At 68.6% G+C, this 57,253-nt stretch carries 49 protein-coding genes and 2 pseudogenes (1 of these 51 running past the window's edge); 22 read left to right on the top strand and 29 right to left on the bottom strand.

Annotation, left to right across the window (positions count from 1 at the left end):
• The 3 genes from LGN10_RS21430 to LGN10_RS21420 all read right to left on the bottom strand — a co-directional run.
• Window positions 1-57, bottom strand: partial view of a RidA family protein gene (locus tag LGN10_RS21430; protein WP_059580793.1) — the 5' portion only. The gene continues 330 nt to the left of window position 1, outside the view; the window shows 57 of its 387 coding nt (coding positions 1-57); it begins with the start codon at window positions 55-57; the stop codon falls past the left edge of the window.
• Between the two features lie 123 nt (window positions 58-180).
• Window positions 181-1,662: an N-acyl-D-amino-acid deacylase family protein gene (locus tag LGN10_RS21425; protein WP_226224956.1), complete on the bottom strand. Its 1,482-nt coding sequence runs from the start codon at window positions 1,660-1,662 to the stop codon at window positions 181-183.
• A gap of 2 nt (window positions 1,663-1,664) precedes the next feature.
• A complete protein-coding gene (locus tag LGN10_RS21420) occupies window positions 1,665-2,603 on the bottom strand; it encodes a MurR/RpiR family transcriptional regulator (RefSeq protein WP_226224954.1) in 939 nt (312 codons plus the stop codon).
• A 118-nt stretch (window positions 2,604-2,721) separates the two neighbouring features.
• On the opposite strand from LGN10_RS21420, the gene LGN10_RS21415 reads away from it, so the two are divergent.
• Window positions 2,722-4,002 carry an amino acid deaminase gene (locus LGN10_RS21415; protein WP_059580786.1) on the top strand — a complete coding sequence of 427 codons (1,281 nt, stop codon included), beginning with the start codon at window positions 2,722-2,724 and terminating at the stop codon, window positions 4,000-4,002.
• Between the two features lie 156 nt (window positions 4,003-4,158).
• Window positions 4,159-4,740 (top strand): DJ-1/PfpI family protein, encoded by a 582-nt coding sequence (locus LGN10_RS21410; protein WP_226224953.1) that lies wholly within the window; start codon window positions 4,159-4,161, stop codon window positions 4,738-4,740.
• 122 nt (window positions 4,741-4,862) lie between these two features.
• On the opposite strand, the gene LGN10_RS21405 is transcribed toward LGN10_RS21410, so the two are convergent.
• Window positions 4,863-5,309 (bottom strand): MarR family winged helix-turn-helix transcriptional regulator, encoded by a 447-nt coding sequence (locus LGN10_RS21405; protein WP_059580779.1) that lies wholly within the window; start codon window positions 5,307-5,309, stop codon window positions 4,863-4,865.
• A gap of 26 nt (window positions 5,310-5,335) precedes the next feature.
• Window positions 5,336-6,931, bottom strand: a complete 1,596-nt coding sequence (locus LGN10_RS21400; protein ID WP_059580775.1) for an MDR family MFS transporter — start codon at window positions 6,929-6,931, stop codon at window positions 5,336-5,338.
• A gap of 106 nt (window positions 6,932-7,037) precedes the next feature.
• On the opposite strand from LGN10_RS21400, the gene LGN10_RS21395 reads away from it, so the two are divergent.
• Complete coding sequence (locus LGN10_RS21395) at window positions 7,038-7,880, top strand: EcsC family protein (protein WP_059580773.1); 843 nt, start codon at window positions 7,038-7,040, stop codon at window positions 7,878-7,880.
• Here the strand turns inward: LGN10_RS21395 and LGN10_RS21390 are convergent.
• Window positions 7,850-8,812 (bottom strand): alpha/beta hydrolase, encoded by a 963-nt coding sequence (locus LGN10_RS21390; RefSeq protein WP_059580771.1) that lies wholly within the window; start codon window positions 8,810-8,812, stop codon window positions 7,850-7,852. The two genes, LGN10_RS21395 and LGN10_RS21390, sit on opposite strands and share 31 nt — an antisense overlap.
• An 89-nt stretch (window positions 8,813-8,901) precedes the next feature.
• On the bottom strand, window positions 8,902-9,336 hold the full coding sequence (locus LGN10_RS21385) for a CHRD domain-containing protein (protein ID WP_059580768.1): 435 nt from the start codon (window positions 9,334-9,336) through the stop codon (window positions 8,902-8,904).
• A 488-nt stretch (window positions 9,337-9,824) separates the two neighbouring features.
• On the opposite strand from LGN10_RS21385, the gene LGN10_RS21380 reads away from it, so the two are divergent.
• Window positions 9,825-10,826, top strand: coding sequence for a hypothetical protein (locus tag LGN10_RS21380; protein ID WP_226224965.1), 1,002 nt, complete (start codon window positions 9,825-9,827; stop codon window positions 10,824-10,826).
• 31 nt (window positions 10,827-10,857) lie between these two features.
• Here LGN10_RS21380 and LGN10_RS21375 read toward each other — a convergent pair whose 3' ends face one another.
• From LGN10_RS21375 to LGN10_RS21340, 8 genes and pseudogenes are all read right to left on the bottom strand, one after another.
• A complete protein-coding gene (locus LGN10_RS21375; protein WP_060966661.1) occupies window positions 10,858-11,631 on the bottom strand; it encodes a class II aldolase/adducin family protein in 774 nt (257 codons plus the stop codon).
• Between the two features lie 235 nt (window positions 11,632-11,866).
• Entirely contained in the window at window positions 11,867-13,489 is a 1,623-nt protein-coding gene (locus tag LGN10_RS21370; RefSeq protein ID WP_226224952.1) for a phospholipase D family protein, read from the bottom strand.
• A 99-nt stretch (window positions 13,490-13,588) separates the two neighbouring features.
• Window positions 13,589-13,953 (bottom strand): annotated as a pseudogene (locus LGN10_RS21365) (hypothetical protein); the annotation flags it as partial.
• Between the two features lie 130 nt (window positions 13,954-14,083).
• Entirely contained in the window at window positions 14,084-14,845 is a 762-nt protein-coding gene (locus LGN10_RS21360) for a M48 family metalloprotease (protein ID WP_059637939.1), read from the bottom strand.
• Window positions 14,846-15,047: 202 nt separating this feature from the next.
• A complete protein-coding gene (locus tag LGN10_RS21355; protein ID WP_226224951.1) occupies window positions 15,048-15,830 on the bottom strand; it encodes a glycosyltransferase family 2 protein in 783 nt (260 codons plus the stop codon).
• Window positions 15,831-15,955: 125 nt separating this feature from the next.
• Window positions 15,956-17,197, bottom strand: coding sequence for an endoribonuclease L-PSP (locus LGN10_RS21350; protein WP_226224950.1), 1,242 nt, complete (start codon window positions 17,195-17,197; stop codon window positions 15,956-15,958).
• Window positions 17,198-17,300: 103 nt separating this feature from the next.
• Window positions 17,301-18,017, bottom strand: coding sequence for a 3-oxoacyl-ACP reductase FabG (gene fabG / locus LGN10_RS21345; protein ID WP_059580749.1), 717 nt, complete (start codon window positions 18,015-18,017; stop codon window positions 17,301-17,303).
• Between the two features lie 123 nt (window positions 18,018-18,140).
• Window positions 18,141-18,425 (bottom strand): phosphopantetheine-binding protein, encoded by a 285-nt coding sequence (locus tag LGN10_RS21340; RefSeq protein WP_081066508.1) that lies wholly within the window; start codon window positions 18,423-18,425, stop codon window positions 18,141-18,143.
• A gap of 546 nt (window positions 18,426-18,971) precedes the next feature.
• Between LGN10_RS21340 and LGN10_RS21335 the strand changes: the two are divergent.
• From LGN10_RS21335 to LGN10_RS21290, 10 genes and pseudogenes are all read left to right on the top strand, one after another.
• Window positions 18,972-19,625 (top strand): annotated as a pseudogene (locus LGN10_RS21335) (hypothetical protein).
• 59 nt (window positions 19,626-19,684) lie between these two features.
• Window positions 19,685-21,460, top strand: coding sequence for an acyl-CoA synthetase family protein (locus tag LGN10_RS21330; protein WP_226224949.1), 1,776 nt, complete (start codon window positions 19,685-19,687; stop codon window positions 21,458-21,460).
• Window positions 21,457-22,434, top strand: coding sequence for an acyl-CoA synthetase (locus LGN10_RS21325; RefSeq protein WP_226224948.1), 978 nt, complete (start codon window positions 21,457-21,459; stop codon window positions 22,432-22,434). Before LGN10_RS21330 ends, LGN10_RS21325 begins: the two co-directional genes overlap by 4 nt.
• On the top strand, window positions 22,431-23,075 hold the full coding sequence (locus LGN10_RS21320; protein ID WP_226224947.1) for an outer membrane lipoprotein carrier protein LolA: 645 nt from the start codon (window positions 22,431-22,433) through the stop codon (window positions 23,073-23,075). The genes LGN10_RS21325 and LGN10_RS21320 overlap by 4 nt, the downstream gene beginning before the upstream one ends.
• On the top strand, window positions 23,075-25,543 hold the full coding sequence (locus LGN10_RS21315) for an MMPL family transporter (protein WP_226224946.1): 2,469 nt from the start codon (window positions 23,075-23,077) through the stop codon (window positions 25,541-25,543). The genes LGN10_RS21320 and LGN10_RS21315 overlap by 1 nt, the downstream gene beginning before the upstream one ends.
• Window positions 25,540-26,424, top strand: a complete 885-nt coding sequence (locus tag LGN10_RS21310) for a polysaccharide deacetylase family protein (RefSeq protein ID WP_226224944.1) — start codon at window positions 25,540-25,542, stop codon at window positions 26,422-26,424. Before LGN10_RS21315 ends, LGN10_RS21310 begins: the two co-directional genes overlap by 4 nt.
• 63 nt (window positions 26,425-26,487) lie before the next feature.
• Complete coding sequence (locus LGN10_RS21305; RefSeq protein ID WP_226224942.1) at window positions 26,488-27,699, top strand: beta-ketoacyl-[acyl-carrier-protein] synthase family protein; 1,212 nt, start codon at window positions 26,488-26,490, stop codon at window positions 27,697-27,699.
• An 8-nt stretch (window positions 27,700-27,707) separates the two neighbouring features.
• The gene (locus tag LGN10_RS21300) at window positions 27,708-28,526 is read left to right on the top strand and encodes a beta-ketoacyl synthase chain length factor (RefSeq protein ID WP_226224941.1); all 819 of its coding nucleotides are present in this window, start codon (window positions 27,708-27,710) and stop codon (window positions 28,524-28,526) included.
• The gene (locus LGN10_RS21295) at window positions 28,523-29,026 is read left to right on the top strand and encodes a hotdog family protein (RefSeq protein WP_059580724.1); all 504 of its coding nucleotides are present in this window, start codon (window positions 28,523-28,525) and stop codon (window positions 29,024-29,026) included. Before LGN10_RS21300 ends, LGN10_RS21295 begins: the two co-directional genes overlap by 4 nt.
• Entirely contained in the window at window positions 29,023-29,352 is a 330-nt protein-coding gene (locus LGN10_RS21290; RefSeq protein ID WP_059580721.1) for a hypothetical protein, read from the top strand. Before LGN10_RS21295 ends, LGN10_RS21290 begins: the two co-directional genes overlap by 4 nt.
• Window positions 29,353-29,410: 58 nt before the next feature.
• Here LGN10_RS21290 and LGN10_RS21285 read toward each other — a convergent pair whose 3' ends face one another.
• The 9 genes from LGN10_RS21285 to LGN10_RS21245 form a co-directional block, all read right to left on the bottom strand.
• Window positions 29,411-29,644: a hypothetical protein gene (locus LGN10_RS21285; protein WP_059580718.1), complete on the bottom strand. Its 234-nt coding sequence runs from the start codon at window positions 29,642-29,644 to the stop codon at window positions 29,411-29,413.
• 108 nt (window positions 29,645-29,752) lie between these two features.
• Entirely contained in the window at window positions 29,753-30,496 is a 744-nt protein-coding gene (gene phbB, locus LGN10_RS21280) for an acetoacetyl-CoA reductase (RefSeq protein WP_226224940.1), read from the bottom strand.
• A gap of 219 nt (window positions 30,497-30,715) precedes the next feature.
• Window positions 30,716-31,897, bottom strand: coding sequence for an acetyl-CoA C-acetyltransferase (locus LGN10_RS21275; protein ID WP_226224938.1), 1,182 nt, complete (start codon window positions 31,895-31,897; stop codon window positions 30,716-30,718).
• Window positions 31,898-32,186: 289 nt separating this feature from the next.
• Window positions 32,187-32,771: a TIGR01841 family phasin gene (gene phaP, locus LGN10_RS21270; RefSeq protein ID WP_059575684.1), complete on the bottom strand. Its 585-nt coding sequence runs from the start codon at window positions 32,769-32,771 to the stop codon at window positions 32,187-32,189.
• 501 nt (window positions 32,772-33,272) lie between these two features.
• Window positions 33,273-34,037, bottom strand: coding sequence for a ParA family protein (locus LGN10_RS21265; RefSeq protein WP_124862531.1), 765 nt, complete (start codon window positions 34,035-34,037; stop codon window positions 33,273-33,275).
• A 351-nt stretch (window positions 34,038-34,388) separates the two neighbouring features.
• Complete coding sequence (locus LGN10_RS21260) at window positions 34,389-37,841, bottom strand: GLUG motif-containing protein (protein WP_226224936.1); 3,453 nt, start codon at window positions 37,839-37,841, stop codon at window positions 34,389-34,391.
• A gap of 62 nt (window positions 37,842-37,903) precedes the next feature.
• A complete protein-coding gene (locus tag LGN10_RS21255) occupies window positions 37,904-39,529 on the bottom strand; it encodes a ShlB/FhaC/HecB family hemolysin secretion/activation protein (RefSeq protein WP_226224934.1) in 1,626 nt (541 codons plus the stop codon).
• A 652-nt stretch (window positions 39,530-40,181) separates the two neighbouring features.
• The gene (locus tag LGN10_RS21250) at window positions 40,182-40,736 is read right to left on the bottom strand and encodes a single-stranded DNA-binding protein (RefSeq protein ID WP_059575676.1); all 555 of its coding nucleotides are present in this window, start codon (window positions 40,734-40,736) and stop codon (window positions 40,182-40,184) included.
• A 97-nt stretch (window positions 40,737-40,833) separates the two neighbouring features.
• Window positions 40,834-42,027, bottom strand: coding sequence for an MFS transporter (locus LGN10_RS21245; RefSeq protein ID WP_226224932.1), 1,194 nt, complete (start codon window positions 42,025-42,027; stop codon window positions 40,834-40,836).
• A gap of 264 nt (window positions 42,028-42,291) precedes the next feature.
• Here LGN10_RS21245 and uvrA point away from each other — a divergent pair, with 264 nt between their 5' ends.
• Together uvrA and LGN10_RS21235 are read left to right on the top strand one after the other, a co-directional pair.
• Entirely contained in the window at window positions 42,292-45,177 is a 2,886-nt protein-coding gene (uvrA, locus tag LGN10_RS21240; RefSeq protein ID WP_059642614.1) for an excinuclease ABC subunit UvrA, read from the top strand.
• Window positions 45,178-45,400: 223 nt separating this feature from the next.
• Window positions 45,401-46,483 carry an AI-2E family transporter gene (locus tag LGN10_RS21235; protein ID WP_059575670.1) on the top strand — a complete coding sequence of 361 codons (1,083 nt, stop codon included), beginning with the start codon at window positions 45,401-45,403 and terminating at the stop codon, window positions 46,481-46,483.
• A 93-nt stretch (window positions 46,484-46,576) separates the two neighbouring features.
• Here the strand turns inward: LGN10_RS21235 and purU are convergent, their stop codons facing one another.
• From purU to LGN10_RS21210, 5 genes are all read right to left on the bottom strand, one after another.
• Window positions 46,577-47,461, bottom strand: a complete 885-nt coding sequence (purU, locus tag LGN10_RS21230; RefSeq protein ID WP_059575690.1) for a formyltetrahydrofolate deformylase — start codon at window positions 47,459-47,461, stop codon at window positions 46,577-46,579.
• A 71-nt stretch (window positions 47,462-47,532) separates the two neighbouring features.
• On the bottom strand, window positions 47,533-48,396 hold the full coding sequence (locus LGN10_RS21225) for an NUDIX hydrolase (protein ID WP_089465295.1): 864 nt from the start codon (window positions 48,394-48,396) through the stop codon (window positions 47,533-47,535).
• Window positions 48,397-48,401: 5 nt separating this feature from the next.
• Window positions 48,402-49,016: a LysE family translocator gene (locus tag LGN10_RS21220; protein ID WP_059575668.1), complete on the bottom strand. Its 615-nt coding sequence runs from the start codon at window positions 49,014-49,016 to the stop codon at window positions 48,402-48,404.
• A 76-nt stretch (window positions 49,017-49,092) separates the two neighbouring features.
• Window positions 49,093-49,659, bottom strand: a complete 567-nt coding sequence (locus tag LGN10_RS21215; protein ID WP_059575666.1) for an adenine phosphoribosyltransferase — start codon at window positions 49,657-49,659, stop codon at window positions 49,093-49,095.
• 77 nt (window positions 49,660-49,736) lie between these two features.
• The gene (locus tag LGN10_RS21210) at window positions 49,737-51,740 is read right to left on the bottom strand and encodes a cation:proton antiporter (RefSeq protein WP_226224930.1); all 2,004 of its coding nucleotides are present in this window, start codon (window positions 51,738-51,740) and stop codon (window positions 49,737-49,739) included.
• A gap of 125 nt (window positions 51,741-51,865) precedes the next feature.
• On the opposite strand from LGN10_RS21210, the gene kdsD reads away from it, so the two are divergent.
• From kdsD to LGN10_RS21180, 6 genes are all read left to right on the top strand, one after another.
• A complete protein-coding gene (gene kdsD, locus LGN10_RS21205; RefSeq protein WP_226224928.1) occupies window positions 51,866-52,849 on the top strand; it encodes an arabinose 5-phosphate isomerase KdsD in 984 nt (327 codons plus the stop codon).
• On the top strand, window positions 52,849-53,385 hold the full coding sequence (locus LGN10_RS21200; protein WP_059575662.1) for a KdsC family phosphatase: 537 nt from the start codon (window positions 52,849-52,851) through the stop codon (window positions 53,383-53,385). Before kdsD ends, LGN10_RS21200 begins: the two co-directional genes overlap by 1 nt.
• Before the next feature lie 3 nt (window positions 53,386-53,388).
• The gene (gene lptC / locus LGN10_RS21195; RefSeq protein WP_059506659.1) at window positions 53,389-54,003 is read left to right on the top strand and encodes an LPS export ABC transporter periplasmic protein LptC; all 615 of its coding nucleotides are present in this window, start codon (window positions 53,389-53,391) and stop codon (window positions 54,001-54,003) included.
• Window positions 54,004-54,023: 20 nt separating this feature from the next.
• Complete coding sequence (gene lptA / locus LGN10_RS21190; RefSeq protein WP_226224927.1) at window positions 54,024-54,689, top strand: lipopolysaccharide transport periplasmic protein LptA; 666 nt, start codon at window positions 54,024-54,026, stop codon at window positions 54,687-54,689.
• Window positions 54,686-55,462: an LPS export ABC transporter ATP-binding protein gene (gene lptB, locus LGN10_RS21185; RefSeq protein WP_059575659.1), complete on the top strand. Its 777-nt coding sequence runs from the start codon at window positions 54,686-54,688 to the stop codon at window positions 55,460-55,462. Before lptA ends, lptB begins: the two co-directional genes overlap by 4 nt.
• 172 nt (window positions 55,463-55,634) lie before the next feature.
• Window positions 55,635-57,140: an RNA polymerase factor sigma-54 gene (locus LGN10_RS21180; RefSeq protein WP_059642617.1), complete on the top strand. Its 1,506-nt coding sequence runs from the start codon at window positions 55,635-55,637 to the stop codon at window positions 57,138-57,140.
• The last annotated feature ends 113 nt before the right edge of the window (window positions 57,141-57,253 follow it).

Genomic DNA, 57,253 nt, shown 5'->3' with positions numbered 1-57,253 from the left:
GAACGGCATCACCTGGCCGCCGGTCCCCTTCGCTTCGCCTACGCCATATCGCTTCATCGTTTCACTCCTCGTGTTGTCGGCCCGAGCCGGCGCTTCAGCGCCTGCTCCTGCCCATGCAACGCACGGTTGCGGGTACGCGCGCCGGCTGCTGCGGCGCGCGGAAGATCGGAATGCGCGCGTTCAGAACGCCGCATCGGCACTGGCCGACACGCGTTCGCCGCGCGCGACGAAACCGCCGGCGCGCTCGCCGGTCGGCTGGCCGTTTTCGTAAGTCAGCACACCGTTCACCCACACGGCATCGATCCCGTGCGCGGGCTGCTGCGGCTTCTCGAACGTCGCGGCGTCGATCACGCTCGCCGGATCGAACAGCACGAGATCGGCGTGATAGCCGACGTGCACCTCGCCGCGCCGAGCGAGCCCGAAGCGGCGCGCGGACAGCGACGTCATCTTGCGGATCGCCTCCTCGAGCGGCAGCAGGCTGGTGTCGCGCACGTAGTGGCCGAGCACGCGCGGGAACGCGCCCCACAGCCGCGGATGCGGCAGCGGATCGTTCGGCAGGCCGTCGGAGCCGACCATCGTCGCCGGATGCGACAGGATCCGGCGCACGTCGTCCTCGGACATGTTGTGGTACACGGCGCCGGCCGGGCGAATGCGCTGCGCGGCCTCCCGCTCGGTCACGCCCCAGTCGGCCGCGATCGCCTTCAGCAGCTTGCCCGCGACTTCCGGATGCGGTTCCGACCACGTGATCGTGATGTCGATGTCGCCCGTCACCTGCTTCAGATCGAGCGTCGACGAGCTGCGGCTGTACGGATAGCAGTCGCAGCCGACCGGCTGGTAGCGGCGCGCGCCTTCGAGCGACGCGAGCACCTCGGTGCTGCGCCCCCAGTTCGACGGGCCCGCGCACTTCAGGTGCGAGATCACGACCGGCACGCGTGCATGACGGCCGACCTGGTACGCCTCTTCCATCGCGTCGAGGATCGCGTCGAACTCGGTGCGCATGTGCGTCGTATACAGCGCGCCGGCTTGGGCGAGCGGTTCGGCGAGCGCCATCACTTCCTCGGCCGGCGCCGCGAACGCCGAGCCGTATGCGAGCCCCGACGACAGGCCGAGCGCACCGTTCGCGAGCGCCTCCTCGAGTTGCGCGCGCATGCCGGCGATCTCGCCGTCGGTCGCCGCGCGGTCGAGGCGGTCCATCTGGTTGTTGCGCAGCGCCGTATGGCCGACGAGCGCCGCAACGTTCACGGCCGGGCGCGCATCGTTCACGGCCGCGACGTAGGCGGCGAAGGTCGGGTACTGGAACGCGCCGCGCTCGCCGAGCAGGTTCATCGGATCGGGCGGGTCGCCCGCGAGCGTCACCGGCGATGCGCTGATCCCGCAGTTGCCGACGATCACGGTCGTCACGCCCTGCGAGATCTTCGGGATCATCTGCGGCGCGCGGATCACGTGCGTGTCGTCGTGCGTGTGCACGTCGACGAAACCCGGCGCGAGCGCGCGGCCGTTCGCGTCGACGACGTTCTCGGCGAGCCAGTTCGACAGGTTGCCGATCGCCGCGATCAGGCCGTTGCGGATCGCGACGTCGCGCGTGACGGGCGGCGCGCCGGTGCCGTCGTACAACTGCGCGCCGACGATCAGCGTATCGGCGGCTTCGGGGTGCGAATGCATGGTCAGTCTCCTACCGGTTGACGGTCTCCGCCGCCGCGGTGCGCGTCGAGCGCGTGCTTGATACGGCGCAGCGATTCCCGGCCCGCATCGCCGAGCCGCAATGCGACGCCGGTGACGAGCACGTCGATCGCCATCATCATCGCGTAGCGCGATGTCGAAGGCTTGTAAATGAAATCGGTTTCGAATGCGACGACGGGGATCAGGTGGTCGGCGAGCTTCGCGAGCGGCGATGCCGGCGCGGTGATCGCGATCAGCTTCGCGCCGTAACGCTTCGCGAGCCGGCAGCTCTCGAGCAGCTCGGGCACGCGTCCGCTCACCGACAACGCGACGACGACGGTGTCGCCCGACAGCGTCGCGGCCACCATCCGCTGCAGCAGGCTGTCCTGGTAGCTCGCGACCGGCCGGCCGAAGCGCACGAGCCGGAAGCGCAGCTCGTCGGCGAGCGCGGTCGAGCCGCCGCCCTGCCCGTACACGTAGGTCATCTTCGCGCCGGCCAGCAGATCGGCCGCCGCGTCGAACGACGTGTTGCGCAGCAGCTGGTGGTTGTGCGCGAGCGCCACGCGGATCTCGTCGTAGACGATCGACGCGGGGTTCGTGTCGTCGGCCGGCGCGTCGTCGGACGGCACCAGGAAGCGCTGGCCGACGGCCGCCGCCTGCGCGACGAGCACCTTCAGCTCGCGCACGTCGCGGCAGCCGACGGCCTTCGCGAAACGCGTGACCGTGGCGACGCTGACCTCCGCGTCGCGCGCGAGCGCGCCGATGCTCGCATGCGCGGCACGCGCCAGATCGGCGAGGATGAACGCGGCGACCTTGCGCTCGGCTTCGCGCAGCTCGGGCGCGCATTCGGCGATCCGCGCGACGATGTCGAGGACCGGCGGAGCGGCCTGAGCCGGATGCGGCTCGGCCGCGGGCGAAGCGGACGGGGAAGCGGGCGTATTCATCGGCGGAAAAGGGGTGAAGCGGGATGTTATTAAATAACATCACCGCGCCGATGCTACTTTCTGTACCATCTGCATGTCAACTTCAGTGCAATGCATAGTGATGATGGAGCGGGATGACATGAAAGTTACAAACTATCAGGAAGCGACGATCGATCCGTTCGGCAAGGGCCTGGGCAATCTGCCGAGCGCGAGCGTGCCGCTCGGCGACGCCGGCCGGCTCGAATGGAACCTGCTCGCGGAAGACGTCAGCCTGCCGGCCGCCGTGCTTTACGAGGATCGCGTCGAGCACAACCTGAACTGGATGCAGGCGTTCGTGCAGAAATACGGCGTCAAGTTCGCGCCGCACGGCAAGACGACGATGGCGCCGCAACTGTTCCGCCGCCAGCTCGACGCCGGCGCGTGGGGCATCACGCTCGCGACCGCGCACCAGACGCAGGCCGCGTATCACGGCGGCGTGCGGCGCGTGCTGCTCGCGAACCAGCTGGTCGGCCGCCAGAACATGACGATCATCGCGGGGCTGCTGTCCGATCCCGATTTCGAATTCTTCTGTCTCGTCGATTCCGCGGAGAGCGTCGACCAGCTCGGCCGCTTCTTCGGCGACGCGAAAAAATCGCTGAACGTGCTGATCGAGCTCGGCGTGCCGGGCGGCCGCGCGGGCGTGCGCGATGCCGCGCAGCGCGAGGCCGTGCTCGCCGCGATCGCCCGCTATCCGGACACGCTGAAGCTGGCCGGCATCGAGCTCTATGAAGGCGTGCTGAAGGAGGAAGGCGAGATCCGCGCGTTCCTGCAGCAGGCGGTCGCGCTCACGCGCGAGCTGGCCGAAGCCGGCCGCTTCGCGCGCACGCCCGCGATCCTGTCCGGCGCCGGTTCGGCGTGGTACGACGTGGTCGCCGAAGAATTCAGGAAGGCGTCCGATGCGGGCTTCGCGGAAGTCGTGCTGCGTCCGGGCTGCTACCTGACGCACGACGTCGGCATCTACAAGAAGGCGCAGACCGACGTGTTCGCGCGCAACCCGATTGCCCGCTCGATGGGCGAAGGGCTGCTGCCGGCGCTGCAGCTGTGGGCGTACGTGCAGTCGGTGCCGGAGGCCGACCGTGCGATCGTCGCGCTCGGCAAGCGCGATGCGGCGTTCGACGCGGGCCTGCCCGAGCCGGCGCGCCACTTCCGCCCGGGCCGCGACACCGCGCCGCGCGACGTCGCCGCCGCCGAAGGCTGGGCCGTCACCGGGATGATGGACCAGCACGCGTACCTGCAGATCCCGCCGGGCGCGGACGTGAAGGTCGGCGACATGGTCGCGTTCGACATCTCGCACCCGTGCCTGACGTTCGACAAGTGGCGCCAGGTGCTCGTGCTCGATCCGCAGTTCCGCGTGACGGAAGTCGTCGAAACCTTCTTCTGACGCATGCCGCGCGCGGCGCCGCCTTGCCGCTCGCGCGGGGCGGCCGTCACGCGCGCTTCAATCCGCCGGAGTACACTGCGCTTTCGCCCTCGGGCCCGTCGCGGCCGTCATGCACGGCGCGATCGGGCCTTCAACGCTGCTTCTCTGGAGAAAGCCATGGCCGCGAAGAAGATCCTGTTCCTGACCGGCGATTTCGCCGAAGACTACGAAACGATGGTGCCGTTCCAGGCGCTGCAGGCCGTCGGCCATCACGTCGACGCAGTCTGCCCGGGCAAGCGCGCGGGCGACAAGATCAAGACCGCGATCCACGATTTCGAGGGCGACCAAACCTACACCGAGAAGCCCGGCCACAACTTCACGCTGAATGCGGCGTTCGACGACGTCGATGCGGCGCGCTACGACGCGCTCGCGATCGCGGGCGGCCGTGCGCCCGAATATCTGCGGCTCGAACCGAAGGTGATCTCGCTCGTGCGCGAGTTCGCCGAAGCCGGCAAGCCGATCGCGGCGATCTGCCACGCGGCGCAACTGCTCGCGGCCGCCGGCGTGATCCGCGGCAAGCGCATTTCGGCCTACCCGGCCTGCGCACCGGAGGTGAAGCTCGCGGGCGGCGAATACGCGGACATCCCGGTCGACGCGGCCGTGACCGACGCGCCGTTCGTCACCGCGCCCGCGTGGCCCGCGCATCCGGCCTGGCTCGCGCAGTTCCTCGCGTTGCTGGGCACGCGCATCGAGCTGTGAACGACGCGGGAATGAATCGAAATGATGTGAAGTGAAACGCCGGCCGGCAGCGGGTGCGTACGTGCGCTCGGCCGCGTCGGCCACGACCGGCCGACGGGGGGCGCCCCGTCGCGGCCTGCCCTTCAGTGCGGCGCCGGCGTCGAGCCGACGTCCGCGATCCGCGACTCCAGCATCGCCAGCGCGCCCGACAGCGCGGTCAGCACGTCGTCCGGCAATTGCGCCATCGTCTGGTCGATGAACGCCTTGCGGCGCGGCAGGCACGCTTCGAACGCGGCGCGGCCGTCGGCGGTCAGCGTGACGTTGGTCACGCGGTTGTCGCGTGCATCGGACGCGCGCTCGATCCAGCCGAGCGCGTCGAGCGACTTCAACTGGCGCGTGAGCGCGCCCGGATCGATGCGCAGCACCTCGACGAGCTTCTTCTGCGACGCATGCCCGTCCATCGTGTGCAGCGCGACCATGATGCGCCAGCGCGGCATCGGCTGCCCGACGTGCGTTTCGAATGCGGTCATGAACGCACGATACGTGCGTCCGAATTGCTGCAAGATCGCGACGCGGTCCTGTTCTTCCATGCGCTCAGTTCTGTTCGTTCAATCGGTCAATCGGCCGCGACGTGCGGTTCGATCTTGCGCCGCAGCGCGATCGGCGGCACGCGACGGCACTGCCACACCGACACCACGGCGACGACGGCCGCCATCGCGACACCGAGGTGGATCGCGCCGACCAGCGATTCGCGGGCCGCTTCCAGCAGCAGCGCGCCATTATGCCCGGCACGCGTCAACTCCGCGACGAGACCGCCCTGCGCCGCGCGATCGATCAGGATCTGCGGATCGGCGAGCCGCGCGTGCCACTGCATCGCGTGATCGGCCGACAGCGCGCTGCGCACGCCGCCCGAATACATCTGGTTGACGAGCGTGCCCGTGAGCGCGGTACCGAGCATCCCGCCGACCATGCGCAGCGACTGCAGCAGCGCCGTCGCGATGCCGAGATGCTCGCGGCCGGCCGTCTGCTGCGCGAACACGGTGAGGTTCGGCAGCACGAAGCCGAGCCCGATGCCGCCCGCGACCATCAGCGCCATCAGCATCCAGGCCGGCGTCGCGTGGGTCGCCACGACGACGCCCGCGCAGGCGGCCGCGAACAGCACGAAGCCGACGTGCAGCATCGCGTTCGGGTTGCGGATGCGCGTGATGACGCGGCCGTTCATGATGCTGCCGATCGTGATGAACACGACGAGCGGCGTGATCACGAGCCCCGCTTCCTTCGGCGACATCCCGAAGCCGCCCTGGAACAGCAGCGGCGCGTAGAACAGCAGCGAGAACATCGAGAAACCGGCGAGGATCGCGAGCACGAACAGCGCGGACAGCGCGCGGTTGGCGAACATGTCGAACGGCAGGATCGGCTGCGCGCAGCGCTTCTCCCAGTGCCACAGGCCGGCGCCCGCCGCGACCGCGACGACGAGCAGCAGCGACGCCCAACTCATGACGCCGTACTTCGGCAGCCATTCGACGAACAGTTGCAGCGCGCCGAGCGACAGCGCGATCAGGAGCGCGCCCGGCCAGTCGAGCCGCATCTTGCGATCGTGCTCGACGTGGCGCAGGTGCGGCAGGTAGCGCCACACGAAGAACAGCGACAGGATGCCGATCGGCAGGTTCACGTAGAACACCGAGCGCCAGCCGAACGATTGGGTCAGGAACCCGCCCAGCGACGGCCCGACCGCATTCGCGATGCCGAACGCGGAGCTCATCAGCACCTGCCAGCGCAGCCGCACGACGGAATCGGGAAACAGATCGGGAATGCATGCGAACGCGGTGCCGACCAGCATCCCGCCGCCGATGCCCTGCAACCCGCGCGCGAGCACGAGGGTCAGCATGTCGTTGGCCATCCCGCAGAGCACCGACGCGCCGGTGAACACGACGATCGACGCGATCACGAACGGCTTGCGCCCATAGTAATCGCCGAGCCGGCCGAAAATCGGCACGGTAATCACGGAGCTGAGCAGGTACGAGGTCGCGACCCATGCGTACAGGTCGAAGCCGCGCAGTTCGGCGACGATGGTCGGCAGCGCAGTGCCGACGACCGTCTGGTCCAGCGCGACCAGCATGGTGACGAACGAGATCCCGATCATCGCGAGCAGCGATTCGCGGAACGGCAGGACTTGCCCGCTCGAATGGTGGGCGGCAGTATGGACGGCCATTTTTTGTCGATGCAACTTTTGCCGGGTCAAATAATCTCAAAATTCTAGCATGCCGGAGTAATCTAGGCTGGCGATGGTTCAGGGCCCGTTCAGGCCAAGGAGAAAGATGGAACCGATTTCAATCAACCCCGCGACGACGCTGTCGCCGGAGGACCGGGACGCGCTGCGGCGCGCGAAGCAGGTGCTGGAAAGCCCGTCGCTGACGATGAAGCTGACGGGCGTGCTCGGCGCGCCGGTCGAGAAGATGATCGCGCGGCTGCCGGACTTCGCGACCGGCAAGATCAACGATGCGACGCAGCTCGCGCTGCGCAAGTGCCTGAACATCGCGCTGCGCACGCTCGGCAAGCCGCAGGCGCCGGACGCCGAGCCCGACAAGCCCAGCAATCTGCTGCACAAGCTCGCGGTCGCGACGACCGGCGCGGCGGGCGGCGCATTCGGCTTTCTCGCGCTGCCGGTCGAGCTGCCGGTGACGACCACGCTGATCTTCCGCTCGGTGTGCGACATCGCGCGCAGCGAGGGGGAGGATCTGACGTCGGTCGATACGCAGCTGCAGTGCCTCGCCGTGCTCGGGATGGGCGGCCACCCGGACAAGCAGGAGGAGGACGCCGATCTCGGCTATTTCGTGCTGCGCGGCGCGCTCGCGCAGGCGATCTCGAAGGCGTCGTCGGACATCACGGCCAAAGGCATCGCCGCGCACAGCTCGGCGGCCGTGTTCAAGCTCGTGCAGACGGTGGCCTCGCGCTTCTCGGTGCAGGTGACCGAACAGATGGCCGCGAAGTCGATCCCGGCGATCGGCGCCGTGCTCGGCGCGACCGTCAACACGCTGTTCATCGACCACTTCCAGCAGATGGCGCACGGCCACTTCACCGTGCGCCGGCTTGAACGCAAGTACGGCCCGGTGGCCGTCCAGGCCGCCTATCAGGCAATCGACGCCTCGCCCGCGCGCTGAGCCGCGCGCTCGAGCGCGACGCGGCGCAGGAACGCGGCCGCGCGGTCGAGCGCGTCGCGCGCCTCCGGCACCATCGGCGCATACAGCTGCCACACGTGCGGCATGTCGGGCCACACCTCGATCTCCACCGCCACGCCGGCCGCCTTCGCCTTGTCCGCGACGCGGCGCGAATCGTCGAGCAGCACCTCGGTGCTGCCGACCTGGATGTACAGCGGCGGCAGGCCGGTGAAATCGGCGTGGAGCGGCGATGCGTACGGATGCGTCGCCGGCGTGTCGCCCAGATACAGCTTCGCGGCCTTCGGCAGCGCCGCGGCCGCGAACATCGGGTCGCGGCCGTCGTTGCTGCGCATCGTGTCGCCGGTGCCGGCCAGATCCGTCCACGGCGAGAACAGGATCGCGCCGGCCGGCAGCGGCTCGCCGCGATCGCGCAGCGCGACGAGCGTCGCGAGCGCGAGGCCGCCGCCCGCCGAATCGCCGCCGAGCACGATCGACTCGGGCGGCGTGCCGAGCGCCAGCAATTGCCGGTATGCGGCGAGCGCATCGTCGAGCGCGGCCGGGAAGCGGTTTTCGGGCGCGAGCCGATAGTCGAGCGAGAACGCGCGCACACCCGCGCGCTTCGTCAGCCCGAACACCAGCGGCCGGTGCGTCTTCGTCGAACAGAAGTAGTAGCCGCCGCCGTGGAAATACAGCAGCGTGCGGCCGGACCCGCGGCCCGTGGCGGTGTCGGTGCGCTCGAGCCATTCGCCGCGCAGCGGCGCGTCGCCGGCGCCGAAGCACGGGCGCAGCCGGTAGCCCGACGGCGGGCGGCGCGGCACGATCATCCGCAGGTCGGTAAAGCGCCGGGCACGCGCGGGGTCGAGCACCTCGCGCGTGGTTTCGGGACGAAACTGCCAGCGCAGCAGCCAGCAGGCGAACTTGCTTTGCCAACTCATCGGACGCACTCCGTCATCGCAATGTGACGATGGTACGGGCGAACGTGCCCGCGTCGCTCGACAGGTGCCTCTACCTCAAACGCCGGCGCTCAGTTCGCCGGCATCACCTGGCCGCGGATCTCGCCGGACGGGTGTTCCTTCGTATGAATGTTGAAGTACCACTTGCCGCTCATCAGGTCGGTGACCTGCGCGTCGGTGAGTTCCTTCGAACCCTTGATCGGGCTCGTCAGCTCGTCCTTCGGAATCGGCACCTGCACGCCGGCGTTCTGGCCGACCGGCGCCGGCCCGTGGAAATGCGCGGCCGTGGCCGGCCCCGTGAGGTGTTCGTAGGTGACCGTCCACTGCAGCATGCGGGTGGCCGTGTCGTAGGTGGCGGCGACGGCGCCCGAGCCCTTGGTCGCCGTCGGCGGCACTTCGCTCGACGGCTGCAGACTGGCGGACAGGCGCACCGTTTCGGCAGCGGCGCTGCCGGCGGCCAGCACGCCCGCGAATAACGCGACCTGGAGCAAACGCAGCTTGAGCATGGACTCTCCTTGTACGACGTGGACGCCACCCGGACGGGGGCGCCAGTTGCGATGGTAGTCGATTGCGGTCGATCCGGGCAGCCTGCCGAAACGTGGAAGAGACCTTTGCAGCAGGCCCCCTGAATCGCGACGCGGCCTTTCGCTACACTTCGCTTCACAGTTGCTTGTTTCCTTCGTCCGAAGGAGTCTGCGAGTATTCACGCGGCCGCCCGGCCGCGTTTTTTTGCGTGTATCGACCGGCACGCGACATGCCGCACACGAACGTCTCTTTCCGGAATACGAAGCATCACGAATCGTTTTTCATCTCGCGAACGCCGCGATCGAAGCGCATGCCGACGCGTGCCGGGACTCGACCGCGTACCCCGCATGTTGTCACGATACGTGTAATACGTTATTGCGCGAAGCCGGGTCGACACGTGTTTTCCCGCGCAGGAAAATGATCGCGTGTTGTCGTGACTGGAAAGTTGACCGTGCCGGCCCGTCTCCCGCTGCCTCGCCCGACCCGCCCCGTCCGCGCCCGCCCGCTGCTGGCGGGACTCTGCTCCGCCGCCGCCCTCTACGGCGCGCCCGCCGACGCGCAGGAATTCTCGCTGTTCACCGGCCCGCTGTGGGGCGGCGGCCAACGCACGTATTCGTGGGCGTTCGATTACCAGGAAGGCTTGAGCCCGCATACCGCGCTCGGCTTCACGTGGTACAACGAAGGGCACATCCCGAATCACCACCGCGATGGCCAGGCCGTGCAGTTCTGGGGCCGCATGCCGCTCGATCGCCGCCGGCTGGTGCTGTCGGCGGGCGCGGGCCCGTATCGCTACTTCGACACGGTGCCGGCCGCCGAAGGCCGCGGTTACTCGAATACGCACGGCTGGGGCGTGCTGATGAGCGTGCGCGCCGCGTACTACACGTCGCACCGCTGGATCGCGCAGCTTCAGGTCAACCGCGCGCAGGTGTTCGGCGGGCCCGACACGACGGCGGTGATGTTCGGCGTCGGCTATCAGCTCGATGCGCCCGACACGCCGGGCCCGCGCGACACCGCGCTACCGCGCGCGGGCCGGGTCACGCACAACGAAATCACGGCGATGCTCGGCGAGACGATTCTCAACAGCCGCTCGTCGCCGTCGACGCTCGGCGGCAGCCTCGAATACCGGCGCGGCCTCACGCGTTCGATCGACTGGACCGCGACGTGGATGTACGAAGGCGCGAAGCAGGCCGTCCGACGCAACGGCGTCGCCACCCAGCTGTGGCTCACGCGCGCGTTCCTGAACGACAAGGTCACGCTGGCGGCCGGCGCCGGCGCCTATTTCACCGTCAACCAGCGCAACCGCGAAGGGCAGCCGGGCCCCGGCGACGGCCGCCTCTCCGGCATCGTGTCGATCTCGGCCAGTTACCGGATCTCCGAGCGCTGGCTCACGCGCGTCACGTGGAACCGCGTGGTCACGCGCTACGACCGCGACACCGACGTGATCCAGGCCGGCCTCGGCTACCGGTTCTAGGCGGGCGCACTCGCCGGGCGCGCCGCCCGCGTCACGCGCGGTAACCCGGATCGATCCGGTCGACGATGCGCTGCAGCGCGTCGAACGCGTCCTGCCCCGCGCCATGCTTCGGATCGAAATTCAGCGAATCGCGCACGCACCCTTCGAGAACGGGCGGCGCAATCGGCAGCGCATCGCCGATCGCATGCGTCGCGACCTGCACCTCGCACGCCCGGTTGAGCAGCCACATCAGCGAAAACGTCTGCGCGAGCGTCGCGCCGATCGTCACGGGCCCGTGGTTGCGCAGCAGCAGCACGGGCCGCCCGAGCGCGCTGTCGACGATGCGCCGCCCCTCCTCGAGATGCACGGTGATGCCTTCGAAGTCGTGATACGCGACCTTCCCGTACAACTGCGCGGCATAGAAATTCGAGAACGACAGCCCGTCGCGCGAACAGCACACGGCCATCGTCGGCGTCGTGTGCACGTGCATCACGCAGTGCGCATCGGGGAGCGCCGCATGGATCGCACTGTGGAACGTGAACCCGGCCGGATTGATCGGCCAGTCGGAATGACCGATCACGTTGCCGTCGATGTCGATCTTCACGAGGTTCGATGCGCACACCTCGCGGTAATGGAGCCCGAACGGATTGATCAGGAAATGCCCGTCCTCGCCCGGCACGCGCAGCGAGATATGGTTGTAGATGAGCTCGGTCCAGCCGAGGTGGTCGAAGATGCGGTAGGCAGCCGCGAGCTGCACCCGCGCCTGCCATTCGGCTTCGGAAAAGCGCGCGGGGCGCGTGAACGGCTGGTTCGGTACACGTTGCATGGGGAACTCCGGTTGCGCGGGGCGCGCAGCGTGGCGGTGCGCGTCGTCCATCGTCTGCCGGCGCCGCGCAGGGTGCGGATCCCGCACGTGCGGCGGCACGTCGTTCGGCACCGTTCCGGCCCGCATTGCGCGAGCGGTCCGGCGCCCTTCACGATTCACATATCGTTGCGCGCACAACCATATCATCTTTCCCCGCGCGCCGGTATCGCGGGTTTTGCCGGAGCCGTTTCCGCCCTTACAACTGATCGTCGACCGGCAGCAGCGTGAAGATGCCCGTCATCACGTTGCGCAGCAGCCCCGCATGCGGGTCGACGTGATAGGTGGTGGTCCGGCCGCCCTCGGTGCCCGTCCATTCGAGCGCGGGCGGGCTGCCGTCGGCCCCCTTCGCGAGCGTGACGCGATAGCTTTCGTCCGGCTGCGTCACGCGCGCGAAAATCGCCGCGGCCTGCTGCGCGAGCACCGGGCTGTGGATCACGAGCGCGAGCTCGGTGTTCAGGTACGCGGAACGCGGGTCGAGATTCAGCGAGCCGATCACGAGAATCTGCCGGTCGATCACGTATGCCTTCGCGTGCAGGCTCGCACGCGAGCGCGAGCCGAACAGCCGCGCCGGCTGCTGATCCGGCTGCGACTTGAATTCGTACAGCTCGACGCCGCGCCGCAGCAACGGCACGCGATACGGCGCATAGCCGGCCTGCACCGCGACCGCGTCGGTCGCCGCGAGCGAATTCGTGACGATCGCGACGCGCACGCCGCGCGCGGCCGTCTCGCCGAGGATCTTCACGCCGGCGTCGTGCGGCACGAAATACGGCGAGAACGCGAGGAATTCCGTGCGCGCGCCGCGCGTGAGCTCGGCCAGACGCTGCATCGGCGGGCTCACGTACGTGCCGGTCGGCCGCGCGACCTTGGTCGGCGCATCGACCTTGAATTCGGCCGGCGCCCACACGAGTTCGAGTTCGTCGCGCGCGATCTGCCGGGCGAGCGGCGTCGCGTTCAGCGGCTTCGCGTTGTACGGATCGGCATTCTTGCGCCAGTGCTCGCGCAGTTCGTCGCGCATCGCGTCGAGATCCTTCGGATCGAAGGTCTGATGATTGAGCACGCGCAGCGGATAGCTGCTCGCGCTCGCCCAGTACTCGTCGAAGCTCGTCGAGATGTCGTGCGTCACGGGGCCGGCCGCCAGCACGTCGAGATCGCGGAACTGCAGCGTCGGGCTCGCACTGAAGTATTCGTCGCCGAGATTGCGGCCGCCGACGATCGCGAGCTGGTTGTCCGCGATCATCGCCTTGTTGTGCATCCGCCGCGTGAAGCTGTCGATCCGCGTGAAGAAGTTGGCCGTACGCTCGACCATGCCGCGCTGCGATGCGCCGAACGGGTTGAACACGCGGATCTCGATGTTCGAATGCGTATTCAGCGCGGCCATCACGCGGTCGATATCGTCGAAGTTCAGGTCGTCGACCAGCATCCGCACGCGCACGCCGCGATCGGCCGCGTACAGCGCCGCGGCGAGCAGCAGCTTGCCGGTCGTATCCTCGGTCGCGATGTAGTACTGCATGTCGAGCGTCTTCGTCGCCGCACGCGCGAGCGCGATGCGCATCTGCAACGCGGTGGCGCCGTCGGCCAGCAGCCGGAAGCCCGACTGCCCCGGATGCGCGGCCTCCGGCGCGGCCAGCGCATCGCGCAACGGCGTCGCGGTAGCGGCCGGCAACGCGTGGGAGACGGGGCGATCGAGCGAAGTGGCGGGCGGATGCGTCGCGCACGCGGCGAGCGGCAGCAGCGCACAGACGATCAGCGCGCGGGCCTGGCGGCATGCGGCGCGCCACGGCAGCGCGGCCGGTGCGCGCCGGATCAAGGACGTGAGCACGGAAGCTTCCTCGACAGTCGGATCAATGGGCACGTCATTGCCGCGGCGCGCGGCTGACAGGCGGTCCCGATCGATTCTAGTGGGCGCCCGACGAACCGGTCAATTGGGCGGACCGAGCATGCCGCGCCGTTGCTCCATCCCATCTGACGGTACATCGCTCGGTTCGAGATGGCTGCGTACGTAGTCGATATGGTCTGCATCGCGGGTGCGCGCCTCTTGGAGCCGGCGCGTGCGAATCGCCCCGCACACGACCGGGTGCCGCAATGACAGCAACCCGGGTGCCTGCTCGTCCTCCATCGTCATCCCGGCCATGTCGATCCGACGTGCTCGCGCAGCATGCGCGCCACGCCCGTATGTCGATGCACGCACATCGTGTTGCGCGACGCGAGCGCGATCGCCTCGTGCAGCTTCGCGTCGGTCGCGGCTGCGACGGCCGCGTCGCCGTTCGCGTGCGCGGTTTCGAGCGCGCACGCGGCGGCAGGCACGCCGAAAAAACAAAACCCCACGCCCGACCAACGAGCGTGGGGTTTTTCATGTCGCTTGCCGATCGCCGGCGCGGACGGCCGGCGATCCGCCGCGCGATCGGCTGCGGAATCAGCTACCTTTCGCGATGCGATCCTCGATGTGCTGCGCACGGCTCGACGAAGACGGGTGCGAGCTCATCATCGAGCTCTGGCCGCCGTCGAGCTTCGCGAGCTTCTGGAACGCGGTGACCAGGCCCTTCTGGCTCATGTTCTTCTGCTTCATCAGGTCGAACGAGTAGTCGTCGGCCGCGCTTTCCTGCGACTGCGAGAACTGCGCGTTGATGAACTTCTCGGTGATGTCGCCGAGCTGCGAGCTCGTCAGCGCCGCCACGCCCGGCGAAGCCGCGCCGGCCGCGGTACGCGCCGCGCTCACCGCATACGCCGTCTGCATCGCCTTCTTCGAGTGGCCGAGTGCGACGTGGCCCATTTCATGGCCAATCACGCCGCGCAGCTCGTCGTCGTTCATCATGTCCATCAGGCCGCTGTACACGCGCACGCAGCCGTTGCCCATCGCCCACGCGTTGACGTCCTTGGTCAGGTAGACCTTGTAGTTGATCTTCTGGCCGTTCAGCGTCATGTCGCCGAAGCCCTTCATCACCTTCGTCAGGCGCTTCGCGTACGCGCTGTTCGGCGGCGCGATCTTCGATTCGGCGTCGCTCGCTTTGCACGACTCGTTCGACAGCGCGGCGATGTCGCTGTCCGACAGCGTCGCCGCCTTGTAGAGATTGGTCCCCGCCGACGTCAGGCTGTTCGCGTCAAGGTTCTGTACCCCGCCGCACGCGCTCAACAGAAACGCCACGCCACACGCCGCCACCGCTTTCTTGAGTTGCATCCCGGAATCCCTCGATAGTTGTATTTGGGAGCGGCGATTTTGCATAATCCGGCGGAAAATTACCAGATGTTTACATCACATGACATGTCGATTACTCGGTAGATTGAAAATAAGTGTCAAAACATGGTCGAATTGACGACAAAAAGCGCCGCAATCGTCGCGCTCGGGCGACGGCCGGAACGGAAGCCGGAAACGGTGTCGCTCAGGCCGTCTGGCCGCGGCGGCGCGTCAGGCGGCGGGCGACCAGCATCGGCAGCCTCACCGCGAAGCCGGTGAAAAGACGCAAGTGCATCCACGCGAGCAGCGCGTTGTCGCGACCGTAGTGAAAGTGCGACACGCCGCCTTCGTGCCGGCCGAAATAGCGCACCGGCGCGTCGATGCGGATCGGACGCACGCCGGCCCAGCACAGCCGCACGGCCGCTTCGGGATCGAAGTCGAAGCCGCGCATCCACGGCTGGCGCCGCATGATCGCCGCCAGCGGCGCGACCGGATACACGCGAAAGCCGTACAGCGAATCGCCGATGCCGGCCCAAAGCGTCTCGAGGTCGGCCCACGCGTTCGACAGCCGGCGCCCCTGCACGCGCAACTGCGGCGCGCTCGCGTCGAACTTCGGCACGCCGAGCACCATCGCGTCGGGCGCGGCCTGCGATGCCGCCATGAAAGCGGGAATCAGGTCCGCCGGATGCTGGCCGTCGGAATCCATCGTCAACACGTGCGTGAAGCCGCTCGCGGCCGCCGCGTCGAGGCCCGCGAGCACCGCGGCGCCCTTGCCGCGATTCTCCGGCAGCACGATCACGCGCAAGCCGGGATCGCGCTCGGCCATCGCCTGCAGCCGTTCGGCGCTGCCGTCGGTGCTGCCGTCGACGACGACCCACACCGGGTTCCACTGCGCGCGCGCATTGCGCACGGTCGTGTCGACCTTGGCGCCCGGGTTGTAGCTCGGAATCAGGACGAGATGGGTGGACGACGCGTGCAGCCTGGGCATGGGAACAGCCGATGACGAAGACGGGGATCCGGACAAAAGTGCATGACTTGCCGACGAACGCTCGCACGCGTCGTCGACCTCGGTTGCAGGCAGGGCCGGTGACCGGATCGCGAGGCTCTCGCGCTTCATGGCAGCCACTCCATCGCATGACCGGCGCTGGCCTCGATCTCGACCAGCAGGTCGTCGCGACACACGTGCGCATGCACGAACAGCGGCCGCACGTGAGAACCGGCCGCATCGCGCAGGACGCGGTCGATCTCGGTCAGCGCCGCGGTGTCGCCGGCGTCGCGCACGTAGACGCGATAGCCGAGGTCGGCGAGCGAGTATGGGCCGTGCCCCTGCCGCGCGGCCTGCTCGAGCACCGCCGCGAGATTCGCGACCGTCTCGCGCGTCTGCGCGACGACGTCGCCGCGATGCACGGTGCGATGCCCGACGATGCTCGCGGTCCCCGATACGAACAGCACCGGCGCCGCATCGCCATCGGCCCATGCGGCGGCGCGTGCGAACGTCGGCGCACGCGGGCCGTACTGCGCCGGATAGTGATACGCGCTGACCTGGCGCGGATTCTCGACGGCATCGGCCGGCGTACGGCTCGCGAGGAAATGAATCGCGAGCGGCGCGGCCGGCGGCGCATCGCCCGCGACCGGCACGACCGAGCCGAGCGCGCATGCGGCCGGCACGCCGCCCGTCAATGCGCGCCGGCACGCATCGAACGCGTGCTGACGGCCGATATTGAACTGACGATAGCGCTCGATCCCGAACTGCACCGCATTGATCGCCGGCACCGTGTTCCAGATCCGCAGCGGATGCGGCATGCCGAGCGTATCGAGCAGGCCGAACAGCGCGCGGTACGCATCGAACGTCGCGCGTTCGAGCGGCGTGCCGCCGTCGCGCGGCGCGTCGTACGCCGCGTCCGTCTCGTGCACGACGAGGCTGCCGAACACGAGCCCCGCCGCTTCGCTGTAGCGGTAGTGCAGCGCACCGCGCCGTTCGCTGCGCAGGTCGTGCGCGTCGCATTGCCAGAGTTCGCAGACGGCATCGCCCGGCGCGACTTCGGCGCCGAGCAGCGCCATCTGCACCGGCGCGACCGGCAAGCCGGGCGCAACATCGGTCAGCATCCGCGCCAGCGCCTGCGCGCGCGATTCGTCCGGTGTGCCCGCCGCGCCGATGCATACCGCGCCCAGCGCGCCGGGAAACACGCGATCGAGTGCGTCGCCACGGCCGCGCGCATCGTGCAGCAGCGCGACGAGCCGCGCATCGCTCATCTGGACGAGCCGCAGCGCGCGGTCGCCGCCGTGCGCGAACGGCGCGGCGGCGGGGGACGGCGAACACGGGTGCCGTTCGGCGTCGACTGGTTGCACGGACACTTCGATTTCCTCACTATGGGGGCGCAGGCCGAACGACGACGCGGCCCTGCACCGCGGTGCGTTACATCAGGCCAATGCGGTCAGGCCAACGCGACACGCCGCGTCATGCGAGCCCGCCGTTGACGGACAACACCTGCCCCGTCACATAGGCCGCGGCGTCGGATACCAGATACGCGACCATCGCCGCGACTTCGTCGGGCCGGCCCGCGCGCTGCGCGGGCACGAGCTGCCTGATGCGTTCGGCGGGAAACGCCTGTTCGGCCATCGGCGATGCGATGATCCCGGGCGCCACCGCATTCACGGTGATGCCGCGCGACGCGAGCTCCAGCGACAGCGACTTCGTCGCGCCGATCAGCCCCGCCTTCGCGGCCGCGTAGTTGGCCTGCCCGCGATTGCCGGTCACGCCGGCCACCGATGCGATGTTGACGATCCGTCCGTGCCGCGTGCGGATCATCGGCAGCAGCAGCGGCTGCGTGACGTTGAAAAAACCGTTGAGCGTCACGTCGATCACGCTGCGCCACTGCTGGCGCGACATGCCGGCCATCGGCGCGTCGTCGTGGATGCCCGCGTTGTTGACGAGGATCTGCACCGGTGCCTCGTCGATGAACGGCTTCAGCGCGGCAAGCGTCGCGTCGGCATCGGTCACGTCGAACGCGATCGCGTGCGCGGCGCCGCCGGCCGCGACGATCTGCTGCGCGACCGCCTGCGCGTGCGCGAGATGGCGGTTCGCATGCACCCACACTTCATGGCCGGCCTGCGCGAGCGCCGTGCAGATCGCCTGCCCGAGCGCGCCGCTGCCGCCCGTCACGAGCGCCCGCATCGAATGGCTCCGTTCATCGCGTTTTCACCTCGATCGACGCAGCCGCGCATCGTCCGCCGAGCGCCGCCGCGTGCCGTCTTCATCGTTGCGCCGCGCGCTGCGCTACGCCGCTGCGCGACACCGTCACTTCGTGCGATGCGCGGCGACGTACGCCGCCAGCGCGCCGAGCGTCGCAAAGATCTTTTGGTTGTCCGGATTGTCCGAGCGCAGCTCGAAGCCGTATTGCTTCGAAATCAGCAGCGCGATTTCCAGAATGTCGATGGAGTCGAGCCCGAAACCTTCGCCATACAGCGGCGTGTCGGCCGTCACTGTATCGAGCGAGACGTCTTCGAGATTCAGTTCGCCGATGATCAGCGTGGCGAGCTCTTGTTCCAGTGCGTTCATCATGCGTGCGTGCAGGCGGCCCATGGCAGCGGGAGGCGCCCGGAAACGGCAACCGTCGTGCACGCCCGGCGCGTGCGAATCTCCGTCCCTCCGGCCTCTGCCGGCTTCCCCGCCTGCGTCGTTTGGGGATCGTTTGTAAAAGTTACGCGGATTCTAGACGAAGGGTATCGGGCCGTATACCGCGAATGGTTACAAGACTGGCGAGCCGCCGCCGCAGCCCGTTTCGGCCACGAATGCACGAGACGCTTGAGCCGCTTTGGATGGAAATGCACCGACCCCGCGAAACCGTTCGTCCCGCGCCATACAATCGGTTACAAAAGCCGGTCGCGGCCGCCCCGAACGGGCGCTGCCGCGGCCCTAAAATGAGCGTGCCCGACCACCGGCCCGGACCCGCGTCCGGGCCGCCATTCATATGATGTTTGACGGCCCGACCGCGCGTCCGCCGACGATCCACCCGATGTCTCCAGTCATGCCGCGTCCGCTCTTGTGCCCCGTTCCGGTTCGCCCGCCCGTCCGCCGCCGCCATCCGGCCGCCGGCCGGTGCACACGCGGCGCGCGCGGAGGCCGCCGATGAGCCGGCTGCTGCCCGTCGTGCGCGGCATTGCGGCGGCCGGCGCCGTGGCCGCCTACCAGGTGGGCGCGCACTACGCGAGCGCGACACCCGGCGCGCACGGCTTCGGCCTCGCGATGGCGCTCGTGCCGCCGCTGCTGCTCGCGCTGGGCGTGGCACTGCGCTCGCCGCGGCGCGCATGGCTCGTGCCGGCATGACTGCTGGCCGCCGCCGCGCTGTGGGTCGCGCGCGCGCCGCTCGCGCGGCACTTCGAATGGGGCCTGTATCTGGAACACGCGAGCTTCAACGTGGCGATGGCGCTGCTGTTCGGCCGCACGCTCATGGCCGGCCAGGTGCCGCTGTGCACGCGCTTCGCGGCGATGATCCACGGCGCCGTCACGCCGGCCGTCGCGCGCTACACGCGGCGGATCACGCTCGCGTGGACGCTGTTCTTCGTCGCGACCGCCGCCGTGTCGACGCTGCTGTTCGCGACCGCGCCGATCGTCACGTGGTCGACGTTCGCGAACTACCTGTCGCTGCCGCTCGTCGCCGTGATGTTCGCCGCCGAGCATGCATGCCGGCGTTTCGCGCTGCCGCACGAGCCACGGCCGCGGATGGTCGACGCGGTGCGCGCGTATCGCGCGTCGACCCACGCATCGCAGGCCTCGCGATGAATTCATGACCGGCGTGGCTTCACGGCCGCGCCGGCCTTCGTTCCCGTCTTGACCGATTTATGCCGACTCACCCGCTGGTATTCCATGCCTCGCCCGACCAGACGATCGCCTGGCGCGACGGCTCGCCCGTCACCGTGCGCGCCTTCGTCGCCGACGTCGCGCGCGTGGCCGCCGCGCTGCCCGCCGGCGGCCACGTGTTCAACGTGTGCCGCGACCGCTATCGCTTCGCGGTCAGCCTGTGCGCGGCGCTCGTCGCCGGCAGGATCAGCCTGCTGCCGTCGACGCACACGCCGGAAATGGTCCGCCAGCTCGCGTCGTTCGCGCCCGACGCGTTCTGCCTGCACGATGCGCCCGACTGCGCGATCGACCTGCCGCGCTTCGCGTATCCCGACGCCGCGCCCGGCGAATGCACGGGCGATGCGCCGTTCGCCGTGCCGCAGATCGACGCGGCGCGGATCATGGCCTACGTGTTCACGTCCGGCTCGACCGGCGCGCCGGTGCCGCACCGCAAGACCTGGGGCTTCCTGGTCGGCTGCGTGCGCGCGGCGGCCGAGCGCCTCGGGCTGCTCGACGGCCCCGCGGCCACGCTGATCGGCACGGTGCCCGCGCAGCACATGTACGGCTTCGAGTCGACGGTGCTGCTCGCGCTGATCGGCGGCCTCGCGTTCAGCAATCGCCAGCCGTTCTACCCGGGCGACATTCGCGACGAGCTCGACGCGATCCCGCAGCCGCGCGTGCTCGTCACGTCGCCGATCCACCTGCGTGCGCTGCTGTCGGCCGGCCATGCGCTGCCGCGCGCGGCGCTGGTGCTGTCGGCCACCGCGCCGCTGTCGGAAAAGCTCGCGTGCGAAGCCGAGGCCGCGCTCGACGCGCCGCTCGTCGAGATCTACGGCAGCACCGAGACCGGCCAGATCGCGACCCGTCGCACGTCGCAAGGCGCGGCGTGGGACCCGTTCCCAGGTATCCGGCTCGACGCGCGCGACGCACGCGACGATTCGGCCGGCGACGACAGCGGGCCGACGGTCTGGGTATCGGGCGGGCACGTCGAGGCGCCCGTGCCGATGGGCGATGCGCTCGAGCTGCTCGGCGACGGCCGGTTCCTGCTGCACGGCCGCAAGGCCGACCTCGTCAACATCGCCGGCAAGCGCACGTCGCTCGCATATCTAAATCATCAGCTCAACGCGATCCCCCAAGTGGTCGACGGCGTGTTCTTCATGCCCGACGAAGCCGCGCCCGCGCGTGGCGACACGGCGCTCGAACCGGTCACGCGGCTCGTCGCGCTGGTCGTCGCGCCGACGCTCGCGGCCGCCGATCTGCAACGCGCGCTGCGCGAGCGAATCGACCCCGCGTTCATGCCGCGCCCGCTCGTGTTCGTCGATGCGCTGCCGCGCAACGAAACGGGCAAGCTGCCGCGCGACGTGCTGGCCGCGCTCGTCGCGCACCATGCGCGCGCCGCGGCCGCGACGGCCACGACGGTCGGTCCGCCGGCCGAGGGCGACCCGGCCGGCACGCCGTCGCCCTCGCTCGCGTTCACGATTGCCGCCGACCATCCCGCACTGCCCGGCCACTTTCCCGGCCATCCGGTCGTGCCGGGCGTCGTGCTGCTCGATCACGCGATCCATGCGATCGGCGCGGCGCTGAACCGTCCGCTGCACGCGTGGCGGCTCGGCGCCGCGAAATTCCTGAGCCCGGTCGCGCCCGGCGAACCGCTCGATCTCGCGTACGACGCCGCGGCCGGCGGCGCGATCCGCTTCACGGTGCGCGCCGGGTCGCGCGAGGTCGCGACCGGCGTGCTGTCCGCGCCACCGGCCGCGCGGGATGGCGCGCAGCCATGAAGCGCACCGCGTGGGCCGAGCGTCAGGAGCGCAGCAACGCGGGCTTGCTGCGCGCGATGACGTGGATCTCGCTGCGCTTCGGCCGGCGGCGCGCGCGCATCGTGCTGCACCTGATCGCGACGTATTTCGTGCTGTTCTCGCCGGCCGCGTGCGCGGCGTCGCGCGACTACCTGCGTCGCGTGCTCGGCCGCCCCGTGCGCTGGCGCGACGTGTACCGGCACGTGTTCACGTTCGCGGCGACGATCCACGATCGCGTGTACCTGATGAACGGGCGCTTCGACCTGTTCGACATCCGGCTGCACGGCGAAACGCTCGTCGACGCTGCGCTCGCGGGAGGACGCGGCGCGTTCCTGATGGGCGCGCACCTCGGCAGCTTCGAGGTCGTGCGCGCGATCGGCCGCACGCGCCCGGACCTGCGCGTGGTCGTCACGATGTACGAGCAGAACGCGCGCAAGATCAACGCGACGCTCGCGGCGGTGAACCCGGCCGCGCAGCCGGAAGTGATTCCGCTCGGGCAGGTCGACTCGATGCTGAAGGTGCGCGAGCACCTCGACGCGAACTGCATGGTCGGCATGCTCGCCGACCGCACGCTGCTCGACGACGCGGCCGCGTCGCTGCGGCGCCTGCCGCTGCTCGGCGCGCCGGCCGCGTTCCCGGTCGGCCCACTTTACATGGCCGCGATGCTCAAGCGCCCGGTGATCTTCATGACGGGCCTCTATCGCGATGGCAACCGCTACGACGTGCACTTCGAGACCCTTGCCGATTTCTCCGACGTGCGGCGCGACACGCGCGCGGCGGCGGTCGACGCGGCGCTCGCGCGCTACGTCGCGCTGCTCGACAGATACTGCCGCGCGGCGCCGTACAACTGGTTCAACTATTTCGATTTCTGGCAAGGCGGCGACGCCGCGCCCGCGCGCCGCGACGCGGTGCGCGCCGGCGCCGACCTGCCCGCCACGAGGGATTCCGACGCATGACCGCCGCTCGCCGCCGCCTGTTCCCGTTCTCGTTGCCGATGGCCGCGCGCATCGCCCGCGTGCTCGCCGCCAGCGCCGCCGCGATCGCGCTGGCCGTGCCTGCGTACGCGGCCGATGCCGGTTCGGCCTGGACTCTCGACCGGCTGATGTCGACGCTCGCGCAGCACAAGTCGGGCCGCGCGACCTTCACCGAGACGAAGCACCTGTCGATCGCCACGCAGCCGGTCGAATCGTCGGGTGAACTGGTGTTCGTCGCGCCCGATCATCTGGAAAAGCACACGCTGAGCCCGAAGCCCGAGCACCTCGTCGTCGACGGCGACATGCTCACCGTCGAGCGCAACGACCGCAAGTACACGCTCGCGCTCGCGCGCTATCCGGAGCTCGGCGCGTTCATCGACAGCATCCGCGCGACGCTCGCCGGCAACCGCTTCGCGCTCGAACGGGTGTACAAGGTCGCGCTGTCCGGGCGCGGCGACGACTGGACGATGACGCTCACGCCGCTCGACTCGCGGATGCTGAAGGTCGTCAGCACGATCACGCTCGACGGCACGCGCGACACGTTGCGCGGCGTCACGATCCGGCAGGCCGACGGCGATCGTTCGGTGATGCGCCTGCAACCCGCCGCGGCGAACGCGAACTGATGGACGATCGCATGCGCCCCTCCCCCGTCGCCCCCCGCGTGCCCGCATGGCGGCAGCGCGCGGTGCTCGTGTGGCTGCTCGCGCTCGTCGCGTGCGGCGTCGCGATCGGGCGCGCGCACTTCACGGCCGACCTGTCCGCGTTCCTGCCGAACGCGCCGAGCGCCGGGCAGCGCGTGCTCGTCGACCAGTTGCGCGACGGCATCGTGTCGCGCCTGATCCTCGTCGCGATCGACGGCGGCGATGCGGCCACGCGCGCCGCGCTGTCGCGGCGCGTCGCCGGCACGCTGCGCGCCGATCCGCGGTTCGCGGCCGTTCACAACGGCGAAGCCGCGAACGACGCGCGCGACCGGCAGTTCATCTTCGATCACCGCTATCTGCTGAGCCCGGCCGTCACGCCGCAGCGCTTCAGCGCCGACGGCCTGCACCAGGCGCTCGGCGACAGCCTCGACCTGCTGAGTTCGTCGGCCGGCCTCGTCGCGAAGGCGATGCTGCCGCGCGATCCGACCGGCGAAGTCGCCGCGCTCGTCGACGGCCTCGACGGCGCGGCCGAGCCCGCGAGCCGCGACGGCGTGTGGGCGTCGCGCGACGGCACGCGCGCGGTGCTGGTCGTGCAGACGGCCGCCGCCGGCTCCGATACCGACGCGCAGGCCCGCGCGATCGACGCCGTGCGCCGCGCGTTTGCGGCCGCGACGCGGGCCGTGCCGAACGCGAACGCGGCGACGCTCGCGATGACGGGCCCCGGCGTGTTCTCGGTCGATACGCGCGACACGATCCGGCACGACGTCGAACGGCTGTCGACGGCGAGCGTCGTGCTGATCGTCGCGCTGCTGCTCACGCTCTACCGTTCGCCGCGCACGCTCGCGCTCGGCTTGCTGCCGGTGCTGACGGGCGTCGCGGCCGGAGTCGCGGCAGTCAGCGCCGCGTTCGGCACGGTCCACGGGCTGACGCTCGGGTTCGGCACGACGCTGATCGGCGAAGCCGTCGACTATTCGATCTACCTGTTCGTGCAATCGGCATCGGTCGGCACGCGCGGCGCCGCGCACCCGGCCGACGCGACGCGCGCGTGGGTCGCCGCGTACTGGCCGACGATCCGGCTCGGCGTGCTGACGTCGGTGTGCGGGTTCGCGTCGATGCTGTTCTCCGGATTCCCGGGCCTCGTGCAACTCGGGCTCTATTCGATCGTCGGGCTGACGGCCGCCGCGCTCGTCACGCGCTTCGTGCTGCCGCACCTGCGCGGCGAGCATGTCGCGATTCGCGACGTATCGCGCGTCGGCGCCATGCTCGCGCGCGCGGCCGACGCCGCGCCGCGGCTGCGCTGGCCGCTCGCGGTACTCGTGGTTGCCGCGTGCGCGGCGCTCGCGCTGCATCGCGACGGCCTGTGGAGCCGCGAGCTCGCCGCGCTCAGCCCCGTGCCGGCACAGGCGCAGGCGCTCGACGCACGGCTGCGCGCCGACGTCGGCGCGCCCGACGTGCGCTACCTCGTCGTGATTGCCGCGCCGACCGAACAGGCCGCACTCGAACGCGCGGAAAAGGTGGCCGCGCAATTGCAGCCGCTCGTCGATCGCGGCACGCTCGGCGGTTTCGACAACCCCGCACGCTACCTGCCGAGCGACGCCGCGCAGCGCGCGCGCCAGGCGAGCCTGCCGGATGCGAACGTACTCGCCGAACGGATGCGCGTTGCCGTCGCGAACCAGCCGATCTCGGTGAAACCCGACCTGTTCGCGCCGTTCGTCGCCGACGTCGACGCCGCGCGTCGCGCGCCGCCGTTGACGCGCGCGGACCTGCGCGGCACGTCGATGGCGCTCGCCGTCGACGCGCTGCTGACCGAACGCGACGGCCGCTGGAGCGCGATGCTGCCGCTGCGTGCGCCGGACACCGCGCGCACCGCGCAGCCGGCGCCGAGCGTCGACGCCGCGCGGATTCGCGCCGCCGTCGCGCGCGCGGGCGTGCCCGATGCGCTGTTCGTCGACATGAAGGCCGAAGCCGATCGGCTGTACGTGAGCTACGTGCACGAAGACATCCGGCTGTCGCTCGCGGGATTCGCCGTGATCGCCGTGCTGCTGCTGATCGCGCTGCGCTCGCCCCGGCTCGCCGCGCGCGCCCTCGCCCCGCTCGTTGCGGCCGTGCTGGTCGTGACGGCCGGTTTCGCGCTCGCCGGCGTGCAACTGACGATCCTGCACCTCGTCGGGATGCTGCTGATCGTCGCGGTCGGCTCGAACTACGCGCTATTCTTCTGCCGGCGCGGCGACGCGCAGCCCGTCACGCCGTACACGCTGGTGTCGCTGCTGATCGCGAACCTCGCGACGGTCGCCGGCTTCGGGCTGCTCGCGCTGTCGCGCGTGCCGCTGCTCGAAACCTTCGGGCTGACCGTCGGCCCCGGCGCGATGCTCGCGCTCGCGTTCGCGGCGATTCTCGCGCCGCGCGCCGCGACGGCGGTCGGCAATCACGAGCAACGAGGCCGCGCATGAACGTGCCGCCTTTCATCCCCCCGCGCGATACCGGCGACGCACGCCGCTGGAAGCCGACGCCGCTGATCGCGGGCGCCGCCGCGCTGCACGCGGGCGCGGCCGCCGCCGTGATCGCACAACCGGCCGCGTGGCCGTGGGCCGTCGGCGGCGTGGTCGCGTCGCATCTCGCGCTAACCGCGGCCGGCCTGTGGCCGCGCAGCACGCTGCTCGGCCCGAACTGGACGCGCCTGCCGGCCGGCGCGGGCCGCCGCATCGCGCTGACGATCGACGACGGCCCGGACCCGGACGTCACGCCGCGCGTGCTCGACCTGCTCGACCGTTACGACGCGCGCGCGACGTTCTTCTGCATCGGCGATCTCGCACGCCGTCATCCGCGGTGGATCGAGGCGATCGTCGCGCGTGGCCATGCGGTGGAGAACCACAGCCAGCGGCACCGCCATACGTTTTCGCTATCGGGGCCGGCTGCGCTGCGGCGCGAAATCGCCGCCGCGCAGCAGACGCTGACCGACGTCGCCGGCACGCGCCCGCTGTTCTTTCGCGCGCCGGCCGGCCTGCGCAATCCGTTTCTCGAACCCGTGCTGTGCGAATTCGGCCTGCAACTCGCGAGCTGGACGCGGCGCGGCTTCGACACGCGTGCGCGCGACGCCGCGACCGTCACGCGCCGCCTGCTGCACGGGCTCGATGCGCGCGACATCCTGCTCGTGCACGACGGCCACGCGGCACGCGATGCGCGCGGCGAACCGGTCGTGCTCGACGTGCTGCCCGCGGTGCTGCGCGCAGCCGCCAACGCGCAACTGCACTGGACCACCTTGCGCGCGGCGCTCGCGCCCGAACCGCCCGGCGAGCCGGGCGTTCCGGCACCCCCGTTTGATAAGATCTGACCTCGAACGGCGCGCGTGCCAGCCCTGCGGCAGCGCCCGTTCCGGCCACCGGATGCGACCCTCGTGAACCCTCTCCTGCTCTCGCACTTCACCGCCACCAGCTGCATCGGCCGCGGCCTCGACGCGACCCTCGATGCACTGCGCCACGCCCGCGGCGGGCTCGTGCCGTGCAACTTCGAGCGTGCGGATCTCGACACGTGGATCGGCGCGGTGGACGGCGTCGATGCGCGGCCCGTACGCGCCGATCTCGCCGACTTCGAGTGCCGCAACAACCGCCTCGCGCAACTCGGCCTGACGCAGGACGGCTTCGATGCGCGCGTCGCGGCGGCGGTCGCGCGCTACGGCGCCGCACGCGTGGGCGTGTTCGTCGGCACGAGCACGGCCGGCATCCTCGAAACCGAACGCGCGTACCGGCGCCGCGACCCGACGAGCGGCGCGCTGCCGGCCGACTTCCGCTATGCGCACACGCACAACCCGTATTCGCCGGCCGCGTTCGTGCGCGCGTATTTCGCGCTGCGCGGGCCGGCGATGGCGATCTCGTCCGCGTGCTCGTCGGGCGCGAAGGTGTTCGGCTCCGCGCGCCGCATGATCGAGGCCGGGCTGATCGACGCGGCCGTCGTCGGCGGCGTCGATTCGCTGTGCCTGACCACGCTGTACGGCTTCAATTCGCTGGAACTGCTGTCGCGCCAGCCGTGCCGGCCGTTCGACGTCGCGCGCGACGGCATCTCGATCGGCGAGGCCGCCGCGTTCGCGCTCGTCGAACGCGCCCCGGCCGCGCCCGTCGCGCTCGACGGCGACGCGATCCTGCTGCTCGGCATCGGCGAATCGAGCGACGCGCACCATATGTCGTCGCCGCATCCGGAAGGGCTCGGCGCGCGCGCCGCGATCGAACAGGCGCTCGCGTCCGCCGGCCTCGGCGCGCACGATATCGATTACGTGAACCTGCACGGCACCGCGACGCCAAGCAACGACGCAGCGGAAAGCCGCGCGGTCGGCGCGCTGTTCGCGCGCACGCCGTGCAGCTCGACGAAGGGCGCGACCGGCCACACGCTCGGCGCGGCCGGCGCGCTGGAAGCGATCGTCGCCGCGCTCGCGCTGCGAGAGCAATTCGTGCCGGCCGGCGTCAACACGACGCAGCCCGACCCGGCGCTCGTCGCCGATTACGTGCTCGCGAGCCGCGACACGCGCGTGCGCGCCGTCCTCTCCAATTCGTTCGGCTTCGGCGGCACGAACTGCAGCCTGATCCTCGGCCGCGCCGATCACGACCGCCGTTGAGGCCTGCCATGACGCTCACCGCCTTCATCGAAAGCATCGGCCTCGTCGGCCCGGGATTGAACGGCTGGCCGCACGCGGCCGACGTGCTCGCGGGCCGTGCGTCCTACGTGCCTGCCCGCACCGAGCTGCCGCCGCCCGCCGGCCTGCCGTCGGCCGAGCGGCGTCGCACGGGCCCCGTCGTGCGCGCCGCGCTCGCGGTCGGCCACGAAGCGGTGGCCGCGAGCGGCCGCGACGCCGCGACGCTCGCGACTGTGTTCAGCGCATCCGGCGGCGACGGCCAGAACTGCCACGCGATCTGCGAAACGCTGGCCGGCGACGATCGCCAGTTGTCGCCGACCCGCTTCCACAACTCGGTGCACAACGCGCCGGCCGGCTACTGGAGCATCGCGACCCGCGCGATGGCGACGTCGAACGTGCTGTGCGCGCACGACGGCAGCTTTGCCGCCGGCTTGCTCGAAAGCCTGTGCCAGATCGTCGTCGATCGCGTGCCGAGCCTGCTGATCGCGTACGACACCGACTATCCGGAACCGCTGCGCGCGGTGCGGCCGATCGGCGACGCGTTCGGCGTCGCGCTCGTGTTGGCGCCGGAAGCCAGCGAGCGCGCGCTCGCCCGTATCGACGTCCAACTCACCGACGCATCCGCGACGGCGCTCGCGCACGCCGGGCTCGACGCACTGCGCAACGGCAATCCGGCCGCGCGCGTGCTGCCGTTGCTCGGGGCGCTCGCCACGCAACGTACGACGCGCGTCGTGCTCGACTATCTGGACGACACGCGCCTTCAGGTCGACGTCGCGATGCCCGGGACCTTCGCGGAGCGCGCGCGATGAACGCAAACGCCGCACCGGCCCCGCCGCTCGACCACGCGTGGATTGCCGCGCACATTCCGCACGCCGGCGCGATGTGCGTGCTCGATTCGGTCGATGCGTGGGATGCCGAACGCATCCGCTGCACCGCGACGAGCCACCGCGATCCGCGCAACCCGCTGCGCGCGTACGGGCGGCTCGCGTCGGTCTGCGGCATCGAATACGCGGCGCAGGCGATGGCCGTGCACGGCGCGCTGCTCGGTGCGCACGATGCACGCCCGCGCGCCGGCTATCTCGCGAGCGTGCGCAACGTCGACGCGTTCGTCGACCGGCTCGACATCTTCGCGCAGCCGCTCACCGTGGACGCGCAACGCGTGAGCGGCGACGGCCGCTCGGTGCTATACGGCTTCGCGCTGCGCTGCGGCGAGCGCGTGCTGCTGTCCGGCCGCGCTGCGGTGATGCTCGACGCATCGGCCGCCGGCGCGTTTCAACCGGCGCCTGCCGGCAACCCGAAACCTCGATGACGAGGCCCACCTCAAGGAACCCGGTCGTGAAAGTTCGTCAGTTCATTGGCGCCGCGCTCGTTCTGGCGCTGCTCAGCCCGCTCGCCCACGCGGACCTGTCGGAAGTGAAGCAGGACATCAAGCGCGATTCGAAGGAAGCCGCGCACAAGACCGGCGAAGCGGCGCGCAGCTTCGGCCACGCGACCGCGAGCGCCGCGAAGGCGGTCGGGCACGGCGTCGCCCATGCGTCGCGCGAAGGCTGGGAAGCCACCAAGCGCACGACGAAGCGGATCTTCCACAAGAACGACTCGGGCGAATCGGCCGGGAAGGGCGAAAGGAACGACTGATCCCGCGCCCACGCGTCGCGGACGGCATGCGCGCGGGACGTGACCGCCGATCGACCGCTCATCGATCATCGATCGCAACGCGTCGGCGCGACGGCCAACGTGCGCGGCGCAGCGGCCTGGCCGGCCTGCGCGCGAAGCACTTGCCGTACGCCGCGAGCCCGCAATCGCGATGATCGAAATTCCGCAACAGCCGCGCGCGGCGCCGCTCGAGCCGGTAGAGCGAAATCGCCATCGTCAGCGCGACGGCCAGTGCCGAGCCGCCGATCACGAGTCCCATCCAGGTGTCTCCCATGCGTCCTCCGGAATGCGAGGCCGAAGCGGCGCGCCTGCCGTCGCTCCGGCACGGGATGGCGCGCAACGCTGCCCCCACGCGCGCGAACGCCGTGCGGGCCGCCGCGCGTCAGTGCATGTGCTGACCGCCGTTGATCGCGATGTTGGAGCCCGTCACGAAGCCGGCCTCCTCCGAGCACAGGTACGCCACCAGCGCCGCGACTTCCTCGGGCTTGCCGAGCCGACCCACCGGAATCTGCGGGAGGATCTTCGCGTCGAGGATGTCCTGCGGGATCGCGGTGACCATCTTCGTCGCGAGGTAGCCCGGCGACACCGTGTTCACCGTCACGCCCTTGCGCGCGACCTCGAGCGCGAGCGATTTCGTGAAGCCGTGCATGCCGGCCTTCGCGGCCGCGTAGTTGGTCTGGCCGACCGAACCCTTCGAGCCGTTCACCGACGAGATGTTGACGATGCGGCCCCAGCCGCGCTCGACCATGCCGTCGCAGACCGGCTTCGTCATGTTGAACACGGAGTCGAGATTCGTGCGGATCACCGCATCCCAGTTGACCTTGTCGAGCTTGCGCAGCGTCATGTCGCGCGTGATGCCCGCGTTGTTCACGAGAATGTCGACCGGGCCGACGTCCCGCACGATCGTCTCGATGCATTCCCGGCACGAGTCGTGATCGGCCACGTCCACCGGGTACGCGAGGAACGCGCGGCCGGCCGCATGCATCTCCGTCAGCCAGCGGTCCGCGCCGGCGTTGTTCGGCGAATACGTGACGACGACCCGGTGGCCCGCGTCGTTCAACCGGATGCTGACCGCTTCGCCGAGACCGCCCATCCCACCTGTCACAACTGCGATTCGCTTAGTCATACTATGAATTACCGACAAAAAAGTAATCGATGAAAGGCGGGGCGACGGCATCGCACCTGCTGCCGCCCCACCGCTTCGATGCACGGCCGCCCCGCGTCGCGGGCGCGGCACGCATCGGTACCTCGCGCTTATCGTCGATTTCCCGTCTTGCGCGAAACCCGCGCGGCTCACCCGCGGCGCTGGCGCGCGCCGCAAGCGAACCGTACCGTCAATCACTGCTCAGACACGCTCGACCGCGAGCGCGACGCCCATCCCGCCGCCGATGCACAGCGACGCCAGCCCGCGCTTCGCATCGCGCTTGGCCATCTCGTGCAGCAGCGTCACCAGGATCCGGCAGCCCGACGCGCCGATCGGGTGACCGATCGCGATCGCCCCGCCGTTCACGTTCACCTTCGACGTGTCCCAGCCCATCTGCTTGTGCACCGCCAGCGCCTGCGCCGCGAACGCCTCGTTGATCTCCATCAGGTCCAGGTCGCCCGGCGTCCAACCCGCACGCTCCAGACACCGGCGCGAGGCCGGCACCGGACCCATGCCCATCACGCTCGGATCCACGCCCGCGTTCGCGTACGCCTTGATCCGCGCCAGCGGCGTCAGGCCCAGCGCCGCCGCCTTCTGCGCCGACATCACCAGCACCGCCGCCGCGCCGTCGTTCAGCCCCGACGCGTTCGCCGCCGTCACCGAGCCGTCCTTCGCGAACGCCGGCTTCAGCCCGGCCAGCGATTCGGCCGTCACGCCGTGACGCACGAATTCGTCGGTCGCGAACTGCAGCGGCTCGCCCTTGCGTTGCGGGATCGACACCGGCACGATCTCGTCGTTGAAGCGCCCGGCCTTCTGCGCGGCTTCCGCCTTGTTCTGCGACAGCGCCGCGAACGCGTCCTGCTCCTCGCGCGTGATCCCGTATTCCTTCGCGACGTTCTCCGCCGTGATGCCCATGTGGTACTGGTTGTACACATCCCACAGGCCGTCGACGATCATCGTGTCGACCAGCTTCGCGTCGCCCATCCGGAAGCCGTCGCGCGAGCCCAGCAGCACGTGCGGCGCCGCGCTCATGTTCTCCTGGCCGCCCGCGATCACGATGTCCGCGTCGCCCGCGACGATCGCGTTCGCCGCTAGCATCACGGCCTTCAGGCCCGAACCGCACACCTTGTTGATCGTCATGCCCGGCACGGCGCTCGGCAGCCCCGCCTTGATCAGCGACTGCCGCGCCGGGTTCTGCCCGGAGCCGGCCGTCAGCACCTGGCCCATGATCACTTCGCTGACCTGCTCGGGCTTCACGCCCGCACGCTCCAGCACCGCGCGGATCACCGTCGCGCCCAGTTCAGGCGCGGCCACCTTCGCCAGCGAGCCGCCGAATTTGCCGACCGCGGTCCGCGCGGCCGATACGATCACTACGTCCGTCATGTTCAGTTCCTGCATCGAAATCAGTGTGTGGTTCTGACGCCCGCACGAGGCGTGCTGTACACGGCGATGACGCGTGTCGGGCCATCCGGCGCGATCGCGGCCACACGCCGCCGTACGCCATACGGCGGGCGACATCCGTTCGCACCGTGACACGGGCAACCGTGCACGGGCGTCTTGCGGCGAGCCGAAGCTCGCCAGCCCCGCGTGGCACACGCGGCGCCGGCGCCAATCAATCGTGTCGCGCCTGCGCGCGACACGCATTCATGCGCGTTCGTGCTCGTTCGGGCCGTCACGCAGCCGATTCGCGCGCGGCCGCTGCGTCCTTGCGTGCGGCGGCCGCCGTCTGCTTCGCGCCGCGCGTGGCCGTTTCGCTGACCACATCGAAGCCGCTCTTCGCCGCTTCGATCGCCTGCCCCGTGGCTTCACGCACGGAGTCGGCCGCGGCGCTCGCCGCGGACAGCGCCGAATTCAGCGCGGCCACCACCGGCGCCGAGCCGGCCGGCGCATGCTTCGACAGCTCGCCGAGCACGTCCTTCAGGCGCTTGTCGTTCTGCTCGTACTGCGCCTGGGCGACCTTCGCCCATTCGGACTGCGTCGACACCGCGATCTCGAACAGATGGCGGCCGTACGACGCGACCTTGCCGGCCGCTTCCTGCGGCGCGGCGACCTGCTGCGCGAAGCCCGCGGCCGGGTTGCTGCCGGTGAACGCGTTCTTCAGCTTGTCCTCGTAGTCCTCGAGCGCCGTCCGGGCCGCTTGCAGGTTGAGTTCGACGACAGCCTCGAAACCGTGGATCGCCGGACGGGCGATTGCAAACCACGCGGCGATACCGGACTGATAATCGGCGGTGAGTTTTTCGGGGGCAAATACGGACATCGGGCACGCTCCTGTTGGCTATGCGAGAGACGACGTAAAGAAAAATGGAAGCTCGGGTAAACAACCGCTTCCTTATTGAAACCCGTCACCTGTTTGGGAACGGGCGGTAGAAGGAAGTCATTTTAGATCGATTAATTGTCAATTAAATGGCATCAATGATAGGTGTAAACCCTTATTACCCTTTGAACCGTCCGCCGAAGCTGCGGGCACGCCGAAATCTCAGACAAGAGAGTGCCCCTCACCGGCCGGCGACGCATTTTACCTTTTGCAGCATAGCGTATCGTGACGTGGCGCAATATTTGCCAATTCATTATTCCGCTTATTAGAAAACCGGGCACCATTGAAAATGGAGCAACCATTTATGTAATATTTTTTCTTGATTTCTTGTGAAATCGTTTTCTTGATTATTAATGACGAAATCAATAATCGGACGAATTGCCGGTCGCGACAAAAAAACAAGGCCGCTCGAAGCGGCCTCGGTCGGTGCGGTCACGCGCGAGATCAGCCGGCCAGTTCGCGATGCAGCGCGCGGAACTCCTGCGCGAGCTTGTGCGTCGGCTCGAGATGGATCACCGGCCTCGACTGCTGATGCGATTCGCGGATCTTCACCGATGCGGACAGCCGCGACGCGAGCACCGGCAGCCCTTCGTCGACGAGCTCGTCGACCAGCCGTTGCGGCAGGCTCGCGCGCGGCTGGAACTGGTTGATGACAATCCCTTCCACCTCGAGCGCCGCGTTGTGGTCCTGCTGGATTTCCTTCACGTTCTCGAGCAGCGTGTACAGCGCGCGGCGCGAGAAATCGTCGCAGTCAAACGGGATCAGGCAGCGCTCGGCCGCGATCAGCGCCGAGCGCGTATAGAAATTCAGCGCGGGCGGCGTGTCGATGTATACGGCGTCGTACATGTCGAGCTCGTTCAGCGCGTCGCGCAGCTTGTAGATCTTGTAGCGCGATTCGAGCTTGCCGTGCAGCGTGTCGAGATCCGGATGCGCGGGCATCACGTCGAGCCCGTCGAACGGGGTCGCGTGGATGAACGACGCGACGTCGATCGGACGGAAGTTGAAGGTCAGCGCGGTTTCGAAGAAGCCGGCGACGCCCGGTTGCGCATCGGCCGCGGCGTCGCCGAGCAGGTAGCGCGTCGAGTTCGCCTGCGCATCGAGATCGATGACGAGCGTGCGCAACCCTTCGCTCGCGCTGATCGCCGCCAGGTTGCAGACGATCGTCGATTTGCCCACGCCGCCCTTCTGGTTGAACACGACACGCCGCATAGTCCCCTCTCGATCGAAGCCAACGGAAGACACCAGCATACCCGAGACAGGTTGGCTGCCGTATCGCGACGTGCATCGGGATCGTGCGGCGAATCGCCAAGCCCCCTGCGTGCATCGACGTGCGCCCGCCGCGGACGCATCCGCCGCCGCCCGCATTCGAGAGTTGCGCCACCCACACAGACGGCCGGGCACGCGGCCCCGCTGCGCCGGCCCGCTTGGGTCGCGCTGATCAACGACGAAGGCGGGGCACCGGATCACTCCGATGCCCCGCCTTCAGTGACTACGACAAGCGACGGTCAGCTTCGCGGGTGGCCGGCGAAAAGCCCGCCCCCCGCATCGAGACCGGTGCGCTTACCGGGACGCGATGACGCGACGGCCAGCACCGATCTGTTGCACCGCGGCTGCCGCGCCGGTTGCCACGCTCGACTCGATATGTCCGTAGTTCAAGCCCGCCAGACCACCGTAAGCCTGGTCATACCCGGACACATAGTTGATGCGGCTGCTCGTCGTCGAGTCCTTCACCGTGGCCACGTTATAGCCGACGAGACCACCGAGGCGCGCGCCCCTACCGCCGCTCACCGTACCCGACGATTCCGAGCTCGACACGAGGTGGCCGTTAGTGCCGACCAGACCGCCGACGCTCGCATAATCGCCGCCCGTCACGTCGCCTGTCGCCTTGCTATTCGCAACGCTGCCCGCCACATTGCCCATTCCGACCAGACCGCCTACGGCGCTACTCGTGCCGGCAGTCACCGCGCCGGACGCTTCCGAGTTCGACACTCGACCGTCGTTGTGGCCGACCAGGCCGCCGGCGTACGCGGAGTTGCCGCCCTCCACCATGCCGCTCGCCTTGCCATTCGAAATGTCTCCGTTCGCGTTCTTGCCGACCAGACCGCCGACGCTCGCGGAAGCGCCCGCTACGACCTTGCCTGACGCCTTGCTATTTGCGATGGTGCCGCCGTTGATGCCGACGAGGCCGCCCGCGAGGCTGAAAGCGCCGCCCGTCACCTGGCCGTAAGCCTCCGAACCGGAAATCGTGCCCTTGTCGTTATTGCCGACCAGACCACCGACATGGCTGGCTCCGCCGCTGGTGACGTCGCCGCGGGCGATCCCCACCGTGATTTGCCCCTTGTTTTGACCCACGAGGCCACCGATAAGGGCAGCCGACTTGTCGGTCACGTTGCCCGTTGCCGTCCCGTTCGTGAGGACGCTTTCGTTCACGCCGACGAGACCGCCGATCGCGGCCGAGCCGACGCCCGAGACATTGCCCGTCGCCGTTCCATTGGCGACCGTGCCGAGAAGATGCCGGCCGATGAGGCCGCCGATCGTGGAACCGGACGCGGTGCCGTTGACCGCGCCGCTCGCCGACACATTCGCGAGCGAACCGCGGTTCACGCCGATGAGACCACCGATCGCGGAATTACCGGCGCCTCGAACGGTGCCGCTCGCCGACGAGTTCGCGATGCTCGTGCCGACGTCGTTGTCGCCCACCAGGCCACCGATGCTGCTGTTACGGCCGCTGACGGCAACGTTGACGCTCGACGACGAATTCTGGATCGCACCCGTGCCGACGTCACCGTTCACGCTGTTCACGCCGACCAGACCGCCCACCTTCGCATTGGTCTGCGCCAGCGTGATGCTTCCCGTGCTGCTCGAATTCGAGATCACGCCGCCGCGGTTGATGCCGGCCAGACCGCCCACGCCGCCGTAGAACCAGCTCTGATCCGCGATCCCGCCCGAAATGGTCGTATTGGCCGAGCTGTTGCTGATCGTGCCGAGCTTGTCCGGACGGCCCAGGATCGTGTAGTTTTCGCCGACGAGCCCGCCCATCGACAACGTGGCCCAGCTGCCTGCAATGCGCCCGGTGACCGACGACCGATCGATGTCGCCGCCCAGGTTCGTGCCGACGAGACCGCCCAGCACCTGCATGCGCGACGTCCCGCCGTTCACGACCACGTTCGTCGCCTTCACGTTGGAGATGACGCCGGTGTCCGTATTCACGCCCGCGAGGCTGCCGATCATCGCCGGCCCGTTGCCCGTGTACGATCGCGCGCCCGTCACGTTCACCGACGCGAGCTTCAGGTTGCCGATGTAGCCGGCGTTCACCGAGAACAGGCCGATGAACGGGCCGGTGCCGTACACCGATACGTTGCTGATCGTGTTGCCCAGGCCGTCGAACTTGCCGAAGAACGTGCGGTCGTTGCCGATGCTCCGGAACTGGCGGCCACCGCCGTCGATTGCGCTGCCGAGCACGTAGCGGCCCGACAGGTCGTTGTCGATCGAACGCAGTTGATCGACGCTGTTGATCACGCGATACGCGTCGCCGTTCGAACGGTACGACGCATTCGCACCCGACAGCGTGACGACGCCGTCGCCGTTCACCGCGAGACCGCTACCCGGATTCAGTTCCAGCTTCGCGTTGCGGCCATCGAGCGTCAGCTTGTCGTTCACGCGGATCTGCTTCGCCGCGTTCACCGTGACGCCCGCGTCGTCGCCCGTCGCCGTCACCGGCCCGTGCAGTTCCACGTCGCCTTGACGCGACGTCAGCGTCAGCCCGTTGTCGCTGCTCCAGGTAACCGGCGCGTCCACCTTCAGCGTGCCGGTCGTGCGAGCGAGTTCGACGTTGGTCGTGCCGAGATTGCGCGCCAGCGTATCCGCGCCGATCGCGGCATCCGAACCGCCCGAACCGCCGACCTGCTGGCCGCCGATCACGAGCGCGCGCGACGCGGCGCTCCGACCCACGCCGGCATTCGCCGACTCGATCGTCCACTTGCCCGCCACACCATCGTGCCCGCGCGTGTCGACCGTCGTCGTGTCCGCCACGCGCACCGCGGCACCCTTCGTCACCACGGCGCCGTGACCTTCCGCGCCCGCCAGCGTGCTCGCGTCCAGCGTCCCGGCCACGTGCACCGCGCCGTCGCCACCGTCCAGCGTGATCCGGCCCGCGACGTTGTTCAGCCCCTTCGCCTCGATCGTCCCGCTGTTGTTCACCACCGTGCCCAGCAGGCTGTTCGCCGACCGTGCCGACATCAGCACCTGGCCGCCGTCGGCCTTCAGCAGGCCGCCGTTGCTCACCAGCGCGTCCACCGCCGCGCCGTTCACCTCGAGGCTCAGCAGCTTGCTGCCGTCGAAGTTCACCTTCACGTCATTGCCCGCGCCCAGCGCGACCGTGCCCATCTGCGCCCGGATCACGCCGTTGTTCGTTACCTGCGCGCCCAGCAGCGCGACACCGCCGCCGTCCGCCGCCGTGATCGTGCCCTGGTTCACCACCTGGCCTGCCGACTTACCGTTGAAGCGGAAGTTGCCGTTCAGGAAATCCTTGTCCGAGATGTCGCGCGTCGACGCCACGAGGCCACCGACGTTCACTTGCGCGCCCGATCCGAACAGCACCCCGTTCGGGTTCACCAGGAACACCTTGCCGTTCGCATCGATGCGGCCTTCGATGTTGCTGCCGTTCGCACCGACCACCCGGTTCAGCGCCAGCGACTGGTTCGTCGGCTGATTGAACGACACGCGCTCGCCGCCGGCGACGCTGAAGTCCTGCCAGTTCGTGATCAGCTTGTCCGTATGCTGGTTGATCGACATCGTCTTGTTGTCGGCCGACGTCGCGAAGTCGCCCTTGCCCGACACGATCTCGGCGCCCGTGGGCAGCGCATATGCGCTCGAGGCCGCGAAGCCCAGCAGCGACACGGCCGCCGCGATTACCCGGCGGCCGCCCGCCTTGCCGCGCCGACGCGCGTTCTCGCCCGCCACGCTCCAGCATCCGTTCGCTTGATTCCAGACCAATGCATAAGCCTTGTTCATCTTTGGTTTCCTTGTTGTATTGACTGCCAAACCCTGCGTAATGCAGGCGCTCGTCCAGACGCTCAGAAATACTGAGTCGCCTGAAACCAGATTCGCGGCGAGCCGGCGGACGACGCCAGCCCTTCGCTTGAGGCGAACGGCCAGGCGGCCGCCACCGTGACTTGATGCCCCTTCCCGTACCAGCCCGCGCCGAATCCCGCGGCCTGCATGCGGATGATGTTGGTGTCCTTGAACACGCGATGCTTGTTGATGCCGACCCGGCCGGCGTCGACGAACGTGCTGACCCGCCAGCCGGGCGCCACCGCATACCGCAATTCCGCGCTCGCCTGCCACCCCTGATCGCCGCTGCCCGAGCCGAGCGTGTAGGCGCGCACGCCGTACGGGCCGCCGAGGCTGAACTGCTCGGACGCGTCGAGATTGCCCGACGACAGTTGGCCGCTGAACTGTGTGTAGAACTGGAAACGCGAGCCAAGCGCCTGCAGGCGCATCACGCTGACGCCGAGTTTCTTGAAGGTGCCGCGCGTCTTGACGAACCCCTGCGCGCCAAGCACGTCGGCCGTGCGCAGGCGGCCCGCGCCGGCCGACACGGAGAAGGCGGTGGTGCCGCCGCCGAGCAATGCGTCGTCGCCGTTGCCGCTCAGCGTGAAAGTCCATAGACCGACGTTCTTGTCGTCCTGTATCTGGAACGCGCGATAGTCGTCGTGAAGGTTCTTGTTCTCGTATTGGAGTTGCGCGTTCAGGTTGAACGCGCGGCCGCGCAGCAGCGGCTGAACGACAAATGCGCTCTGGATGTTGGCGCGGCTGTGAAGATCGAGTTCCTCGAAGCCTTCGCCGACCTTCGAATGCAGATTCGAGTAGCCGACGCCGACGCGCGTCGACCACGGCCCGACCGGCAACTGGTACGACGCGCTGTAGTAGCGCTGCAGCGTGTCGCTTCCCATGCCGCGCAACGTGAGCCGATCGCCGATGCGCAGCGGCGAGTTCACCGCGACGCTGCCGGTAAGCCGGTAGCGCCCCGTCGACAGGTTGCCGTAGTTGTCCGCCTCCAGCGTTCCCGTCGCGATCGGCCCCGGATCGGCGTCAATCACCAGATCGGTCGAGCCCTGCGTGCGGCCCGAACGCAACGTGCCCTTGGCGTCGACGCCGGGCAGGTCGCCGACGAGCAGCAGGCTGCGCGCCAGATCGACGCCGCGCACCGCCTCGCCCGGACGCAGCGCGGACAGCGGCTGGCGCACCACGCCGTCCAGCACGCGCGAGCGGTTATGGAGTTCGATCCGATCGTAGCGGCCTTCCAGCACGTCGATCCGGACGACGCCGTCGTCGATGTCCTGACGCGGCAGATAGGCACGCGCGAGCACATAGCCGTGCTCGCGGTAGTAGGAAGTGATGCGAGCCGCAGCCGCCTGCAGCTCGCCAAAACTCAGCTCCCGCCCGGTCAGGTCCTGGAGGAGCGGCTCGAGCTGCGTCGACGTGAACACCCGGTTGCCGCCGATCGCGAACGCGCGGACCGTCACGCGCGGCCCCGCATCGACGCCCTCAGGCGCGGGTGCGGCCTGCTCCGTACGCTCGATGCTCAACTCGGGCGCGGACGCGGCCGGGAGCGCCGGGCGCACGGACTCGATTTCGCGCATCGACTGGCCCGCGTTCGGCAACTGCGAAAACGCGATACCGGGCAGGAACAGCCCCATCGCCGCGCAACAGCCCAGCGCGTATGGAACACCGCCGCCGAGGCCGGCAACGGGCGCGCGCGCCGCCGCTGACCGTGCGTCTCGATGATGCGTGACGCCTGGATGCCGGGTCGCAAGAAAATACCAGAAGCCTCGGCCGTAACGATCCATTATCAATTCGGTAAACCACCATTTGCATTCGCTACCGAATCATAATTTTCAGTCCTATGAAGATAAATAATACAAGTACGATTTATTTTTATAAAAACGAAATCCTTCGATAAATTCCTAATACTCCCCGAAAAAACTGCACATCATTCGGCTTTCTTGTCGACTGCCGCCGCCCGATTCCATCACCGATATGTCCGCCCCGGCCGTCGGAATCAGCCGGTGTCCTAACGATACTGGCGCAACAAGGTCCTCTAGCGTCGATCGGGCATGCGAAAGTGAAGGAATGCGGACCGCGTACAGGCCGTCCGGACAATTGATCAGCTGGAGACGTGGCCCAGCGCGAAAGCGCTACCTGCCGCCGCTATTCGGGGCGAATGTTCCCGAAGCAAAATAAAAATCGCCGCAGAAAATCGAATCAGATTTGATCCGCCATGGGCTAAAAAGGCTAAAAAAACCCCGCCAAAAGGCGGGGTCGATCTTTACAGCGTTTGGTTGCGAGATCTCAGAACGGAATATCGTCGTCCATCTCGTCGAAGCCGCCGCCTGCCGGCGCGCTCGGACGGCTCTGGCCGCCGCCACTTGCCCCGCCGCGCGCCGCGCCGCCGGCACGACCGCCGCCGCCACCGCCACGCTCCATCTGCTCGCCGCGACCGCCGCCGCCACCGCCGTAGCCGCCGCCATAACCGCCTTCGTCACCGCCGCCACCGCCGCCGCCCGAACCGCCGCGGCCGCCGAGCATCTGCATCTGTTCGGCGACGATTTCGGTCGAGTAACGGTCCTGGCCGTCCTGGCCCTGCCACTTGCGCGTGCGGATGCGGCCTTCGATATAGACCGACGACCCCTTCTTCAGGTATTCGCTGACGATTTCCGCCAGACGGCCGAAGAACGCGACGCGATGCCACTCGGTCATTTCCTTGAAATCGCCGCTTGCCTTGTCCTTGTAGCGGTCGGTCGTCGCGAGGCGGATGTTCGCAACCGCGTCGCCGCTCGGCAGGTAACGGACTTCAGGATCGGCGCCGAGGTTGCCGACGAGGATGACCTTGTTGACGGATGCCATGTGTTTCTCCAGTAAATTCGATGCCGGGCCGCCCGCGACAGCCGTCGGAGCAGCCCGCCGGGGGAGCCGGCGAACGCCGCCGGCGCCTACCCGACAATCAGGTTCCGGCCTTGCGCGGCGGCGCTTTCATATTGGCCGCGATTATAAGCCACGCGGCCACGAGCCCCGAACACGTGTAGAACACGGTGTTCGCGCCGCCGTGCTTCAGCAGCCAGCCGCCCACGATGCCGCCGAGCGCGAGCCCGATCGACTGCGTGGTGTTGTAGACGCCCGTGGCCGCGCCCTTGCGCGAACCCGGCGCGAGCTTCGACACGAGCGACGGCTGCGACGCTTCCAGGATGTTGAACCCGAGGAAGTAGACGAAAAGAATCGCCGCCACAATCAGGATGGTATGCGGCGCGCTGCCCAGCAGCAATTGACCGATGAGGATAGCCAGAATGCCGCCGAGCAGCACCGGCTTCATCTTGCCCCGTTTTTCCGCGACGATGATCGCCGGCACCATCATCACGAACGCGAGCCCCATCACCGGCAGGTACACCTTCCAGTGCGCGGCGACCGGCAGCCCGCCGTCGACCAGCAGGCGCGGCACGACGAGGAACAGCGCCGTCTGCGTCGCGTGCAGCACCAGCACGCCGAAGTTCAGGCGCAGCAGCTCGACGTTGTGCAGCACCTCGGTGAACGGCGCCGGCACGTGCACGGGCTTCGCCGCATCGGGCACGATCCACAGCACGACGCCGATCGCGAGGATCGACAGCACGCCGACGATCGCGAACAGCCCGCTCATCCCGACCCAGTGGAACACGATCGGCGCGCCGACGATCGCGACCGCGAACGACACGCCGATCGAGCCGCCGACCATCGCCATCGCCTTCGTGCGGTTCTGCTCGGAGGTCAGGTCGGCGATGAACGCGAGCACCGCCGACGACACGGCGCCCATGCCCTGGATCACGCGGCCGACGATGATCCACGTGATGTCGTGCGCGAACGCGGCGACGAAGCTGCCGAGCGCGAAGATCACGAGACCCGCGGCGATCACCGGCTTGCGGCCGAACTTGTCGGACGCCCAGCCGTAGAAGATGTAGAACAGCGACTGCGTGACGCCGTAGGCCCCGAGCGCGATCCCGACGAGCAGCACGTTGTCGCCGCCCGGGATGGTTTTCGCGTAGACCGAAAACACCGGCATGATCATGAACAGGCCGAGCATGCGCAACGCGAAGATCGCCGCGAGCGACGTGGTCGCGCGCAGTTCGGGCGCAGTCATGCGGGAAGACGTGGCAGACGGATTGGACATCGGGAATGAATTTCGAATGATCGGAATGTCCGCCCGGCAGCGGGCGGCGGAAGATCAGGGCCGGCGGCCTGGCGGCCTTTCGGGCGACACGTCGGGGCCGGATGCGGATGGCCTGCGGGCCGCCCGGAACCGTGCGGCGCGACCGCTTTCCCCGGCGCAGGTGTCGCCTTGCTGCCACCTGCCGCAAGGGCTGGGGGCCGTAAACGACGGTCTCGAAAAGCCGTTATAGTAGCAGGTTTGGTTTCCTCCATTTTCGCCAGGTTCATGGAACAGATCCGTATCCGTGGGGCACGCACCCACAACCTGAAAAACGTCAATCTCGACCTGCCGCGCCACAAGCTGGTCGTGATTACCGGGTTGTCCGGGTCGGGCAAGTCGTCGCTCGCGTTCGATACCCTTTATGCCGAGGGCCAGCGCCGCTACGTCGAGAGCCTGTCCGCCTATGCCCGCCAGTTCCTGCAGCTGATGGAGAAACCCGACGTCGACCTGATCGAGGGGCTGTCGCCGGCGATCTCGATCGAGCAGAAGGCGACGTCCCACAACCCGCGTTCGACCGTCGGCACGGTCACGGAAATCCACGACTACCTGCGACTTTTGTACGCACGTGTCGGCACGCCGTACTGCCCCGATCACGACATCCCGCTCGAGGCGCAGAGCGTGTCGCAGATGGTAGACGCGGCGCTCGCGCTGCCCGAGGAAACCAAGCTGATGATTCTCGCGCCCGTCGTCGCCGATCGCAAGGGCGAGCATGTCGAGCTGTTCGAGGACATGCAGGCGCAGGGCTTCGTGCGCTTTCGCGTGCGCTCGGGCGGCGGCGCCGCGAACGAAGGCGCCGCGAAGATCTACGAGGTCGAGTCGCTGCCGAAGCTGAAAAAGAACGACAAGCACACGATCGACGTCGTCGTCGATCGCCTGAAGGTGCGCCCGGACATGAAGCAGCGGCTCGCCGAATCGTTCGAAACCGCGCTGCGCCTCGCCGACGGCCGCGCGATCGCGCTCGAGATGGATACCGACAAGGAGCACCTGTTCAGCTCGAAGTTCGCGTGCCCGATCTGCTCGTACTCGCTGCAGGAGCTCGAGCCGCGCCTGTTCTCGTTCAACAACCCGATGGGCGCGTGCCCGGAATGCGACGGCCTCGGCCAGATCACGTTCTTCGACCCGAAGCGGGTCGTCGCGCACCCGTCGCTGTCGCTCGCCGCCGGCGCGGTGAAGGGCTGGGACCGCCGCAACCAGTTCTACTTCCAGATGCTGCAGAGCCTCGCGGCGTTCTACGAATTCGACATCGACGCCGCGTTCGAGGATCTCCCCGAAAAGATCCGCAAGGTGCTGCTGTTCGGCTCGGGCAAGCAGACGATTCCGTTCTCGTACATCAACGAGCGCGGCCGCACGACGATCCGCGAGCACGTGTTCGAAGGGATCATCCCGAACCTCGAACGCCGCTACCGCGAGACCGATTCGGTCGCGGTGCGCGAAGAGCTGTCGAAGTACCAGAACAACCAGCCGTGCCCGTCGTGCGACGGCACGCGCCTGCGCCGCGAGGCGCGCCACGTGCGGATCGGCACCGGCGACCATGCACGCGGCATCTATGAGATCAGCGGCTGGCCGCTGCGCGACGCGCTCGGCTATTTCGACGGGCTGACGCTCGACGGCGCGAAGCGCGAGATCGCCGACAAGGTGATCAAGGAAATCGTCGCGCGCCTGACGTTCCTGAACAACGTCGGGCTCGACTACCTGTCGCTCGAGCGCAGCGCCGAGACCTTGTCGGGCGGCGAGGCGCAGCGCATCCGGCTCGCGTCGCAGATCGGCTCGGGCCTCACGGGCGTGATGTACGTGCTCGACGAGCCGTCGATCGGCCTGCACCAGCGCGACAACGACCGCCTGATCGCGACGCTCAAGCATCTGCGCGACCTCGGCAACTCGGTGATCGTCGTCGAGCACGACGAGGACATGATCCGCACGGCCGACTACGTCGTCGACATGGGCCCCGGCGCCGGCGAGCACGGCGGCGTGGTGGTCGCCGAAGGCACGCCGAAGCAGGTGCAGTCGAACCCGCAGTCGCTGACGGGCCAGTACCTCGTCGGCAAGCGCGTGATCGAGTACCCGGACGAGCGGCTCGCGCCCGATCCGGAGCGGATGCTGCGCATCGTCGACGCGCACGGCAACAACCTGAAGCACGTCGATCTCGATCTGCCGGTCGGCCTCCTGACCTGCATCACCGGCGTATCGGGCTCCGGCAAGTCGACGCTGATCAACGACACGCTGTATCACGCGGTCGCGCGCCACCTGTACGGCTCGGCCGCCGAGCCGGCGCCGCACGAGGCGATCGAGGGCCTCGAGCACTTCGACAAGGTGATCAACGTCGACCAGTCGCCGATCGGCCGCACGCCGCGCTCGAACCCGGCCACGTATACGGGCCTGTTCACGCCGATCCGCGAGCTGTTCTCGGGCGTGCCGACGTCGAAGGAGCGCGGCTACGATCCGGGCCGCTTCTCGTTCAACGTGAAGGGCGGCCGCTGCGAATCGTGCCAGGGCGACGGCGTGCTGAAGGTCGAGATGCACTTTTTGCCGGACGTCTACGTGCCGTGCGACGTGTGCCACGGCAAGCGCTACAACCGCGAAACGCTCGAAGTGCAGTACAAGGGCAAGAACATCAGCGAAGTGCTCGACATGACGGTCGAGCACGCGTACGAGTTCTTCAGCGCGGTGCCCGTCATCGCGCGCAAGCTGAAGACGCTGCTCGACGTCGGCCTCGGCTACATCCGTCTCGGCCAGTCGGCCACGACGCTGTCGGGCGGCGAGGCGCAGCGCGTGAAGCTGTCGCTGGAGCTGTCGAAGCGCGACACCGGCCGCACGCTGTACATCCTCGACGAACCGACCACCGGCCTGCACTTCCACGACATCGCGCTGCTGCTGGAAGTGATTCACCGGCTGCGCGACCAGGGCAACACGGTCGTGATCATCGAGCACAACCTCGACGTGATCAAGACGGCCGACTGGGTGATCGACCTCGGCCCCGAAGGCGGCGCCGGCGGCGGCCAGATCATCGCGCAAGGCACGCCCGAGCAGGTCGCGAAGACGAAGGCGAGCTTCACCGGCAAGTACCTCGCGCCGCTGCTGAAGCGTCCCACCCGCAAGGTCGCGGCCGGCTGACGCCTCCGTTCCGCCGTTCCCGCGCGCGGCCGCCCGGCCGCGCGCCCCCTCGTTTTCCCTTCTGCGTTTACACGACGCGCCAAACGGCCCGTTTGCGGACCATAATGGCAGCTATACTTTACGGTCGTAAGGTTCGCCATCCGCACCAATCCGGTGCGGCGCCGGGCGGCCCGCGCTCTGCCGCGCGCTCCGCGGCACGACACACGGACGACAGGAATCCACGATGGAGAAGCAACAAGAGTCGCGCGACACGCAGAACCGCGAGCCGCACCTGCGCAGCGTGCGGCTGACCAGCGACTTGAGCCTGCCGAAACTGTCGGCACTCGAGATCGGCAGCTATCTCTTCGCGCTCGTCATGATGTGGCTCGTCCTCGAGCTGCGGCTGCTCGGCGGGATGCTGGCCGGCCTGCTCGTCTATCAGCTGATCCACACGATCGCGCCCGTGATCGAACGCCATACCACCAGCATGCGCGCGCGCTGGGTCGCCGTCGTGCTGCTGTCGATCGCGATCGTCGGCGCGCTCACCGGCCTGACGCTCGGCATCATCGAGCATTTCGAGCACACGGTGCCGAACCTGCAGAGCCTGCTCGGCCAGCTGATGCAGATCGTCGAGCAAACCCGCGCGCGCACGCCGGCCTGGATCGCGAACCTGCTGCCCGTCGACGTCGAACAGATGAAGACGAAGGCGGCCGTGCTGATGCATTCGCACATGGACCAGCTCCAGCAAAGCGGCAAGAGCGTCGCGCGCGGCTTCGGCCACGTGCTGTTCGGGATGATCATCGGCGCGATGATCGCGATCGGCGTCGAGCAGGGCAAGGTGCGCCGGCCGCTATCGACCGCGCTCGTCACGCGCGTGTCGCGCTTCGCCGACGCGTTCCGCCGGATCGTGTTCGCGCAGATCAAGATCTCGGCGATCAATGCGGCCTTCACCGGCATCTACCTGCTCGTCGCGCTGCCGATCTTCCACCAGCGGCTGCCGCTGTCGAAGACCCTCGTGCTCATCACGTTCATCGTCGGCCTGCTGCCGGTGATCGGCAATCTGATCTCGAACACGCTGATCGTCGCGGTGTCGCTGTCGGTCAGCATGGGCACCGCGATCGCGTCGCTCGCGTTTCTCGTGGTCATCCACAAGCTCGAATACTTCCTGAACGCGAAGATCATCGGCGGCCAGATCGAGTCGCGCGCGTGGGAGCTGCTGCTCGCGATGCTGATCATGGAAGCCGCGTTCGGGCTGCCGGGCGTGATCGCCGCACCGATCTTCTACGCGTACCTGAAACGCGAGCTGTACCTGCTGCGGCTGATCTGACGCCGCCCGCTCGCCAACGGCAAACGAAAACGCCGCGCCCCGTGAAGGGCGCGGCGTTTTCGCTTGTGGAGCCAGCCTTCCGCGGCCGACGGATCAGCGGAACACGACCGTCTTCGTCCCGTTCAGCACGATCCGGTGCTCGACGTGCCACTTCACCGCCCGCGCGAGCGTCACGCATTCGACGTCGCGGCCGATCGCGGTCAGCTGGTCGGGCGTCATGCTGTGGTCGACGCGCTCGACTTCCTGCTCGATGATCGGGCCTTCGTCGAGATCGGTCGTCACGTAGTGCGCGGTCGCGCCGATCAGCTTCACGCCGCGGTCGAATGCCTGGTAGTAAGGCTTCGCGCCCTTGAAGCTCGGCAGGAACGAATGGTGGATGTTGATCGCGCGCCCGGCGAGCTGCTCGCACATGTTCGGCGACAGGATCTGCATGTAGCGCGCGAGCACGACGAGATCGGCCTGGTGCTCGTCGATCACTTCCAGCACGCGTGCTTCCTGCGCGGCCTTCGCGGCATCGGACGAACCGCCGACGAGCGGGAAGTGATGGAACGGAATGTTGTAGCTCGCGGCGAGCTGGTAGAACTCCTTGTGGTTCGACACGATCGCCGGGATCTCGATCGGCAACTGGCCGGTGCGATAGCGGAACAGCAGGTCGTTCAGGCAGTGGCCGATCTTCGACACCATGATCACGACGCGCGGCTTCACGGCCGCATCGTGCAGCTCCCAGCGCATCGAGAACTGCTCGGCGAGCGGCGCGAATTCGTTGCGAAGCGTGTCGAGCGCCGACGCGGCATCCACGCCGCCGCCGTCCTGCTCGAAGTGCACGCGCATGAAGAACTCGCCGGTGCGGCTGTCGCCGAACTGCGCGGAATCGAGGATGTTGTTGCTGCGCTCGAACAGGAAGCCCGAGACCGCATGGACGATGCCGTGCCGGTCGGGGCACGACAGTTTCAAGATAAAGCTGTGATCGGTCGGCATGACCGCGACTCCCATTGTTTCCGTATTCGTCAAATTGCCCGTTCGCGCCGCCAGGCCGCGCGCGGCGCGCGTCATGCGCCCGGCACGAACAGCGCGTCGATGCCGGCCGCGTCGGCCGCCGCAAGCCAGCGGTGGCGCAGCAGCGTGTCGAGCGTCGCGAGGCTCGCATCCATCGTCGCGCGGCCTTCGCGCAGCCAGCCGATCACCTCGGGCACGCCGGCCAGCAGGTGCTCGGCCACTTCGCCGTCCTGGTTGCGCGGCGCGAAGTCGTGCGGCAGCGGCAGGTCGTACACGAAGATCAGCTCCGACTGCGTGCCTTCCGGCAGCGAGTTCAGCACCTGCACCGTGCGGCCCGCGATCGCGCGCGCCGCCAGGTCGACCGGAATGCCGGCTTCTTCCCAGCACTCCTTCGCGAGCGTCTCGTGAACGCCCAGCCCCCAGCCGATCCCACCCGCGACGACGTTGTCGAGCATGCCGGGGTCGGTGGCCTTGGTCTCGCTGCGGCGGCCGAGCCACATCTTCGGCGCGGCCGCGGCGGGCTCGCCGGGCGTAACCGCATATTCTACGATGCCGTTCACGTGCACCGCATAGGTCTGCGTGCCGAAGAAGCGCGACGCCGCGCGCTCGATGTACGCGAGCGGCGGATCGTCGAAGCGGTTGCGGATCGCGTAGATCTCGTCGCGCCAGCCGGGAATCGCGCCTTCCGCCGCGAGCGCGCCGATCGCGCCGGCCAGCGCCATGCTGCGCGCATCGACCGAATCGTAGCGCGCCGACAGCACGACGCGCTCGCCGGTCAGCTCGAACACGTCGGGCCAGCGCGCGAGCTTCGCGACGTCCTGGCGGCGCACCCAGCCCACCGCCTGGCCGGCGATCTCGAAACGCAGGTGCGCGGCCGGATCGAAGCGGCGCGCGGCCGCGATGCACGGAAACGTCATCGCGCTCAATCCTTCAGCGCGACGCGGATGCCGATCGCGATGAACGTCGCGCCGGCGATCCGGTCGAGCCACACGCCGGCCTTCGGGCGGCGCTTCAGCCATGCGCCGATCATGCCCGCGCCGACGCCGAACAGCGAGAAGACCGCGGCCGTCTGCAGCATGAACAGCGCGCCGAGCTCGAACATCTGCAGCGTCACGCCCTGCGCGCCGTGCGGATCGACGAACTGCGGCAGGAACACGACGAAGAACAGCGTGACCTTCGGGTTCATCAGGTTGCCGATCACGCTCTGCCGGAAGATCGTGCCGAGCGGCTGCGGCGGGCGCGCATGCGCGTTCGCGAGGCCCTGGCTGCGCAGCGCCTTGATGCCGATCCACACGAGGTACGCGGCGCCCGCGAGCTTCAGGATCTGGAACGCGACCGGCGACGAACGCAGCACGGCCGCGACGCCGAGCGCCGCGAGCGTCGTGTGGAACAGGATCCCCGCCGTGAAGCCGAGCGCGGCGACGAAGCCGGCCGCGCGGCCCTGCGAGATGCCGCGTGCGAGCACCTGCAGGTTGTCGGGACCCGGCGCGAACGTGATCGCGATCGACGTGGCGAGAAACAGCATGAAGTTGGGCATCGTGAACCTCGCTGCGAAAGGTGAACCTGGCGCGAACCAGCGCAAACCGGGGCGTCCGGCCCCGACGGACCGGCGTTCAGTGGCCGGAGAATTCGGTAACGGTATAGACGGGCAACCCGGCGTTGCGCAGCAGCGCCGAGCCGCCGAGATCGGGCAGATCGATGATCGACGCACCTTCGACGACCACCGCGCCGAGCCGCTGCAGCAGGTTGCGCCCCGCCATCATCGTGCCGCCGGTCGCGATCAGGTCGTCCATGATGATCACGCGGTCGCCGGGGCGGCACGCATCTTCGTGGATCTCGACCGTCGCGCTGCCGTATTCGAGGTCGTACGATTCCGAACGCGTCTTGTACGGCAGCTTGCCGACCTTGCGGATCGGCACGAAACCGACGCTCAGCTCGTACGCGACGATCGGCGCGATGATGAAGCCGCGCGCGTCGAGGCCCGCGACGTAGTCGAGCTTCGCGTCGACATAGCGTTCGACGAACAGGTCGACGAGGATGCGCAGCGCCTTCGGGCTCTGCAGCAGCGTCGTGATGTCGCGGAACTGCACACCCGGCTGCGGCCAGTCCGGCACCGTGCGGATCTGGCTGTGGATGAAGGCGACCGGATCGAGCGGTGCGCCCGGCGACGAATGCGGCATGAAACTCTCCGAAAAAAACGGTGCGCGAAGATCGGGCACCGTTTCTGATCAATACGGGTCGGGTTGCGAATCGCGGCTCACGCAGCCGCGGCCGGCGGATCGCGCCGATGGCGCGACAACCGCTCCTCCGCGAGCGCGAGCGCCTCGGGCAGCCCGCGCAGCACCACGATGTCGCTCGCGCGCAGCTTGGTCTGCGGATCGGGTTCGACGCCGCGGATGCCGTGGCGGCGGATCGCCGTGACCTCCAGCCCGAGCGCGTACAGCCCGAGTTCTTCCAGCGACCGCCCGACCGCGTCCGCGCGCGCATCGACCGGCACCGATTGTAGCCGCACCTGCTCGTGATCGTCGTCGTCCGCGTCATCGGCGCCGCGGAAATAGCCGCGCAGCAGGCTGTAGCGCTCGTCGCGCATCTCCTCGACGCGCCGCACGACCTTGCGCATCGGCACGCCGACCAGCACCAGCGTGTGCGACGCGAGCATCAGGCTGCCCTCGACGATCTCCGGAATCACCTCGGTCGCGCCGGCCGCCAGCAGCTTTTCGAGATCGGCATCGTCGACGGTGCGCACGATCGCCGGCAGCGTCGGCTCCAGCTCGTGCACGTGATGCAGCACGCGCAGCGCGGACGGCGTGTTCGCGTAGGTGATCGCGACGGCCGCCGCCCGGTGGATACCGGCCGCGACCAGCGACTCGCGGCGCGCGGCGTCGCCGAACACGACCGATTCGCCGGCCGTCGCGGCCGCGCTCACGCGATCGGGGTCGAGGTCGAGCGCGACGTACGAAATGCCTTCCTGTTCGAGCATGCGCGCGAGGTTCTGCCCGGCGCGGCCGTAGCCGCAGATGATCACGTGGCCGCGCTGCTTGAGGCTTTGCGTCGCGATCCGCGTCATCTGCAGCGACTGCTGCATCCATTCGGTCGACGACAGCCGCATCACGATGCGGTCGGCGTTCTGGATCAGGAACGGCGCGGCGAGCATCGACAGCAGCATCGACGCGAGGATCGCCTGTAGCAGCGTCGAGTCGACGAGATGCCGGTCGAGGATCAGGTTCAGCAGCACGAAGCCGAATTCGCCGGCCTGCGCGAGGCCGATGCCCGTGCGCATCGCGACGCCCGGCGTCGCGCCGAACAGCCGCGCGAGCCCGGCGATCATCGTCGCCTTGAACAGGATCTGCCCGACGAAGAAGCCGAGCACGATCAACGGATGCTCCCAGATCACGCGTGGATCGAGCAGCATCCCCGTCGTCACGAAGAACAGCCCGAGCAGCACGTCGCGAAACGGCTTGATGTCCTCCTCCACCTGATGGCGGAACGGCGTCTCGGAAATGAGCATCCCGGCGATGAACGCGCCGAGCGCGAGCGACAGCCCGAAGCGGTCGGTGATGAACGCCGCGCCGAGCGTGACGAGCAGCAGGTTCAGCACGAACAGCTCCTGCGAGCGGCGCCGCGCGACCACGTTGAGCCAGCGCGTCATGAAGCGCTGGCCGATGACCAGCAGCAGCGCGAGCGCGATCACGATCTTGACCGCCGCGAAGCCGAGCGTGAGCGCGAGATCCTTCGACGATTCGGCGCCGAACGCGGCGATCACGATCAGCAGCGGCACGACCGCGAGATCCTGGAACAGCAGCACGCCGAAGATGTTGCGGCCGTGCTCCGTCTCGATCTCGAGCCGCTCGGCGAGCATCTTCGACACGATCGCCGTCGACGACATCGCGAGCGCGCCGCCGAGCGCGATGCTGCCCTGCCACGTGATGTGCACCCAGTGCTCGAACAGCGCGCCGAGCACGAGCGCGAGCAGGAGGGTCGCGACGACCTGCAGCAGGCCGAGCCCGAACACGAGCCGCTGCATCGCCCTCAGCTTCGCCAGCGAGAATTCGAGGCCGATCGAGAACATCAGGAACACCACGCCGAACTCCGCGAGGTGCTCGGCCCGTTCGAGATCCGCCGCGACGCCGAATGCGTGCGGGCCGACCAGGATGCCGACGGTCAGGTAGCCGAGCATCGGCGGCAGGTTCAACGAGCGGAATACGACGACGCCCACCACCGAGGCCAGCAGCAGCAGGGTCATTTCGAGCGGGGAAATCACGGGCGAAGCGTCCTCGTTCGTCGGGGCCACGGCAATGCGGGCGCGGGTGGTGGCGGTGGACACGCGACATCGGACGAGTCCGAAGGCGCGGCGCGGCGAACAAACGCCTTTGCTATACTCCGCGCATGATAGCGAAAATCAATGATGACCGGGCGCTCGCGCTCGCCCGCGACGTGCTCGACATCGAGGCGGACGCCGTGCGCGCGCTGCGCGACCAGCTCGACGGCGGCTTCGTCCAGGCCGTGGCGCTGCTGCTCGGCTGCCGCGGCCGCGTCGTGGTCTCGGGCATCGGCAAATCGGGGCATATCGCCCGCAAGATCGCGGCCACGCTGGCCAGCACCGGCACGCCGGCCTTCTTCGTCCACCCTGCCGAGGCGAGCCACGGCGACCTCGGGATGGTCACCTCCGACGACGTCTTCATCGGCATCTCCTATTCCGGCGAATCGGAAGAACTCGTCGCGATCCTGCCGCTCGTGAAGCGGATCGGCGCGAAGCTGATCGCGATCACGGGCCGTGCGGAGGCGAGCCTCGGCACGCTCGCCGACGTGAACCTGAACGCCGCGGTCTCGAAGGAAGCGTGCCCGCTGAACCTCGCGCCCACCGCGAGCACGACCGCCGCGCTCGCGCTCGGCGACGCGCTCGCCGTCGCCGTGCTCGACGCGCGCGGCTTCGGCTCCGAAGATTTCGCGCGCTCGCATCCGGGCGGCGCGCTCGGCCGGCGCCTGCTCACCTACGTGCGCGACGTGATGCGCTCGGGCGACGACGTCCCGGCCGTCGGGCTCGACGCGACGCTATCGGACGCGCTGTTCCAGATCACCGCGAAGCGCCTCGGCATGACGGCCGTGGTCGACGCCGACGGCAAGGTCGCCGGCATCTTCACGGACGGCGACCTGCGCCGCGTGCTCGCGCGCGACGGCGATTTCCGCACGCTGCCGATCACCGAAGTCATGACGCGCAACCCGCGCACGATCGCGCCGGATCACCTGGCGGTCGAGGCCGTTGAACTGATGGAGCGCCACCGGATCAACCAGATGCTGGTCGTCGATGCCGACGGCGCGCTGATCGGCGCGCTGAACATGCACGACCTGTTTTCGAAGAAGGTGATCTGATGAGCGCAGCGCTGACTGCGGCCGAACGCGCGAGCCGCGTGAAGCTGATGATTTTCGACGTCGACGGCGTGCTGACCGACGGCGGCCTGCTGTTTACCGCGGCCGGCGACACGATGAAGTCGTTCAATTCGCTCGACGGCCACGGCGTGAAGCTGCTCGGCGAGGCCGGCATCGCGACCGCGATCATCACGGGCCGCCGCTCGGACATCGTCGCGGCGCGCGCGAAGGAAATGAAGATCGCGCACCTGTTCCAGGGCGTCGAGAACAAGCTCGCCGTGTTCGCCGACCTGATCGCATCGCTCGGCCTGACGGCCGACGCATGCGGCTACATGGGCGACGACTGGCCCGACCTGCCGGTGATGCTGCGCTGCGGCTTCGCCGCGGCCCCCGCGAACGCGCACCCCGAGGTGATCGCCCGCGCGCACTGGGTCGCCGAGGCGCGTGGCGGCCACGGCGCGGTGCGTGAAGTCTGCGATGCGGTCCTGCGCGCGCAGCGCCGCTACGACGCGCTGCTCGCCGCCGCCTGCGGAGCCTGACCGATGAGCACGCATTTCCGCTGGACCCAGATGCTGCCGCTCGCCGCGGTCGCCGCGCTCGCGGGCGTCACGTGGTGGCTGCTGCAGGCCACGCTGCCGCCGCCCGGCGAGGGCGCCGCGCAGCCGAAGCGCCACACGCCCGACTATTTCGCGGACAACTTCTCGGTCACCGAGCTCGACCAGTCCGGCACGACCCAGTACCGGCTGACGGCCGCGAAGCTGGTCCATTACGAAGATACCGAAAGCAGCGACCTGACCGATCCGGCCATGCGCGCGTTCCAGCCCGGCAAGCCGGTCGTGACGACCACCGCGAAGCGCGGCACCGTCAACGGCGACGTGTCGATCGTCGACTTGTACGACGACGCGCGCATCCTGCGCGCGGCCGGCGGCGGCGATCCGCAGATGCAGGCCGATTCCCAGCATTTCCGGATCTTCGTCAATGACGATGTGATCCAGACCGAAAAGCCGGTTAAACTTCAGCGCGGCCTGTCGCTCGTCAACGCGACCGACGGCATGAAGTACAACAACGTCACCCGGGTCATCGAGCTTTACGGCAACGTGCGCGGCACGATCGCCGCGGCGGACACGTCCGGCGGCTCGAAAGGTCAACCCAAGTGACGCATCCCTCACGTGACTGCATGAACGAACCGTTCCCTCGACAGATTTCCGGCGGCGCTGCGCGCGCCGTCCGCGCCGCGCTCGCCGCGACGCTCGTGGCGCTCCCGCTCGTCGGGCTGGCGCCGCTCGCCCATGCCGAGAAGGCCGACCAGAACAAGCCGATCAACGTCGAGGCCGGCAACCTGACCTATGACGATCTGAAGCAGGTCACGGTCGCGACCGGCAACGTCGTGATCACGAAGGGCACGATCATCATCAAGGGCGATCGCGTCGAAGTGCGCCAGGACCCGGAAGGCTATCAGTACGCGACGTCGTTCGGCAGCGGCAAGAAGCACGCGACGTTCCGCCAGAAGCGCGAAGGCCTCGACGAGTACATCGACGGCGACGCCGAACGCATCGACTACGACGGCAAGCAGGACCTGACCACGCTGACCACCGCCGCGACCGTGCGCCGCCTGCAGGGCACGTCGACGGTCGCCGACACCGTGCACGGCAGCGTGATCACGTACGACGGCCAGCGCGACTTCTACACCGCGAAGGGCGGCAAGGACGTCGCCGCGCCGGGCAACCCGAACGGCCGCGTGCGCGCGATGCTGTCGCCGAAGAACGGCGGCCCCGCGCCGCTGAACGGGGCGCCGGCCAAGCTGTCGCCGTCGACCACGATCCAGGGAGCGCCGGGCCAATGAACGCGCTCCCCAACCGCCAGCCGGCCGGCACCACGAGCTCGCTCGTCGTCCGCAACCTGAAGAAGCGCTACGGCTCGCGCACGGTCGTCAAGGACGTGTCGCTCGACGTGAAGAGCGGCGAGGTCGTCGGCCTGCTCGGCCCGAACGGCGCCGGCAAGACCACGTCGTTCTACATGATCGTCGGCCTCGTACCGACGGACGCGGGCGAAATCTCGCTGAACGGCAGCTCGATCGGCCTGCTGCCGATCCACAAGCGCGCGTCGCTCGGCCTGTCGTACCTGCCGCAGGAAGCGTCCGTGTTCCGCAAGCTGACCGTCGAGGAAAACATCCGCGCGGTGCTCGAGCTGCAGCACGGCGAAGACGGCAAGCGGCTGTCGAAGGATGCGATCTCGGCGCGCACCGAAGCGCTGCTCGACGAGCTGCAGATCGGCCACCTGCGCGAGAACCCCGCGCTGTCGCTGTCGGGCGGCGAACGGCGCCGCGTCGAAATCGCGCGCGCGCTCGCGACCAACCCGAGCTTCATCCTGCTCGACGAACCGTTCGCCGGCGTCGACCCGATCGCCGTGCTCGAGATCCAGAAGATCGTCAAGTTCCTGAAACAGCGCAACATCGGCGTGCTGATCACGGACCACAACGTCCGCGAAACGCTCGGCATCTGCGACCACGCTTACATCATCAGCGACGGTTCGGTGCTGGCCGCCGGCGCGCCGAGCGAAATCATCGAAAACGAAAGCGTGCGCCGCGTGTACCTCGGCGAGCACTTCCGCATGTAACGTCCTCCTCGTGGCTGGCTGCACCCCGCCCGGCAGCGCCGCGCGGGGCTGCGCCCCGCTTTGCATCCACGCCCGCGGGCATGCCCGCGGCCGGGCGGCGCGCCACGCGTAATCGCGGATGGCTCAACGCGCCTGGGTCGTGGCAAACTGCCGGTATGACTCCCTCCTTGCCATGAAAGCCAGCCTTCAACTCCGCCTGTCGCAACATCTTGCGCTGACGCCCCAGCTGCAGCAGTCGATCCGGCTCCTGCAGTTGTCGACGCTCGAATTGCAGCAGGAAGTCGCGATGGCCGTCGCGCAGAACCCGCTGCTCGAGAACGACGACGAATGGATCGCGAGCCCGCTGCGCGTCGCCGCGGACGGATCGCTGATCGCGCAGACGCCCCCCGCATCGAACACCGAACCCGCCGCGGCCAACGGCACCAGTACGTCCAGCGATCGCGCGGAACGCGACGAGCCGGCAGGCGCCGACGAATACGACGGCTATGCGTCCGGCGACGGCAGCGACGGCCCGCAGTGGAATCTCGACGAATACGGCCGCTCGAGCGGCGCGTCCGACGACGACGATCTGCCGCCGCTGCAGGTGCAGGAAGCCGCGACGTCGCTGCGCGACCACCTGTCCGCGCAGTTGCGCGTCACGCAGGCCGGCCCGCGCGATCGCGCGCTCGTGATGTTCCTGATCGAATCGCTCGACGACGACGGCTATCTGACCGCCACGCTCGACGAAGTGCTCGCCGATCTGCCGCCCGAGCTGGAAATCGACTGCGACGAACTGAACGCGGCGCTCGCGCTGCTGCACAGCTTCGACCCGGCCGGCGTCGGCGCGCGCTCGGCCTCCGAATGCCTGAAGCTGCAGTTGCTGCGTCTCGATCCGTCCCCCACGCGCACGCTCGCGCTCGAGATCGTGTCGCAGCATCTCGAACTGCTCGCCGCGCGCGACTTCACACGGTTGCGCAAGCACCTGAAGGCGACCGACGACGCGCTGCGCGACGCGCACGCGCTGATCCGCTCGCTGGAGCCGTTCCCCGGCGCCGCATACGGGAAGGCCGAGGCCGACTACGTCGTGCCCGACATCATCGTGAAGAAGGCCGGCCAGGGCTGGCTCGCGGAGCTCAATCCGGAGGTCGTGCCGCGCCTGCGGATCAACAACCTGTACGCGAACATCCTGCGCAACAGCCGCGGCGACCCGTCGGCCGGATCGTTGAAACAGCAGCTCCAGGAAGCGCGCTGGCTGATCAAGAACATCCAGCAGCGTTTCGACACGATCCTGCGTGTCGCGCAGGCTATTGTCGAGCGTCAGAAGAATTTCTTCGCGCACGGTGAAATTGCCATGCGCCCCTTGGTTTTGCGGGAAATAGCTGATACGCTGGGCCTACACGAGTCGACTGTCAGCCGTGTGACAACCGGGAAGTACATGCTGACCCCGTTCGGGACGCTTGAATTTAAGTACTTCTTCGGATCTCACGTCTCGACCGACACCGGTGGCGCCGCCTCGTCGACCGCCATCCGAGCCCTCATCAAGCAACTGATAGGAGCTGAAGACCCAAAATCGCCACTTTCGGACAGCCGCATTGCCGAGCTGCTGGCAGAACAGGGTTTCGTGGTCGCGCGCCGCACGGTTGCGAAATATCGCGAAGCCCTCAAGATCCCGGCAGTGAATCTGCGCAAGTCTCTTTAAGCCTGCTGCCTGCCCGGTGGCAGGCGTGTCCCGACCACCGCGCACACGGGGAACAGGCCGGGCGACCTGTCCGCGATACGCCGCCTTCGTGCGGCACGGGCAAGTCGACCGGA

It is taken from the genome of Burkholderia sp. AU32262 (assembly GCF_020419985.1).
GTDB lineage: Bacteria > Pseudomonadota > Gammaproteobacteria > Burkholderiales > Burkholderiaceae > Burkholderia > Burkholderia semiarida.
The sequence above is the reverse complement of the archived record's forward strand: the minus strand, read 5'-3'. Positions and strand labels throughout refer to the sequence as shown.

What these genes read in the sequence shown, in the direction of transcription:
- LGN10_RS21395 (WP_059580773.1), top strand. Translation starts at nt 7,038, where the DNA reads ATGGAACCGATTTCAATCAACCCCGCGACGACGCTGTCGCCGGAGGAC.
- LGN10_RS21320 (WP_226224947.1), top strand. Translation starts at nt 22,431, where the DNA reads ATGACCGCCGCTCGCCGCCGCCTGTTCCCGTTCTCGTTGCCGATGGCC.
- LGN10_RS21265 (WP_124862531.1), bottom strand. Translation starts at nt 34,037, where the DNA reads ATGCGGCGTGTCGTGTTCAACCAGAAGGGCGGCGTGGGCAAATCGACG.
- LGN10_RS21220 (WP_059575668.1), bottom strand. Translation starts at nt 49,016, where the DNA reads ATGCCCAACTTCATGCTGTTTCTCGCCACGTCGATCGCGATCACGTTC.
- LGN10_RS21300 (WP_226224941.1), top strand. Translation starts at nt 27,708, where the DNA reads ATGACGCTCACCGCCTTCATCGAAAGCATCGGCCTCGTCGGCCCGGGA.
- LGN10_RS21360 (WP_059637939.1), bottom strand. Translation starts at nt 14,845, where the DNA reads ATGCAACTCAAGAAAGCGGTGGCGGCGTGTGGCGTGGCGTTTCTGTTG.
- LGN10_RS21255 (WP_226224934.1), bottom strand. Translation starts at nt 39,529, where the DNA reads ATGGGGCTGTTCCTGCCCGGTATCGCGTTTTCGCAGTTGCCGAACGCG.
- LGN10_RS21235 (WP_059575670.1), top strand. Translation starts at nt 45,401, where the DNA reads ATGGAGAAGCAACAAGAGTCGCGCGACACGCAGAACCGCGAGCCGCAC.
- LGN10_RS21340 (WP_081066508.1), bottom strand. Translation starts at nt 18,425, where the DNA reads ATGGGCCGCCTGCACGCACGCATGATGAACGCACTGGAACAAGAGCTC.
- LGN10_RS21245 (WP_226224932.1), bottom strand. Translation starts at nt 42,027, where the DNA reads ATGTCCAATCCGTCTGCCACGTCTTCCCGCATGACTGCGCCCGAACTG.
- LGN10_RS21410 (WP_226224953.1), top strand. Translation starts at nt 4,159, where the DNA reads ATGGCCGCGAAGAAGATCCTGTTCCTGACCGGCGATTTCGCCGAAGAC.
- LGN10_RS21390 (WP_059580771.1), bottom strand. Translation starts at nt 8,812, where the DNA reads ATGAGTTGGCAAAGCAAGTTCGCCTGCTGGCTGCTGCGCTGGCAGTTT.
- fabG (WP_059580749.1), bottom strand. Translation starts at nt 18,017, where the DNA reads ATGCGGGCGCTCGTGACGGGCGGCAGCGGCGCGCTCGGGCAGGCGATC.
- LGN10_RS21420 (WP_226224954.1), bottom strand. Translation starts at nt 2,603, where the DNA reads ATGAATACGCCCGCTTCCCCGTCCGCTTCGCCCGCGGCCGAGCCGCAT.
- LGN10_RS21400 (WP_059580775.1), bottom strand. Translation starts at nt 6,931, where the DNA reads ATGGCCGTCCATACTGCCGCCCACCATTCGAGCGGGCAAGTCCTGCCG.
- LGN10_RS21385 (WP_059580768.1), bottom strand. Translation starts at nt 9,336, where the DNA reads ATGCTCAAGCTGCGTTTGCTCCAGGTCGCGTTATTCGCGGGCGTGCTG.
- LGN10_RS21330 (WP_226224949.1), top strand. Translation starts at nt 19,685, where the DNA reads ATGCCGACTCACCCGCTGGTATTCCATGCCTCGCCCGACCAGACGATC.
- LGN10_RS21375 (WP_060966661.1), bottom strand. Translation starts at nt 11,631, where the DNA reads ATGCAACGTGTACCGAACCAGCCGTTCACGCGCCCCGCGCGCTTTTCC.
- phbB (WP_226224940.1), bottom strand. Translation starts at nt 30,496, where the DNA reads ATGACTAAGCGAATCGCAGTTGTGACAGGTGGGATGGGCGGTCTCGGC.
- phaP (WP_059575684.1), bottom strand. Translation starts at nt 32,771, where the DNA reads ATGTCCGTATTTGCCCCCGAAAAACTCACCGCCGATTATCAGTCCGGT.
- lptA (WP_226224927.1), top strand. Translation starts at nt 54,024, where the DNA reads ATGAACGAACCGTTCCCTCGACAGATTTCCGGCGGCGCTGCGCGCGCC.
- LGN10_RS21295 (WP_059580724.1), top strand. Translation starts at nt 28,523, where the DNA reads ATGAACGCAAACGCCGCACCGGCCCCGCCGCTCGACCACGCGTGGATT.
- LGN10_RS21290 (WP_059580721.1), top strand. Translation starts at nt 29,023, where the DNA reads ATGACGAGGCCCACCTCAAGGAACCCGGTCGTGAAAGTTCGTCAGTTC.
- LGN10_RS21405 (WP_059580779.1), bottom strand. Translation starts at nt 5,309, where the DNA reads ATGGAAGAACAGGACCGCGTCGCGATCTTGCAGCAATTCGGACGCACG.
- LGN10_RS21425 (WP_226224956.1), bottom strand. Translation starts at nt 1,662, where the DNA reads ATGCATTCGCACCCCGAAGCCGCCGATACGCTGATCGTCGGCGCGCAG.
- LGN10_RS21250 (WP_059575676.1), bottom strand. Translation starts at nt 40,736, where the DNA reads ATGGCATCCGTCAACAAGGTCATCCTCGTCGGCAACCTCGGCGCCGAT.
- LGN10_RS21310 (WP_226224944.1), top strand. Translation starts at nt 25,540, where the DNA reads ATGAACGTGCCGCCTTTCATCCCCCCGCGCGATACCGGCGACGCACGC.
- LGN10_RS21285 (WP_059580718.1), bottom strand. Translation starts at nt 29,644, where the DNA reads ATGGGAGACACCTGGATGGGACTCGTGATCGGCGGCTCGGCACTGGCC.
- LGN10_RS21315 (WP_226224946.1), top strand. Translation starts at nt 23,075, where the DNA reads ATGGACGATCGCATGCGCCCCTCCCCCGTCGCCCCCCGCGTGCCCGCA.
- LGN10_RS21200 (WP_059575662.1), top strand. Translation starts at nt 52,849, where the DNA reads ATGAGCGCAGCGCTGACTGCGGCCGAACGCGCGAGCCGCGTGAAGCTG.
- LGN10_RS21260 (WP_226224936.1), bottom strand. Translation starts at nt 37,841, where the DNA reads ATGAACAAGGCTTATGCATTGGTCTGGAATCAAGCGAACGGATGCTGG.
- kdsD (WP_226224928.1), top strand. Translation starts at nt 51,866, where the DNA reads ATGATAGCGAAAATCAATGATGACCGGGCGCTCGCGCTCGCCCGCGAC.
- LGN10_RS21355 (WP_226224951.1), bottom strand. Translation starts at nt 15,830, where the DNA reads ATGCCCAGGCTGCACGCGTCGTCCACCCATCTCGTCCTGATTCCGAGC.
- LGN10_RS21415 (WP_059580786.1), top strand. Translation starts at nt 2,722, where the DNA reads ATGAAAGTTACAAACTATCAGGAAGCGACGATCGATCCGTTCGGCAAG.
- LGN10_RS21225 (WP_089465295.1), bottom strand. Translation starts at nt 48,396, where the DNA reads ATGACGTTTCCGTGCATCGCGGCCGCGCGCCGCTTCGATCCGGCCGCG.
- LGN10_RS21275 (WP_226224938.1), bottom strand. Translation starts at nt 31,897, where the DNA reads ATGACGGACGTAGTGATCGTATCGGCCGCGCGGACCGCGGTCGGCAAA.
- uvrA (WP_059642614.1), top strand. Translation starts at nt 42,292, where the DNA reads ATGGAACAGATCCGTATCCGTGGGGCACGCACCCACAACCTGAAAAAC.
- lptB (WP_059575659.1), top strand. Translation starts at nt 54,686, where the DNA reads ATGAACGCGCTCCCCAACCGCCAGCCGGCCGGCACCACGAGCTCGCTC.
- purU (WP_059575690.1), bottom strand. Translation starts at nt 47,461, where the DNA reads ATGCCGACCGATCACAGCTTTATCTTGAAACTGTCGTGCCCCGACCGG.
- lptC (WP_059506659.1), top strand. Translation starts at nt 53,389, where the DNA reads ATGAGCACGCATTTCCGCTGGACCCAGATGCTGCCGCTCGCCGCGGTC.
- LGN10_RS21215 (WP_059575666.1), bottom strand. Translation starts at nt 49,659, where the DNA reads ATGCCGCATTCGTCGCCGGGCGCACCGCTCGATCCGGTCGCCTTCATC.
- LGN10_RS21325 (WP_226224948.1), top strand. Translation starts at nt 21,457, where the DNA reads ATGAAGCGCACCGCGTGGGCCGAGCGTCAGGAGCGCAGCAACGCGGGC.
- LGN10_RS21180 (WP_059642617.1), top strand. Translation starts at nt 55,635, where the DNA reads ATGAAAGCCAGCCTTCAACTCCGCCTGTCGCAACATCTTGCGCTGACG.